59 protein-coding genes and 1 pseudogene (1 of these 60 only partly in view) are annotated in these 54279 nt (G+C 69.0%); 40 read left to right on the forward strand and 20 right to left on the reverse strand.

The window, feature by feature from the left end:
- Positions 1-294: pseudogene (locus C492_RS12195) on the reverse strand (HAD family hydrolase); the annotation flags it as partial.
- 162 nt (positions 295-456) lie between these two features.
- Between C492_RS12195 and C492_RS12200 the strand changes: the two are divergent.
- Together C492_RS12200 and C492_RS12205 are read left to right on the forward strand one after the other, a co-directional pair.
- A complete protein-coding gene (locus tag C492_RS12200) occupies positions 457-1233 on the forward strand; it encodes an SDR family NAD(P)-dependent oxidoreductase (protein WP_008423980.1) in 777 nt (258 codons plus the stop codon).
- Positions 1230-2237 (forward strand): TIGR04024 family LLM class F420-dependent oxidoreductase, encoded by a 1008-nt coding sequence (locus C492_RS12205; RefSeq protein WP_008423982.1) that lies wholly within the window; start codon positions 1230-1232, stop codon positions 2235-2237. Before C492_RS12200 ends, C492_RS12205 begins: the two co-directional genes overlap by 4 nt.
- Before the next feature lie 57 nt (positions 2238-2294).
- On the opposite strand, the gene C492_RS12210 is transcribed toward C492_RS12205, so the two are convergent.
- Entirely contained in the window at positions 2295-3269 is a 975-nt protein-coding gene (locus C492_RS12210; protein WP_049893045.1) for an arsenic resistance protein, read from the reverse strand.
- A 294-nt stretch (positions 3270-3563) separates the two neighbouring features.
- Between C492_RS12210 and C492_RS12215 the strand changes: the two genes are divergently transcribed.
- Complete coding sequence (locus C492_RS12215; RefSeq protein WP_008423985.1) at positions 3564-4562, forward strand: AIR synthase family protein; 999 nt, start codon at positions 3564-3566, stop codon at positions 4560-4562.
- Between the two features lie 34 nt (positions 4563-4596).
- Here the strand turns inward: C492_RS12215 and C492_RS12220 are convergent, their stop codons facing one another.
- Both C492_RS12220 and C492_RS12225 read right to left on the reverse strand, forming a co-directional pair.
- Positions 4597-4815: a hypothetical protein gene (locus C492_RS12220; RefSeq protein ID WP_008423986.1), complete on the reverse strand. Its 219-nt coding sequence runs from the start codon at positions 4813-4815 to the stop codon at positions 4597-4599.
- Positions 4816-4855: 40 nt separating this feature from the next.
- On the reverse strand, positions 4856-7618 hold the full coding sequence (locus tag C492_RS12225) for an AAA domain-containing protein (RefSeq protein ID WP_008423987.1): 2763 nt from the start codon (positions 7616-7618) through the stop codon (positions 4856-4858).
- Positions 7619-7829: 211 nt separating this feature from the next.
- Between C492_RS12225 and C492_RS12230 the strand changes: the two genes are divergently transcribed.
- The 5 genes from C492_RS12230 (at position 7830) to C492_RS12250 (ending at position 11817) form a co-directional block, all read left to right on the forward strand.
- Entirely contained in the window at positions 7830-8354 is a 525-nt protein-coding gene (locus C492_RS12230) for an SPW repeat domain-containing protein (protein ID WP_008423988.1), read from the forward strand.
- A gap of 346 nt (positions 8355-8700) precedes the next feature.
- Positions 8701-10227 carry an aldehyde dehydrogenase family protein gene (locus C492_RS12235; protein ID WP_008423989.1) on the forward strand — a complete coding sequence of 509 codons (1527 nt, stop codon included), beginning with the start codon at positions 8701-8703 and terminating at the stop codon, positions 10225-10227.
- A gap of 3 nt (positions 10228-10230) precedes the next feature.
- Positions 10231-10656: a hypothetical protein gene (locus C492_RS12240; RefSeq protein WP_008423990.1), complete on the forward strand. Its 426-nt coding sequence runs from the start codon at positions 10231-10233 to the stop codon at positions 10654-10656.
- A 6-nt stretch (positions 10657-10662) separates the two neighbouring features.
- On the forward strand, positions 10663-10905 hold the full coding sequence (locus C492_RS12245; RefSeq protein WP_008423992.1) for a hypothetical protein: 243 nt from the start codon (positions 10663-10665) through the stop codon (positions 10903-10905).
- A gap of 195 nt (positions 10906-11100) precedes the next feature.
- Positions 11101-11817 carry a TOBE domain-containing protein gene (locus C492_RS12250; protein WP_008423994.1) on the forward strand — a complete coding sequence of 239 codons (717 nt, stop codon included), beginning with the start codon at positions 11101-11103 and terminating at the stop codon, positions 11815-11817.
- Positions 11818-11829: 12 nt separating this feature from the next.
- On the opposite strand, the gene C492_RS12255 is transcribed toward C492_RS12250, so the two are convergent.
- Positions 11830-12075 (reverse strand): hypothetical protein, encoded by a 246-nt coding sequence (locus C492_RS12255; protein ID WP_008423996.1) that lies wholly within the window; start codon positions 12073-12075, stop codon positions 11830-11832.
- 121 nt (positions 12076-12196) lie between these two features.
- On the opposite strand from C492_RS12255, the gene C492_RS12260 reads away from it, so the two are divergent.
- The 3 genes from C492_RS12260 (at position 12197) to C492_RS12270 (ending at position 13481) form a co-directional block, all read left to right on the forward strand.
- Positions 12197-12748 carry a hypothetical protein gene (locus C492_RS12260; RefSeq protein ID WP_008423998.1) on the forward strand — a complete coding sequence of 184 codons (552 nt, stop codon included), beginning with the start codon at positions 12197-12199 and terminating at the stop codon, positions 12746-12748.
- A 71-nt stretch (positions 12749-12819) separates the two neighbouring features.
- Positions 12820-13263 (forward strand): nuclear transport factor 2 family protein, encoded by a 444-nt coding sequence (locus tag C492_RS12265; RefSeq protein ID WP_008424000.1) that lies wholly within the window; start codon positions 12820-12822, stop codon positions 13261-13263.
- On the forward strand, positions 13260-13481 hold the full coding sequence (locus tag C492_RS12270) for a hypothetical protein (RefSeq protein WP_008424002.1): 222 nt from the start codon (positions 13260-13262) through the stop codon (positions 13479-13481). The genes C492_RS12265 and C492_RS12270 overlap by 4 nt, the downstream gene beginning before the upstream one ends.
- Before the next feature lie 101 nt (positions 13482-13582).
- Here C492_RS12270 and C492_RS12275 read toward each other — a convergent pair whose 3' ends face one another.
- Both C492_RS12275 and C492_RS12280 read right to left on the reverse strand, forming a co-directional pair.
- Positions 13583-14539 (reverse strand): zinc-dependent metalloprotease, encoded by a 957-nt coding sequence (locus C492_RS12275; RefSeq protein ID WP_008424003.1) that lies wholly within the window; start codon positions 14537-14539, stop codon positions 13583-13585.
- A gap of 43 nt (positions 14540-14582) precedes the next feature.
- A complete protein-coding gene (locus C492_RS12280; RefSeq protein ID WP_008424005.1) occupies positions 14583-14879 on the reverse strand; it encodes a hypothetical protein in 297 nt (98 codons plus the stop codon).
- Between the two features lie 114 nt (positions 14880-14993).
- Between C492_RS12280 and C492_RS12285 the strand changes: the two genes are divergently transcribed.
- The 4 genes from C492_RS12285 (at position 14994) to C492_RS12300 (ending at position 17562) form a co-directional block, all read left to right on the forward strand.
- Positions 14994-15221: an LSM domain-containing protein gene (locus C492_RS12285; protein ID WP_008424007.1), complete on the forward strand. Its 228-nt coding sequence runs from the start codon at positions 14994-14996 to the stop codon at positions 15219-15221.
- The gene (locus C492_RS12290; protein ID WP_006108486.1) at positions 15218-15394 is read left to right on the forward strand and encodes a 50S ribosomal protein L37e; all 177 of its coding nucleotides are present in this window, start codon (positions 15218-15220) and stop codon (positions 15392-15394) included. Before C492_RS12285 ends, C492_RS12290 begins: the two co-directional genes overlap by 4 nt.
- 207 nt (positions 15395-15601) lie before the next feature.
- Entirely contained in the window at positions 15602-16300 is a 699-nt protein-coding gene (locus C492_RS12295) for a DUF4013 domain-containing protein (protein WP_008424015.1), read from the forward strand.
- Between the two features lie 68 nt (positions 16301-16368).
- Positions 16369-17562, forward strand: a complete 1194-nt coding sequence (locus tag C492_RS12300) for a threonine synthase (protein WP_008424018.1) — start codon at positions 16369-16371, stop codon at positions 17560-17562.
- 27 nt (positions 17563-17589) lie between these two features.
- Here C492_RS12300 and C492_RS12305 read toward each other — a convergent pair whose 3' ends face one another.
- The gene (locus C492_RS12305) at positions 17590-20223 is read right to left on the reverse strand and encodes a PAS domain-containing sensor histidine kinase (RefSeq protein WP_008424020.1); all 2634 of its coding nucleotides are present in this window, start codon (positions 20221-20223) and stop codon (positions 17590-17592) included.
- Positions 20224-20380: 157 nt separating this feature from the next.
- On the opposite strand from C492_RS12305, the gene C492_RS12310 reads away from it, so the two are divergent.
- Complete coding sequence (locus tag C492_RS12310; RefSeq protein ID WP_008424022.1) at positions 20381-21079, forward strand: phosphoglycerol geranylgeranyltransferase; 699 nt, start codon at positions 20381-20383, stop codon at positions 21077-21079.
- Between the two features lie 35 nt (positions 21080-21114).
- Here C492_RS12310 and C492_RS12315 read toward each other — a convergent pair whose 3' ends face one another.
- Both C492_RS12315 and C492_RS12320 read right to left on the reverse strand, forming a co-directional pair.
- The gene (locus C492_RS12315; RefSeq protein ID WP_008424024.1) at positions 21115-21909 is read right to left on the reverse strand and encodes an SIR2 family NAD-dependent protein deacylase; all 795 of its coding nucleotides are present in this window, start codon (positions 21907-21909) and stop codon (positions 21115-21117) included.
- Between the two features lie 61 nt (positions 21910-21970).
- Positions 21971-22642, reverse strand: coding sequence for a helix-turn-helix domain-containing protein (locus C492_RS12320; RefSeq protein WP_008424025.1), 672 nt, complete (start codon positions 22640-22642; stop codon positions 21971-21973).
- A gap of 201 nt (positions 22643-22843) precedes the next feature.
- Here C492_RS12320 and C492_RS12325 point away from each other — a divergent pair, with 201 nt between their 5' ends.
- Entirely contained in the window at positions 22844-24193 is a 1350-nt protein-coding gene (locus C492_RS12325; RefSeq protein ID WP_008424027.1) for a cytochrome P450, read from the forward strand.
- A gap of 9 nt (positions 24194-24202) precedes the next feature.
- Here the strand turns inward: C492_RS12325 and C492_RS12330 are convergent, their stop codons facing one another.
- Complete coding sequence (locus C492_RS12330; RefSeq protein ID WP_008424029.1) at positions 24203-24682, reverse strand: cupin domain-containing protein; 480 nt, start codon at positions 24680-24682, stop codon at positions 24203-24205.
- 157 nt (positions 24683-24839) lie between these two features.
- On the opposite strand from C492_RS12330, the gene aspS reads away from it, so the two are divergent.
- Entirely contained in the window at positions 24840-26144 is a 1305-nt protein-coding gene (gene aspS, locus C492_RS12335) for an aspartate--tRNA(Asn) ligase (protein WP_008424030.1), read from the forward strand.
- Positions 26145-26372: 228 nt separating this feature from the next.
- Here aspS and C492_RS12340 read toward each other — a convergent pair whose 3' ends face one another.
- Complete coding sequence (locus C492_RS12340) at positions 26373-26984, reverse strand: hypothetical protein (RefSeq protein ID WP_008424032.1); 612 nt, start codon at positions 26982-26984, stop codon at positions 26373-26375.
- A gap of 95 nt (positions 26985-27079) precedes the next feature.
- On the opposite strand from C492_RS12340, the gene C492_RS12345 reads away from it, so the two are divergent.
- The 4 genes from C492_RS12345 to C492_RS12365 all read left to right on the forward strand — a co-directional run bounded on the left by C492_RS12345 (position 27080) and on the right by C492_RS12365 (position 31952).
- The gene (locus tag C492_RS12345; protein ID WP_008424034.1) at positions 27080-28342 is read left to right on the forward strand and encodes a cation:proton antiporter; all 1263 of its coding nucleotides are present in this window, start codon (positions 27080-27082) and stop codon (positions 28340-28342) included.
- 170 nt (positions 28343-28512) lie between these two features.
- Positions 28513-29847 carry a Trk system potassium transporter TrkA gene (trkA, locus tag C492_RS12350; protein ID WP_008424036.1) on the forward strand — a complete coding sequence of 445 codons (1335 nt, stop codon included), beginning with the start codon at positions 28513-28515 and terminating at the stop codon, positions 29845-29847.
- A gap of 65 nt (positions 29848-29912) precedes the next feature.
- On the forward strand, positions 29913-30182 hold the full coding sequence (locus tag C492_RS12355) for a hypothetical protein (protein WP_008424037.1): 270 nt from the start codon (positions 29913-29915) through the stop codon (positions 30180-30182).
- A gap of 234 nt (positions 30183-30416) precedes the next feature.
- The gene (locus tag C492_RS12365; protein WP_008424039.1) at positions 30417-31952 is read left to right on the forward strand and encodes a TrkH family potassium uptake protein; all 1536 of its coding nucleotides are present in this window, start codon (positions 30417-30419) and stop codon (positions 31950-31952) included.
- A 62-nt stretch (positions 31953-32014) separates the two neighbouring features.
- Here the strand turns inward: C492_RS12365 and C492_RS12370 are convergent, their stop codons facing one another.
- The gene (locus C492_RS12370; RefSeq protein WP_008424040.1) at positions 32015-33475 is read right to left on the reverse strand and encodes a beta propeller repeat protein; all 1461 of its coding nucleotides are present in this window, start codon (positions 33473-33475) and stop codon (positions 32015-32017) included.
- Positions 33476-33705: 230 nt separating this feature from the next.
- Between C492_RS12370 and C492_RS12375 the strand changes: the two genes are divergently transcribed.
- Together C492_RS12375 and C492_RS12380 are read left to right on the forward strand one after the other, a co-directional pair.
- Complete coding sequence (locus C492_RS12375) at positions 33706-34533, forward strand: pantoate kinase (RefSeq protein ID WP_008424041.1); 828 nt, start codon at positions 33706-33708, stop codon at positions 34531-34533.
- Positions 34534-34577: 44 nt separating this feature from the next.
- The gene (locus C492_RS12380; protein ID WP_008424042.1) at positions 34578-35357 is read left to right on the forward strand and encodes a 4-phosphopantoate--beta-alanine ligase; all 780 of its coding nucleotides are present in this window, start codon (positions 34578-34580) and stop codon (positions 35355-35357) included.
- Here C492_RS12380 and C492_RS12385 read toward each other — a convergent pair.
- Positions 35354-36016 carry a hypothetical protein gene (locus C492_RS12385; RefSeq protein ID WP_008424043.1) on the reverse strand — a complete coding sequence of 221 codons (663 nt, stop codon included), beginning with the start codon at positions 36014-36016 and terminating at the stop codon, positions 35354-35356. The two genes, C492_RS12380 and C492_RS12385, sit on opposite strands and share 4 nt — an antisense overlap.
- 150 nt (positions 36017-36166) lie before the next feature.
- Between C492_RS12385 and C492_RS12390 the strand changes: the two genes are divergently transcribed.
- The 3 genes from C492_RS12390 (at position 36167) to C492_RS12400 (ending at position 38470) form a co-directional block, all read left to right on the forward strand.
- Positions 36167-36445 carry a HalOD1 output domain-containing protein gene (locus tag C492_RS12390; protein ID WP_008424044.1) on the forward strand — a complete coding sequence of 93 codons (279 nt, stop codon included), beginning with the start codon at positions 36167-36169 and terminating at the stop codon, positions 36443-36445.
- A gap of 66 nt (positions 36446-36511) precedes the next feature.
- Positions 36512-37492 carry a tyrosine--tRNA ligase gene (locus C492_RS12395; RefSeq protein WP_008424045.1) on the forward strand — a complete coding sequence of 327 codons (981 nt, stop codon included), beginning with the start codon at positions 36512-36514 and terminating at the stop codon, positions 37490-37492.
- 39 nt (positions 37493-37531) lie between these two features.
- On the forward strand, positions 37532-38470 hold the full coding sequence (locus tag C492_RS12400; RefSeq protein WP_008424046.1) for a biotin--[acetyl-CoA-carboxylase] ligase: 939 nt from the start codon (positions 37532-37534) through the stop codon (positions 38468-38470).
- Here C492_RS12400 and C492_RS12405 read toward each other — a convergent pair.
- Positions 38467-38970, reverse strand: a complete 504-nt coding sequence (locus C492_RS12405; RefSeq protein ID WP_008424047.1) for a universal stress protein — start codon at positions 38968-38970, stop codon at positions 38467-38469. The genes C492_RS12400 and C492_RS12405 overlap by 4 nt on opposite strands.
- Positions 38971-39173: 203 nt before the next feature.
- Complete coding sequence (locus C492_RS12410; protein WP_008424048.1) at positions 39174-40877, reverse strand: tRNA uridine(34) 5-carboxymethylaminomethyl modification radical SAM/GNAT enzyme Elp3; 1704 nt, start codon at positions 40875-40877, stop codon at positions 39174-39176.
- A 133-nt stretch (positions 40878-41010) separates the two neighbouring features.
- Here C492_RS12410 and mbhE point away from each other — a divergent pair, with 133 nt between their 5' ends.
- The 7 genes from mbhE to mnhG are packed head-to-tail and all read left to right on the forward strand — an operon-like array spanning position 41011 to position 47090.
- A complete protein-coding gene (mbhE, locus tag C492_RS12415; protein ID WP_008424049.1) occupies positions 41011-43413 on the forward strand; it encodes a hydrogen gas-evolving membrane-bound hydrogenase subunit E in 2403 nt (800 codons plus the stop codon).
- Complete coding sequence (locus C492_RS12420) at positions 43410-43874, forward strand: MnhB domain-containing protein (protein WP_008424051.1); 465 nt, start codon at positions 43410-43412, stop codon at positions 43872-43874. Before mbhE ends, C492_RS12420 begins: the two co-directional genes overlap by 4 nt.
- Entirely contained in the window at positions 43871-44224 is a 354-nt protein-coding gene (locus tag C492_RS12425; RefSeq protein ID WP_008424053.1) for a sodium:proton antiporter, read from the forward strand. The genes C492_RS12420 and C492_RS12425 overlap by 4 nt, the downstream gene beginning before the upstream one ends.
- Positions 44221-45837, forward strand: coding sequence for a Na+/H+ antiporter subunit D (locus C492_RS12430; RefSeq protein WP_008424055.1), 1617 nt, complete (start codon positions 44221-44223; stop codon positions 45835-45837). The genes C492_RS12425 and C492_RS12430 overlap by 4 nt, the downstream gene beginning before the upstream one ends.
- Positions 45834-46457, forward strand: coding sequence for a Na+/H+ antiporter subunit E (locus C492_RS12435; protein WP_008424057.1), 624 nt, complete (start codon positions 45834-45836; stop codon positions 46455-46457). The genes C492_RS12430 and C492_RS12435 overlap by 4 nt, the downstream gene beginning before the upstream one ends.
- A complete protein-coding gene (locus C492_RS12440) occupies positions 46450-46737 on the forward strand; it encodes a monovalent cation/H+ antiporter complex subunit F (RefSeq protein WP_008424058.1) in 288 nt (95 codons plus the stop codon). The genes C492_RS12435 and C492_RS12440 overlap by 8 nt, the downstream gene beginning before the upstream one ends.
- On the forward strand, positions 46734-47090 hold the full coding sequence (gene mnhG, locus C492_RS12445; RefSeq protein WP_008424060.1) for a monovalent cation/H(+) antiporter subunit G: 357 nt from the start codon (positions 46734-46736) through the stop codon (positions 47088-47090). The genes C492_RS12440 and mnhG overlap by 4 nt, the downstream gene beginning before the upstream one ends.
- A gap of 39 nt (positions 47091-47129) precedes the next feature.
- On the opposite strand, the gene C492_RS12450 is transcribed toward mnhG, so the two are convergent.
- The 3 genes from C492_RS12450 to C492_RS12460 form a co-directional block, all read right to left on the reverse strand.
- Positions 47130-47591, reverse strand: a complete 462-nt coding sequence (locus C492_RS12450) for an SHOCT domain-containing protein (protein WP_008424062.1) — start codon at positions 47589-47591, stop codon at positions 47130-47132.
- Between the two features lie 108 nt (positions 47592-47699).
- On the reverse strand, positions 47700-49823 hold the full coding sequence (locus tag C492_RS12455; RefSeq protein ID WP_008424063.1) for a DHH family phosphoesterase: 2124 nt from the start codon (positions 49821-49823) through the stop codon (positions 47700-47702).
- Between the two features lie 101 nt (positions 49824-49924).
- Positions 49925-50188, reverse strand: a complete 264-nt coding sequence (locus tag C492_RS12460) for a hypothetical protein (protein ID WP_008424064.1) — start codon at positions 50186-50188, stop codon at positions 49925-49927.
- Positions 50189-50339: 151 nt separating this feature from the next.
- Between C492_RS12460 and C492_RS12465 the strand changes: the two genes are divergently transcribed.
- From C492_RS12465 to C492_RS12480, 4 genes are all read left to right on the forward strand, one after another.
- Complete coding sequence (locus C492_RS12465; protein WP_008424066.1) at positions 50340-51068, forward strand: metal-dependent hydrolase; 729 nt, start codon at positions 50340-50342, stop codon at positions 51066-51068.
- Positions 51069-51185: 117 nt separating this feature from the next.
- On the forward strand, positions 51186-51581 hold the full coding sequence (locus tag C492_RS12470) for an OsmC family protein (protein WP_008424068.1): 396 nt from the start codon (positions 51186-51188) through the stop codon (positions 51579-51581).
- Between the two features lie 466 nt (positions 51582-52047).
- Complete coding sequence (locus tag C492_RS12475) at positions 52048-52548, forward strand: gamma carbonic anhydrase family protein (RefSeq protein WP_008424069.1); 501 nt, start codon at positions 52048-52050, stop codon at positions 52546-52548.
- Between the two features lie 76 nt (positions 52549-52624).
- Positions 52625-53086 carry a DUF5799 family protein gene (locus tag C492_RS12480; protein ID WP_008424071.1) on the forward strand — a complete coding sequence of 154 codons (462 nt, stop codon included), beginning with the start codon at positions 52625-52627 and terminating at the stop codon, positions 53084-53086.
- Positions 53087-53089: 3 nt separating this feature from the next.
- Here C492_RS12480 and C492_RS24645 read toward each other — a convergent pair whose 3' ends face one another.
- On the reverse strand, positions 53090-53230 hold the full coding sequence (locus tag C492_RS24645) for a DUF7557 family protein (RefSeq protein WP_008424073.1): 141 nt from the start codon (positions 53228-53230) through the stop codon (positions 53090-53092).
- 107 nt (positions 53231-53337) lie between these two features.
- Here C492_RS24645 and C492_RS12485 point away from each other — a divergent pair, with 107 nt between their 5' ends.
- Together C492_RS12485 and C492_RS12490 are read left to right on the forward strand one after the other, a co-directional pair.
- Entirely contained in the window at positions 53338-53628 is a 291-nt protein-coding gene (locus C492_RS12485; RefSeq protein ID WP_008424075.1) for a DUF7545 family protein, read from the forward strand.
- Positions 53629-53715: 87 nt separating this feature from the next.
- A protein-coding gene (locus C492_RS12490; RefSeq protein ID WP_008424077.1) for a biotin transporter BioY crosses the window boundary here: on the forward strand, positions 53716-54279 show its 5' portion. It continues 24 nt past the right edge of the window; only the first 564 of its 588 coding nucleotides appear in the window; its start codon is at positions 53716-53718; its stop codon lies beyond the right edge, outside the window.

Raw genomic sequence — 54279 nt, forward strand, 5'->3', positions numbered from 1 at the left:
CCGCCACTCCTCGCGCGGAACGGGTTCGCCGACGATCGCCGCGACGCCCCGGTGGTACCCCTCCCGGGCGGCCCGGAACTCGGTGCCCTCTCGCTCGCGGAAGTAGTCGCCGACGGTCGCCCGCCAGGTCTCGAGGGCGTCCTCGGGGGTCGCGTCGACGTCGCGGCGCTCGAGCAGGTCCGCGACGAAGGCGGCGTGGGCGGCCCGGACCGACTCGAGATCGAGGACGACCCCGCCGATGTCCCAGAAGACTGCTTCCCACTCGCGATCGGCCGCAGCGTCGTTTCCCGTCATCGGTCGCCGCGAGAACGGGGCGGCCGTCCTCGCAGTTCGGACTCGTCGATCCGGGCGGTCGTCCCTCCCGCGACGCGATCCGCACCCACATTTATTAACAGTGTCTCCATATCAGGTACTGTTGCTAACAATGGTAATAGATTCTCCGGCGGGTGGTTGCCGATGAGCACGGACCAGTTCGGCGTCGACGGGGACGTCGCGATCGTTACGGGCGCCTCGAGCGGGATCGGCGCGGCGATCGCGAAGGGCTTTGCCGACGACGGGGTCGACGTGGTGATCTGCTCGCGCGAGCAGGACAACGTCGATCCCGTGGCCGAGGAGATCGAGGAGAGCGACCGCCCGGGGGAGGCCCTGCCCGTCGAGTGCGACGTCACCGACCGCGAGGCCGTCGACGCGATGGTCGAAGCGACCGTCGAGGAGTTCGGCGGGCTCGACGTGCTCGTCAACAACGCGGGCGCCTCGTTCATGGCGAACTTCGACGACATCTCGGAGAACGGCTGGAAGACGATCGTCGACATCAACGCTCACGGCACCTACCACTGCACGCAGGCCGCAGCGAAACACCTCAAAGCGGGCGGCGGGATCGTGATCAACCTCGCCAGCGTCGCGGGCCAGACCGGCTCGCCGTACATGAGTCACTACGGCGCCGCGAAGGCCGCGGTGGTCAACCTGACGACGACGCTGTCCTACGAGTGGGCCTCGGAGGGTGTGCGGGTCAACTGCATCGCGCCCGGGTTCGTCGCGACGGAGGGCGTCGAGAGCCAGATGGGGATCTCGGCCGACGAGGTCGACCGCACCGAGGTCGAACGCCGGATGGGGACCGTCGACGAGATCGCCGACCTCGCGCAGTTCCTCGCGAGCCCCGCCTCCTCGTACGTCGTCGGCGAGACGATCACCGCGCAGGGAGTGCCCCGCATCGAGGAGTCGCCCGACGTATGACCGACCGGGACGTTCACTTGCCCGTCGCGGCCCAGCCGAGCGTCGACTCGCTGGCCGACTACGCCGGACGGGCCGAGGACGGCGGGTACGACTGCGTCTGGCTGCCCGAAACGTGGGGTCGGGACGCGGTGACGGTCCTGACGGCGATCGCCGAACGAACGGACGCGGTCGATCTCGGCACCAGCATCGTCAACGCCTACTCCCGCTCGCCCGCCCTGCTGGGCCAGACCGCCGCGACCCTCCAGGAGGCCAGCGAGGGTCGGTTCCGGCTCGGGATCGGTCCCAGCGGCCCCGTCGTGATCGAGAACTGGCACGGCCTCGAGTACGGCAACCCGCTCCGGCGGACCCGCGAGACCGTCGAGATCGTCCGGCAGGTGCTGTCGGGCGAGCCCGTCGACTACGACGGCGACGAGTTCTCGCTGTCCGGTTTCCGGCTCCGCTGCGAGGCGCCCGATCCCGCTCCACCCGTCGAGGTAACCGGGATGGGACCGAAGGCCGTCGAACTCGCGGGGCGGTTCGCCGACGGCTGGCACGCGATCATGCTCGCCCCCGACGGCGTCCGCGATCGGCTCGCGGACCTCGAGCGCGGGGCCGAACTGGGCGAGCGCGACCCCGAGGACGTCGCGGTCACCGTCGGCGTCACCTGCTGCGCTCTCGAGGACGCAGATCGCGCCCGCGAACTCGCCCGCCAGCACGTCGCCTTCTACGTCGGCGGGATGGGCACGTTCTACCGGGACGCTCTCGAGCGCCAGGGCTACGACGAGGCCGAAACGATCCACGACGCCTGGCAGGCGGGCGATCGGGAACGCGCGCTCGGGGCGGTCTCCGAGGAGTTGCTCGACGACCTCTGTGCCGTCGGCGATCCCGAAACCGCCCGCGAGCGACTCGAGCGCTTCGAGGCCGTCGACGGGATCGACGCCGTCGCGGTCAGCTTCCCGCGCGGTGCCGACGAAAGCGAGATCGAGGCGACGATGGACGCGCTTGCGCCCGACTCGAGGGAGTGAGGTCTCGAGCACGGTCGGGACTCGAAGGTCGCTCGAATCGGACGTTACGGGCGCGCGCTACGATCTCGTCGGCCACCAGTCCCGATCGGCGATCCCCGTGTGGATCTGTGCGATCAGTCCCAGCAGCGGTAACTCGAGCAGCGGCCCGATGACAAGCGCCAGCGGGATCAGCGGCTCGTGGGGGAAGGCGACGACGGCGATCGCCAGCGCCGTCGGCGAGTTCCGCGAGAGGATCGTGTTGTTGAAACAGACCATCTCGCCGTAGGAAAACGAGAGGATGCGGCCGATCCCGAACCCGATCGCGAGGTTGAGCGCGTAGAAGGCGATCACGGGAACGGCCAGCAGCGCGAGCAGTCCCGGGTTCTCGAGGACCGCCTGGCCCTGCGAGGCGAACATCGCGCCGATGGCGAGGCTCAGGAAGACGATCTGGGTCGGGCCGAGTTTCGGCAGGAACGTCCGGTTGAACCACCGGTCGCCCCGCCAGCGGACCAGTCCCTTCCGGGCGATGCCGGCGAGGACGAGCGGGACGACCGACACGAGGGCGACGCTCTCGAGCAGCAACGCGAGCGGCAGCTCGACGAGTTCGCCCGCGAAGACGTAGAGGTAGACGGGCAGGAGGACGAGCTGTAACACGAGGTTGTACGGCAGGATCGACGTCGCCAGCGGGACGTCGCCGTCGGCGATGTCGGTGAAGATCAGGTACCAGTCGGTACACGGCGTCACCATAAGCATGAGCAGTCCGACCCACAGCGCGGGGTGGTCCCGGAGGAAGACGGCGCCGAGCCCGACGGCCAGCAGCGGGTTCCAGACGAAGTTCACGAGGAGACTCGAGCCGGCGACCCGACGGTTACCGAACGCAGACCGGAGCTTCGAGAGGGGCGTCCCGGCGAACGCGCCGAACAGCATCACCATCAGGAAGGGGAGGATGAGCGCGTCGGCGACGGCGGGAGCGCCCTCGAGCTGGCCCAGCGCGAGCCCGACGACGATCGCCGCGAGGACGAAGACCGACTGGTACCTCTCGAAGGCGTCCACGGTGTGCCGTCTAGCGGGAACGGCGGAATAGGGGTTGGGATCGTGGATCGGGTTCGCCGGGAACGCGGCCGACGCCGACACCGTCGTGACGATGGCCGTTCGGCTCCGGCGTTCGTCGTCGGGACGGTGAAGTCCGGATCTGGTCGCTCGAGTCGAACGACGCGCGAGCAGCGCGACGAGATCGAGCGCCGCGTGACGGCGCTGTTCGACGCCCTCGAGAGCGACGGTGAACACTAACCGCGCCCGCGGTCCGCTGTCGACAGCTACAAACCGCCGATCCGCACAGTTCGTGGTATGCCCGGAAAGGTACCGCCGGAGGAGCTGCTCGAGCACGTGTTCGGTCGCGCCGGAACCGCCGGCGACGACCCGTCGGTGATCCAGGGACCCGCCGACGGCGAGGACGCCGCGGCGATCGCCTGGCCCGAGGGCGAGGGCACCCTCGTCGTCAGCTCCGATCCGATCTCGCTGGCGGCCTCGCAGGTCGGCCGTCTCGGGGTCCACGTCGCCTGCAACGACGTCGCGGCCTCCGGGGCCGACCCGCGCTGGCTCACGACCGTCATCCTGCTCCCGAGCGAGGAGTCGCCGCTGGAGGAGATCACCGAGGACGTCGACGCCGCAGCCCGCGAGGTCGGGGCCTCGATCGTCGGCGGCCACTCGGAGTACGTCGACCAGCTCGAGCGCCCGCTGGTTTCGCTGACCGCGATGGGGGCGACCGACGCCTTCGTCCCGACGGGCGGCGCCGAGCCCGGCGACCGCGTCGTTCTCACCAAGGCCGCGGGGATCGAGGGGACGGCCATCCTCGCGGCCGACTTCGGCGACGAGCTAGGGGTCGACGCCGCCGTCCGCGAGCGCGCCGCGGAGTTCCTCGAAGAGATCAGCGTCGTCCCCGACGGGCGCGTGCTCCGGGAGTACGCGACCGCGATGCACGACCCCACCGAGGGCGGCGTCGCCGCGGGACTGCTTGAGCTCGCCCGCGCCTCCGGCGTTCGGATCGCGGTCGATCGCGACGCGGTGCCGATCCGTCCGGAGACGGAGACGCTCTGCGGGGCCGCGGACGTCGACCCGCTGCGAATCTTCGGCTCCGGCGCCCTGCTCGCGACCGTCCCCGACGACGCCGTCGACGACTGCCTGGCGGGCCTCGAGTCGGCCGGGATCGAGGCCGCGGCGATCGGAACCGTCGACGAGCCCGCCGACTCGAGCGGGTTCGCCCTCGAGCTCGACGGCGAGACGATCGCGGATCCGATCCGGGACGACCTCTACCCGCTGTGGGAAGCCGCCGACGCGGCCGACTGAGGGCTTTGCTGACCGGGTAAATCCGTCCGGATCCCTACTCGCCGTCCGTTCGATCGTCGAGAAAGAGGCGCGCACCCATCACCGGAATGAACAGGAAAAACAGCAACAGGACGGTCCCCGAGAGGATCGAGACGGCGAACCGCGGGGTGAGCCGGGGCGACAGCGTCCAGCTCGCGATCAGGGTGCCGCCGATCACCGAGACGACGGTGAGCGCGAGCAGATCCGTGATCTTCACCGGGAGCTCCTCGGACATACCCGGCCGTACGGATCGAGGCACATAATCCTGCTCGGTTTCAGGTTCGCGCCCACTCGAGCATCCGCCCGTACACCGGATCGGCCGACAGCGCTCGGCTGTCGCCGACGAGCACCAGCGCGCGCTTCGGACGGGTGAGCGCGACGTTGATCCGGCGGTAGTCCTCGAAGATCGGCCCCTCGAGCGTTCCCGTCGCGGTAAAGGAGACGACGATGACCTCCTCGCTCGAGCCCTGGAAGCGATCGACCGTGTCGACGGCGACCTCGGGGGGGACGCGGCTCGAGAGTTCCGAGACCTGCGCGCGGAACGGGGCGATGACGCCGATGTCGGCTCGATCGACCCCGGCCGCCTCGTAGGCGTCGATCAGCTCGGCGACGCGGGCCGCCTCCTCGCTGTCGGTGTATCGGGACCCGTCCCCCTCGACGTCGACGAATGCGACGGGATCGCGCAGGTCGGCCGGAAGGGCCTCGCGGGAGACGCCCTCGAGGTCGTCCAGGGTTCGTCCGGCGACCTCGGGCTCGGCGGGACGCAGGGTCCCGTCGTAGAACTCCCGCGAGGGGAACGCCTGGATGCGCTGGTTCATCCGGTACTGGCGGTCGAGCATCACGCCCGCGTCGGGGTGGAGGTCGACCAGGCGCTCGAACAGCGACTCGGTGAGCTCGTTCTCCGCGCGCACGACGGGCGGGAGTTGCTCGTGGTCGCCCACCAGGACGAACCGCTCGGCGAGGTTCGTCGCCGCGAACGTCCCCGGCTCCGTCAGTTGCGCGGCCTCGTCGACCAGGGCGGCGTCGAACGACTGCTCTTTCATGACGCGGGAGCCACAGGTCGCCGTCGTCGCGGCGACGACCCGCGCGTCCTCGAGTTCGGCCAGTCGCTCGTCGGGATCGCCCGCCCGCTCGAGGCGGTAGGGCTCCATGTCCTCGCGGACGCCGCTTTCCGAGCCGACGCGGACGACCCGGTGCTCGTCGATCGCGTCCCCCAACTGCTCGAGGACGGCCTCGAGGGCGTTGTCGACCGCCCGGTTGGTAAAGGCCGACAGCAGGACCCGCTCGCCGCGCTCGACCATCGCGCGGACGGCGCGGGCGATGGTGTGGGTCTTCCCGGTTCCGGGGGGGCCGTGGATCAGGGCGCAGTCCCGCGCGCCGACGGCCTTTCGAACCGCCTCGTCCTGGGCGTCGTTGTTGTCGACGAAGGTCTCGTCGGGAGCGTCGAACTCGGGGTTCGCCCGGTCGAACAGCACGTCCTTGCGTCGCTCGTCGCCCTTCAGGAGCATGTCGTGTAACGCGACGAGCAGCCGATCGGTCGTCAGCTCCGAGGGGTAGACGTCCAGCCGGGTAACCGCGACGGGTTCGTCGGCGGTGAGGACGACCCCGTCCTCGTCTAACCGTTCGATCCGCGCGAGCTCCGACTGGCCGCGAACCGGGTGGCCGTCGCTCGCGAGGACGAGATCCCCCTCCCGGAGCTTCGAGCTCGCCCCGCCCGTTCGGCGGGCCCGAAGCTCCCACCGGCCCGCCTCGAGCTCGCGTCGCTCGACGAACTCGAGGTCGATCAGCGCGCGGTCGTCGTCGGCCCGTTCCTGCGCGTCCTGCTCCCAGAGCTTGGCGTACTCGCGGTGGACCTCCCGGCGCTCGGCCTCGATCGCTCCGGAGAACCGCTCGAAGTACTCGCGCTCCTCCGCGGGGAGGGGCTGGCCGATCTGGCCGGCCTTCGACTCCTGGTCGAGCCGCCCCGAGACGACCATGCAGGTGTCCTGCTCGAAGCAGTACTCGCACGTGGCGTTGCCCTCGTAGCCCGTCGGCACGTCGCCCGCGACCTCCGCCGCAGCGATCTCGTTGCGCAATCGAACGACGTACTTCAGCAGGCCGTCGCCCATCGAGAACTCCTTGGCGGGGGTGAGGTCGCCGGTCTCCTCGTTGCGATCCAGCGCCGAGTTCTTGGTGTACAGCAGCGTCCCGGTGTCGACGCTCCCGCCGTGTTCCTCGAGCAACAGGGCGTAGCAGGCGGCCTGGACCTTGTCCTTGAATCGGGGCTCCTTCTTCAGGTTCTTCCCCGTCTTGAGCTCGACGGGCGCGCCCCGCCGGATCGCGTCGGCTCGCCCGCGGATGCCGAAGGTCTCGCTGATCAACAGCTGTTCGGATCGCCAGCTGCTCTCCGCGGGCGAGAACGCCCGCTCCGAGTTGCCGGCGGCAGGAGCCGCCCTATCCTCTTCCGTGAGCCGACCCTGCTCGAGCCAGCCCTCGATCGCTTTCGCGTTCTGCCTGACGTCCTCGGCGACCGACTCCGGGTCCTCTCCGAGCAGGCCGAGCTGGAGCCCCCGTTCCTCGACCCGGGCGTCGATCGACTCCTCGAGCTCCCGGCCCCGGAGGAGGTCGCCGAACACCTCGTGGACCAGCGTCCCCTTCACGACGGGGTAGTTCAGCGGCACCCCCGAGAGCTTGTTGAGGTAGTACAGCCGCGGACACTCCGTCCAGTTTCGGATCGCGGTTACGTTCACGAGGAAGCTCGGCTCGACGACGACGTAGGACTCTCCCGTCGTCTTGTAGCGCGTTTCGCCCCGGTAGTCGTCGGTTTCCGCGTCGGTAACGAGCAGTTCCATCCCAGGCTCGAGCAGCTCGGCCGACTCGGTCCACTTGTTCCACAGCGTCACCGTGGTCGGCTCGGGATCCTCGAGCGAGCGCTCGTCGTGACCCGCGGCGCCGGTTTCGGTCCGAACCAGTTGCACCTCGGCGAGGTCGGTTTCGCCGTAGCTGGTCGATACCGAGCGCACCTCGACCTCGTCGGCGACCGTTCCGCGTACGTCCACGCCTGTCGTCACGGTCGAGGCGTCAAAAACGGTATCGATCGCGCCGCGAGGGGGGGCCCGCGTCCGCCGGCTCCCTGACGTCCTCCCACGACTGCAGTCGTGGGAGGTGGCACTGTTTCTTCGTGTAACGCCGGCTTACTCCCGCGACGTCCGATTCGTCCGCCGTAACGGTCGCGTCCCTTTTAGACGTTCGGACCGAACCCCGGCCGCCGTGAACGACTCCAACGGTGACGACCGTCGACCCGACGCGTCGCCGGAGGACCGTCGCCCCGCTGAGGCCGAGTCGGGAGCCGGGACCGGAGACCGCGACGGCCGCGGGCGAGATCCCGGGGACGGTTCCGCCCCGATCGCGAGCGAGGAGCGACGGCGTCACACCCCCCTCATCAGCGCCGCCGTCGCCGCGATCGGCGCCTGGGTCGCCGTCTCGGCGCTGGTCTACGACTTCGGGGCGGCCGCGCTGTGGAACAACGCCCTCGTCGGGTCCGTCGTCCTGGTCGCGGGGGCGTACAACTGCTACCGACTGATTAACGGGGTTCCGCTCTCGGTCGGCGTCGCCTCGCTGGTGGCGATCCTCGGGATCTGGCTGATCGTCGCGCCCGCGCTGTTCGGGATGACCGACGGGTTCTGGAGCACCCTGGTCTCCGGTCTGCTCGTCGCGGGGCTTGCGGGGTACGACGCCTACGAGGCTCGAGCGGCCCGTTCGGTCGCGATCGATCGCGGTACCGAAGCGCCGTGAGCGGCGTTCGCAGTAATCCTCACGCCCGCCTCGAGCGCCTCGGTCCTCGGGAACGCTCACACCGCCGACGTCGATCGGATGCCGGTTCTGGACCGACCCTCGCCGCGGTCCAACGGGCTGTTTTGGGTCCGCAGGTGCGAACCGAACGCCGGCTCGTTTGCTACTCGGTTACGTCGTGCTACCGGGCGGGATGTGGAACGCGCGTTCAGTTTCGCGCTGTTAACTATATCTGGTTCATTTCTAGAACCTAGTTAAACTGGCACCAGGTATGTGAAACCAATATTGGTTATCGAGTAACTATCTAGTCATAGATCTTTATGTACTGGATGGTGATCGTTCGCACGGAATGTCGACCGAATCTCAGTCGGGAAGCGATCGAAAGAGCGACATCGAACAGCGCCATCAGGAGACCGCAGCGGACGTCGTTCCTCCGAACCTGGAGCTGTACATCGGCGGCGAGTGGACGACGAGCTCCTCGGGGGAAACGTTCGAAACGCGGGACCCAACGACTGGCGACTCGCTCGCGACGGTTCAGGCGGGCAACGGCGAGGACGTCGACCGCGCGGTCGAGGCGGCGTGGACCGCCTACGACGAGACGTGGTCGGACTACTCGGCCGCGGACCGCCAGCGCGTCCTCGAGGAAATCGCGGACAGGGTCGAACAGAACAAAGAGGAGTTCGCGCTCCTCGAGACGCTCGACAACGGAAAACCGATCAGCGAATCCAGAGTCGACATGGAACTGGTCGCCGACCACTTCCGTTACTTCGCCGGCGCGACCCGCGTCAACGGCGGCGAGACGATCCCGAGCGGCGGCGAGGGCCAGCACGTCCAGACGATCGCCGAACCGTACGGCGTCGTCGGTCAGATCACGCCGTGGAACTTCCCGCTGTTGATGGCCGCCTGGAAGCTCGGGCCGGCGCTGGCCGCGGGCAACTGTTCGGTACTCAAACCGGCCGAGGAGACGCCGTTGACGATCCTCAAGCTCATGGGCGAGGTAGACGACGTCCTCCCCGACGGCGTCGTCAACGTCGTCACCGGATTCGGGCCCGAAGCCGGCGAGCCGCTGGCGAAGCATCCCGACATCCGGAAGCTCGCGTTCACCGGATCGACCGAGGTCGGCAAGCAGGTGATGGGACAGGCCGCCGAGAACGTCCACGACGTCACGCTCGAGCTCGGCGGCAAGAGTCCGCTGATCATCTATCCCGACGCGGATCTCGACAGGGCGGTCGAGACGACGATAATGGCGATCTTCTACAACACCGGGGAGTGCTGTTCCGCGGGGTCGCGACTGTTCATCCACAGCGACATCAAAGCGGAGTTCCTCGACGCCCTGGCGTCCGCCGCGGAGGATCTCGTCGTCGACGATCCGCTCCTCGAGGAGACGACGCTGGGCCCGAAGGTGACCGAGGAACAGGCCCGAAACACCCTCGAGTACATCCAGGAGGCTCGCGACGCCGGCGCCGATTTCATCACCGGTGGCGACGTGCCCGACGACGAGGCCCTCGAGGAGGGGAGTTTCGTCTCGCCGACGCTGATCGACAATATCGATCACGACAACCGCGCCGTTCAGGAGGAGATCTTCGGCCCGGTCCAGGAGGTCTTCGAGTGGACCGACTACGAGAAGATGATCGAACTGGCCAACGACGTCGACTACGGACTCGCGGCCGGGATCCTCACCAACGACCTGACGAAAGCCTACGAGACGGCAAGCGACATCGAAGCCGGGACGATCTGGGTGAACCAGTACAACTCCTTCCCGGCCGGGCAACCGTTCGGGGGGTACAAGGAGTCGGGCATCGGTCGCGAGATCGGATACGAGGCGCTCGCCGATCACTACACGCAGACGAAAACCATCAACATCGCGCTGGAGTAGGCGATGAACGGGCCGGCATCGGTCCCGTTTTCGGCGTGGGACGGCGAGCGCGTCTGCCACCTCACCGTCGCGCCCGACGGGAGCACCTACGTCGTTCCGTCGGGCGCTCACGAGCGCCTGCACCGGATCGTGATCGGCGACTCGAGCGTCGGAGCGCGGTTCGACGGACCGAGCGGCCCGAAGGTCGACCTCGCGCTCGCGGGCTGGGTGCAGCTCCAGAGCGATCGGCTCGTCGATCGGGTAAACGTCGATGCACCGGACGGCTACGACGGAACGGACCTCGTCAGGGAGTTCGCTCGCATGCACGGTGCCGGTTCGCTCGCCGTTGCGCTTTACCCGTCCGGAACGGTGCTCACGGGCGCCGTCTCGGAGATCACGCTCCCCGGGAACGGGCCCCGAGTACCGGCCCCGGTGAGCGACGAGGAGTAGGAGCACATGTCCGATACAGATCGAGACGAGCCGAGAGACGCCCGCGACGAGTCGGTCGAGGCGGGGCGAATGCTCGCGCGGACGTGGACGGTCGCGGCGAACTTCCGAAGCCCCTGCGACTACGGAATCCCGACGGCGCCCACCTTCGCCGCGGAACGTCGCGCGGACGGAACGCTCGCGCTGTTCGCCTGTCCGACCGCGACGGAACCGGTTCTCACCGCCTCGCGGACGGTGACGGTCCGACGGTGAACGCGGCGCCGATCGAGGGGGCCCCGAGATCCGGGGTCGAAGTATCGGCGCGGCGGTCGCCACCCACGGCGTGTCCCAGGTCGAGTGCGCCCTCGAGAATTCGACCGACGGGCACACCCCGACGTTTATCGACGGCGAGCTACTACACTGACTCGAGACGGCGATTTCCCCGCCGTTCACCGTTCGAGGTGAAGGATGACGATCGAGAAAGAATACAGCACGAAACTCGCCGTCGGCGACGTGACGATCGACCGACGCGACATCGAGATGCTGGACGCCATCGAGCGGTGCGGCTCGCTACACGGGGCGGCCGGCGAGCTCGGCCGCTCGTACGCGTGGCTCCAGCGTCGGGTCGTCGAGATCGAGGACGCCGTCGGGGAGCTCACGGAGCGTCGACGCGGGGGCAGCGGCGGCGGCGGGACCGAGCTGACGCGGACGGCACACGAGTTGCGCCAGCGGTTCGATCGCCACGAGAGCGAACTCGACGGCGTCGCGCGAGCGACGGAGTCGGTGTTCTCGGGGACGGTTCGGGACCGAACCGGGGAGCTGGCCACCGTCGAGACGGCGATCGGTCCGATCGCGGCGCTCGTCCCGGCGGAGGCGACCGACGTGCAGATCACCGTTCGCTCCGACGCGGTCGTGCTCGGCGAGCCGGACGACTCGCCGCGGGCGGACGAGACGAGCCTTCGAAACCGGTTCACGGGGGTCGTCGCGGAGCTCGAGGACGGCGACGCGATCACCCGCGTAACGGTTCGGCTCGACGACGAGGCGGATCTGCAGGCGCTGATTACGAACGCCAGCGCGGACCGGTTGGCGATCGAGCCCGGACGGCCGATCCGCGCCTCGTTCAAGGCGACCGCGGCCAGGGGGATCCGGATCGATCGACGGGAGCGCGACGAGACGGCCACCTGAACCGCGCCTCGCTCAGCCCTCGAGGTCGGCCTCGAGCCGCAGTCGGCGGTACCGCGCCGCGCGGTGGGCGGTCGCGACGGCCGCGAACGCGACCATGACGAACGCGAACGGAAGCGTCACGATCGGCGAGAGGTCGTTGACGTAGCCGTTGGCGAGCTGGCCGACGGCCAGTGCGAGCGGACCGACCGCCAGCAGCGCGGTCAGGAGGGGTTCGGTTCGAAACAGTTCGCCGACCGACGGACGTCGACCTGCGGTCATGGGAGTCTACGGTTGGATGCGCTGTCGGGAGCGCGACCGTATCCCTTTCGGTTCCGCGGCGCTCTCCTCGCGCGTCGACGCAACCGATACGTTCTTTCTGTCCCCGCGACAACCGTTCGGTATGCGGATTCGCGAGTGGCAGGACGTGCTCGAGGACGTCACCGAGCGCAGCGTCGACCCCGAGGACTGGCGGGCGGTCGCCGGCGACCGGGCCGGCGGCGTCGGCGAGGACATGTACCTCGCGCATCCCCGGGCGGGGGTCTTCTTCCTCAAGACGTACGCGAAAAACCCCTTCGAGGTTCGCGGCGTCGGGACGAAGGTGGCCCGCAGCCTCGACGACGAGATCGGTTCGTTTCTGCCCGAACGGGACTCCGGCGGGCGCTTCGCGGTCCAGTCCCCGCCCGAGGACGAGGACCACGCCGAGACGGTCTCGAAACGGCTCGAAACCGTCCTCGAGACGCACTCGGACGCGCCGACTCGACCCCAGGACCTGTTCGACGACGTGATGGACGCGATCGAGAGCCCCGCCTTCGGCCCGATGGAGTACGACCAGTACGATCGGCCCGACGAGCTCGAGGATCTTTCGAACCGGTTCGAGGAGGCCGACGAACTGCTGAGCGCCGAACTCGACGACCTCATCGAGACCGACGAGGTCGATCGGGGCTTCATGTAGGCCACCCTCGAGAGGGGCGTCTGCGATCGGGTCCGGTGAGTCTTTGACGACCGACTCCGACAGCGTATCGTATGAGCGACACAGCCGCGGCCGTCGTCCGGGCGTACTACGACGCGCTTCGCCAGGGTGAGCCCCTCCCGCCGTACTTCCTGGCGGACGAGTCGACGGCGAAGTTCGGGATCGGCGAGGCCGCGTTCGGCTACGAGGCCGTCGCCGACGCCCTCGAGAGCCAGACCGAGACGACGACCGACTGGACGATCGAGAGTCGCCGGCTCTCGGTGGCCGAGGACGGCGAGTACGCCACGTTCGCCGACGAGGTGACGATGGCATGGACCGACCTCGAGGCGGGGGTGGACCGTCGGTTCGACACCCGCTGGAGCGGGACGCTGGTTCGTCGCGAGGCGGTCGGCTCCGACGACGGGGTCGACTCGAGCGACGCCGGCGGCGCGAACGGGGACGACGCGCCCGCATGGCTGTTCCGGACGATGCACGTCAGCACGGCCGACGAGCTATGAGCCGGGGCCGGGGTCCCGACCGCCGCTCGCCGAGGACGAGCGTCCTGACGGCGCCCTCGACCCGCCTCGGGATCGCGTTCGTCCTGCTGGTCGCGGGTTCCTGCGGGCTGATCGCGTTCCAGGGGGGCGCCGCGCTGCCGCAGGTCGGGCTGGCGGTGGGCGTCGGGCTGGCGGCGGGAGGCGGGTTACTCTGGTATCTCCGCTGGATTCTGGAGTAGCGAGGGCCGACACCGTCGGTCGCGAGAAGTCCTGATACGGCTACTGTGTGCCCGTTCCGAAGCGACCGCAAACCGGCCGCAAGTCGCCACAGTAGACCGCCTCAGCGTCCCATCCGGCGGATCCACAGCCCCGGCGAGTCGAGTTCGTCCTGCGTGGGGAGGTTCTCGGGCCGGTCCCAGACCCGGCTCGCGGTCTCTACGTCCCGCACCGCGACGACGTGCTCGAAGAAGTTCTTTCCGCGCTCGTACTGGCGTTCCTTGAGCCCGAGCCCGAGCAGGCGCCGGAACAGCTTCTGGAGGGGGCTCCGTCCCTGACGGCGGGCGTCGAGCTTGCGACGGAGGTCCTCGTACTCGTCGTCGAAGGCGTGGTCCATCAGCAACTCGGCGTACCCCTCGACGACGGTCATCGCCGCGTCGAGGTCCGTAAACGCCGCCTTGTTGAACGACCCAGTCGAGAGGTCGGCGATCCCGTCCCGCATCCGTTCCTCGAGGTGCTCCGAGAGCCACGGCGCCGCGCCGAACTCGGCGGCGTGGGTCACCTCGTGGAACGCGATCCAGCGGCGGAACCGGTCGGAATCGACCTCGAGGGCGTCCGCGGCCTTGTGGATGTTGGGGCGGACGAAATAGAGCGCGTGGTCCTCGGCGGGGGTGTCCGCGAGCAACAGCGGGTCGTACTGGCCGAGCACGTTTCGACCCAGAAACGCCAACAGGACGGTCATCGTCCCGGTGTTGATCGTGCGCGCGACCCCCGGGAAGGCCCCGGCGGGGGTCTCGAGGGCGCCCATGACCCGCTCGAACGTCTCGACGTTGGCGTCGATCCAGTGGTGGCGGTTCTGGATCTCGACGGTGTCGGGAACGTCGAACTCGGCGCCCGAAACCGACCGCACCGCGGTGCGGGCCTCGCGCACGTCGCGAGCGTAGGCCTCTCGCTCGCCGGGCTCGAGTTCGAGCGAGCCGGGGTCGGTCGCCGCCTTCGCCCCCTCGGCGGCCGACTGCCAGTCGATCACGCTGTCGCCGGAGGCGCCGGCGACCGCGCGGGCACTACGGTAGAGGTTCACGGCCGAGCGTACGGGCAGCGAACGCAAAAGGGTTCGGCTCGCGTTACGTGACGACGACGTCCGGCTGCTCGCCCTCGGGGAGTTCGTCCTCGTCTTCCTCGGTGTACTTCTTGGCCGCGACGCCGAGGGCGACGAGGACGGCCAGTGCGATCAGCGCGCCGATCGCGCCGCCTTTCCCGCCGGAGTCGTCGGTCTCCGCGCTCTCGTCGTCGAGTTCCTCCTCGAGGTCCTCGGCGTCGCCGCTCCGGCCGAAGGGCAACGCGTCGTCCATCGCTCGGGGCCCGAACTGGTGGTCGCCCTGGAGGTTCAGCTCGATGAGGGTAAACTTCTTCTCTCCCATGTCGGGGGAGTCGGCGAGCGATCACTTAGCCGTTTGGCTTGTTCGAGCGCGTCGACCCGAGGGGTCGGCGTCTCGACCGGTACGATTAAGTGTCCATCACTTGCGGTGTGTCGTATGAGTGGACGACCGCTTGACGTTCTCGAGGCGTCGCTCGGCGAGCGCGTTACCGTGCGACTCAAAAGCGGCGACGAGTACGTCGGCGACCTCGCCGGTTACGATCAACACATGAACCTGGTGCTCGAGGACGTCTCGAGGGCCGCCGACCGCGAGGTCGAGGACAGCGACCCGGTCGAAGACACAACGATTATACGCGGCGATAACGTCGTTTCGATCACTCCATGACTGGCGCAGGAACCCCGAGCCAAGGAAAGAAGAACAAGACGACTCACACGAAGTGTCGTCGCTGCGGAGAGAAGTCCTACCACACGAAAAAGAAGGTCTGCTCGTCGTGCGGCTTCGGCAAGTCCGCCAAGCGCCGCGACTACGAGTGGCAGTCCAAGACCGGCGACAACTGAACTTCTGTCTCTTCGGACTCGCTCTCCTCGAGCAGCGTAACCCGCAACCGGTAGTCGCTCGAACCGCGCCCTCGACGACTCGATAGCCGTGGCTCCACTGCGGTACTCGAGTCGATCTCCGGCGCTCGAGGCGACGAGCACCTGATATAGCTGTCGCGCGTATAGCTCTCGATCGACCGCGAGCGACTGCAGTCGGTCGAGAGAATCATGCTATCCGAATCACTCACCTACCTGAAAGACAGCGACGACGCGCTGAAGACGAGCATCATCGGCGGGCTCTGCCTGCTGTTTGGCTTCCTGCTGATCCCGCTCTTTCTCGTCTGGGGGTACGTCGTCCGCGTGCTGGATCGGACCAGCCGCGACGACGACGAGGCCCCCCGCTTCGAGGACTGGGGCGATCTGACGATCGAGGGAGCGAAGGCGTTTGCGATCCTGCTCGCGTACTCGCTCGTTCCCGCGGTCGTCGGCGCCGTCCTGTTCGGCGGCGTCTGGCTCGCTACTGGCGGGACGCCGGGAACGATCGGCGCGATCGGGTTCCTCCTCGCCGGGGTCGTCACCCTCGCAGCGTTCCTCGCGGCCGCGTACGTCTCACCCGCGGCGATCGCGAACTTCGCGAGCGAGCGACGCCTCGGCGCGGGGTTCGACGTCGACGAACTCCGGTCGGTCCTCGCGACGGGAACGTACGCGACGGGGTGGCTGCTGGCGTTCGGGATCGTCGTCGTCGGCTCGTTCGTCTCGGGGCTGCTCAACGCCGTCCCGCTCGTCGGAACCGTGCTGGGTGCGATCGTCGCGTTCTACGCGCTGGTCGCGGCCTACTACGTCATCGGGCACGCCTGGGGCGACCTCCACCCGGTCTCGCTCGAAGGAGGCGACGGCGAGCCCTCGAGCGAGCGTCCCGCCGTCTGATCGCAAAGCCGGGACCCCCGCTCGAATCCGATGAACAGCCATTAGTCCCGCGCCGCGAACACTCCCCTATGGAGACGACAGCCGCCTTCGAGGGCCTCGAGTGCGTCGACTGCGAGTCGACGGTCGACGCCGACGCGGAGACCCACCGGTGTCCGGACTGCGGTGGAATCCTCGATCCGAGCTACGACTACGACGCCGTCGACCTGGACCGCGAGGCTCTCGCCGCGCGGCCGTTCGACTCGCTGTGGCGTTACGAGGAACTGCTTCCCTTCCCCCGGGAGTCGGCCGTGACGATGGACGAGGGGGCGACGCCGCTGGTCGAGTGTCCGACCCTGGCCGACGAGCTGGGCGTCGGTCGGCTGCTGATCAAAGACGAGGGGCGAAACCCGACGGGGACGTTCAAGGATCGGGGCCAGACCGTCGCCGTGACGGCGGCCGACCAACACGGCGCGAGCGAGGTGGCGCTGGCGTCGGCGGGTAACGCCGGCCAGGCGGCCGCAGCGTACGCTGGACGGGCAGGGATGGAGTCACACGTCTACGTTCCCTCCCGGTCGGGCTTTACGAACAAGGCGATGATCAACGTCCACGGCGGCGACATGAACGTCGTCGGCGGACGGATCGGCGAGGCCGTCGCGGCCTTCGAGGAGGGGCTCGCGGAACACGACGGCTGGTACTCCCTCCAGACGTTCGCCACGCCGTACCGCCACGAGGGCAAGAAGACGATGTTCTACGAGATCGCCGAACAGCTCGAGTGGGAGACCCCCGACGTGATCTCGTACCCGACCGGGGGCGGGGTCGGGCTCGTCGGAATGTACAAGGCGGCCCGGGAGTTCGATCGCCTCGGCCTGACCGACGCGGTGTCGTCGTTTTACGCCGCCCAGGCGTCGGGCTGTGCGCCGATCGTCGAGGCCGTCGAGGACGGCCGCGACGCCCACGAACCCGTCGAACACCCGGACACGATCTGCGGCGGGATCGAGATTCCCGACCCCGGCGCGAGCCCGTGGATCCTCGAGGCGATCCGCGACAGCGACGGCGGCGCCGTCGCGACCGACGACCCCGAGATCCTCGACGCCGCGATCGCGGTGGCGAAACGGGAGGGCCTCGAGATGGCGCCGACCTGCGCCGCGGCGATCAGCGGCCTCTACGAGCTCGCCGACCGGGGTGCGTTCGACGGCGACGAGACGGTCGTCGCGGTCAACACCGGGACCGGAAACAAGGAGGCGGACGTCCTCCGCAGCCACCTGATGAGCAAGGGAGTCTAAGCGACCGTCGGCCCCGTCCCGCGGCGTTCACCCCTCGTCGACTGCGGGCACCGTAAACGTGAACGTCGATCCCTCGCCGGGCTCGGAGTCGGCCCACATCTCGCCGTCGTGGCGCTCGACGATGCGTCGACACAGCGCGAGCCCGATCCCCGAGCCGGCGTACTCGTCGTGGGTGTGCAGGCGGTGGAACACCTCGAAGATGCGCTCGGTCTCCGCGGGATCGATCCCGATCCCCTCGTCGCGGACCGAGATCCGCCACTTCGATCCCCGACGTTCGCTCGAGACCGCGATCCTCGGCGTCCCCTCCCGCGAGTAGGTGAGCGCGTTCGAGAGCACGTTCCGGAACAGCTGGCGGAGCTGCCGGCGGTCGCCCTCGACCCGCGGCAGCGGCTCCGCGTCGATCTCGGCGCCCGACTCTTGGATTCGGCCGCGGAGCTCGCCACAGGCCTCACCGAACACGTCCTCGAGGTCGACCGGTTCGAGCGGTTCGCCCGCGGTCTCGATCCGCGAGTACGCGAGCAGCCCGTCGATCATGTCGCGCATGCGGTCGGCACCGTCGACGGCGTAGGCGAGGAACTCCTCGCCCTCGGCGTCCAGACGATCGCCGTAGCGCTGGTCGATCAGCCGGAGGTAACTCGAGACCATCCGCAGGGGCTCCTGGAGGTCGTGGGAGGCCGCGTAGGCGAACTGCTCGAGGCGTTCGTTGGAGGTCTCGAGCTTCCCGATCGTCTCCTCGAGGCGGCGCTGGTACTCCCGTCGCTCGGTGACGTCGGTCTGGGTGATCACGCCGCGGCTGATCCCGCCGCGCTCGTCCCTGACGGGCATCCCGTGGGTCATCACGATCCGGCGGTCGCCGTCGACCGTCTCGATCTCGTGGACGTCGGGGTCGGCGACCTCCTCGCCCTCGAGGACGCGGGCCATGGTCCACTCCTCGGGCTCGATCGGCTCGCCGGTGTCGGCCCACCAGCCGTCGTAGCGGTCGTACTCCGTAACCGACCCGGCGTCGAAGACGTCGCCGCCCCACAGCTCCCGGGCGGTCTCGTTGGCGTCGATGAGCCGGCCGTCGGCGTCGGCGACGACGACCGCGACCGGAAGCAGCTCGAACAGCGTCTCGAGCTGGCGCTTGTGGGTCTCGAGCTGACGTTCGGCGCGCTTGCGCTCGGTGATGTCGGCGACCGCCCCGGGGAACGTGATCGGCTCGCCGTCGGCGTCGCACTCGACGTGGCCGCGGGCGACGATCCAGCGCACCTCGCCGTCGGCGTTTCGAACGCGGTACTCCGCCTCGTACTCCCCGCAGCTCTCGAGGGCCGCCTGGATGCGTTCCTCGACGTGCTCGCGATCGGCCGGGTGGATCGACGAGACGAAGCGCTCGAGGGAGACCCCCTCGCGGGCGGCCTCGGGATCGACCCCGAAGGTCTTGGCGAAGGCGGCGCCGGCGACGAACCGATCCTCCTGAACGTGCCACTCCCAGGTACCGACCGCGCCGGCCTCGGTCGCGGCCTCGAGCTGGGCCTTCGCGTCCTGCAGGTGCCGCTCGCGTTCCTTCCGCTCGGTGACCTCCTGGGCCATCGTCAGCACGGCCCCGACCGCCCCCGCGTCGTCCGTCACCGGAACGGCCCAGAGCAGCCACGTCCGCCCCTTCCGCTCGAGTTCGACCCGTCGCTGCTCGCCCTCGAGGGCGCGCCGGTAGGCGGGTTCGATCGTCTCGGCGATCGGTGCTCCCCAGACGTCCCGGAAGTGCGCCCCCTCGAGATCCGCGGGGTCGACGTCGAGTCGGTCGAACCCCCGCCCCGCGGCCAGCGTGTACTCGCCGTCGCGGTCGAGCAGGGCGACGACCCCGTTCGGGAAGTGTTCGGCGAGGGTCCGGTACCGCCGTTCGGACACGGTGAGACGGCGCTCGCGCTCGATTCGGTCTGTCACGTCCCGGAAGTACACCGACAGTCCCGCCTCTGTCGGGTAGACGTCCATCTGGGCCCAGATCCCGAGCGCATCGGAGTAGCGCTCGAACGAGAGTGGCTTTTTCGTCGCCATCACCGTCCGGAACCGTTCCTCGAGGTGAGAGTCGACGAGCTCCGGAAACGCCTCCCAGATCGCCGTCCCGAGCAGGTCGGCGGCGGGTCGACCGAGCAACTCGGCCGCGCGATCGTTGACGTACGTGAACCGCCACGACTCGTCGAGGGCGTAGAAGGCGTCCGAAATTCGCTCGAACACGGTGTCGAGCTCGGCCGAGAGCTGTTCGACCCGTCGCTCGAGGCGTCGGACCCGCGTCCGTTCTCGGTCGTCGGGTTCGGTTCCGTCCCGTCCGCCCGAGGGTCGGACGATACAGACCGCTCCGCGGTCGGTTCCGTCCTCGTCGAGGGGCTCGAGGCGGACGCTGCAGTCGACGCTCCGGCCGTCGGCCGTCTCGATCGATCCGGCCACGCGCCGCCGTTTCGACCCGCCGTCGCTCCCGAGGACGGCGTCGTCGAACAGCGCGGCTGCGGGGGCGTCGAGGAGACGCTCCCGCGAGTAGCCGGCGATCTCGAGGACGCCGTCGGTGACCGCGACGATCCGCTCCGCGGCGTCGAGCTGGACGACGCCGCCGTCGAGGGCATCGGCGACCGCCCGGAGTCGCTGTCGTTCCAGGGTCGACCCGTCGGTCGATTCGACCCGATCACTCATACCGTGGCCACCGTTCCCCAGGGAGAAAACAACCGCGATGCCCGACGCGCTCCGTCGGTGCGGGGGCGACCGCGAACGGGTGCGTCGGGCGGCTCAGGGACCGCCGTCTCGCGGCCGTTTCGTAGCGTTTTTGCTGGCTGTCGGGAAACGGAGCGGTATGACTGCGCCCTGGTCCGATTGGAACCACGTCCTCAAGCTCGACCCGGACAAGGAGCTCCCCGAGGGGGTCACGTTCGGTGACCTCTGTGCGACCGGAACCGACGCGATCGAGATCGGCGGCACGATGGGGATGACCGAGGAGAACATGACCGCGGTCATCGAGGCCTGCGCCGAACACGACGTCCCGCTCTACCAGGAGCCCGCCAACCCGAGCGTCGTCGTCGAGAACGACGCCCTCGAGGGCTACCTCATCCCGACGGTGTTCAACGCCGGCTCGCCGTTCTGGATCACCGAGGCCCACAAGGAGTGGGTCCGGATCGGCGAGATCGACTGGGACCGGACGACGACCGAGGCCTACATCGTGATGAACCCCGAGGCCGACGTGGCGACGCTCACCGAGGCCGACTGCGACCTCGGCCCCGACGACGTCGAGGCCTACGCCACGGTCGCCGAGCGCATGTTCGGCCAGGAGATCGTCTACCTCGAGTACTCCGGCATGCTGGGCGACGAGGAGATCGTCGAGGCCGCCAGCCGTGGCGTCGACGAGTCGACGCTGTTCTACGGCGGCGGGATCCGCGACTACGACTCGGCGTACGCGATGGCCCAGTACGCCGACGTGATCGTCGTCGGGGACCTGGCCCACGACGAGGGCGTCGACGCGCTCCGGGCGACCGTCGAGGCGGCCAACGACGCCTGACTCGGCCGCGACCGCCCGTTCTCGCGACGGAACCCTCAGCCCTCGACGACCAGCTCCCGCAGCCGCGGCAGCGCCTCGGTGACGCCCTCGCGGCGGACGACGTCGGCCGCGTCGTCGCAGGGAGTTGACTCGAGGTTGACGATCCCGACCGTCGCGCCGCTCGAGGACGCCCGCCGGGGCAAGGAGGCCGCAGGCTCGACGGCCAGCGAGGAGCCGATCGCCAGGAAGGCGTCGCTCTCGCGGGCCAGGGAGCGGGCGCGCTGGATGACCGCGCCCGGAAGCTGCCCGCCGAAGAGCACGACGTCGGGCTTGTAGACGCCGCCGCAGTCGCAGGTCGGCGGGAGGTCGCCGTCGGCGGCCCGCTCGAGGATCGGGTCGGCCGGACGACGGCGCCCGCAGTCGGCACACCTGACCCGGCGGGCGTTGCCGTGGAGCTCGAGGACCGAGTCCGCGGTCTCGACGCGTGGCTCGTCGACGTCGTCGCCCCGGACGGCGGCCGCCGCGTCGGCGTGGAGCCCGTCCGTGTTCTGGGTGAGCACCGCCTCGAGGTGGCCGTCCCGCTCGAGCGCGGCCAGCGCCTCGTGGGCCGGGTTGGGCTCGTAGTCGCCGCCGAACATCGCCTCCTGAAGCTCGAGGCGGTCGACCCAGAACCCTGCCGGGTCGCTCCGGAAGCGGCCCTCGGTGAACTGTCCCTCGTCGAAGCGTTCCCAGACGCCGTCGTCGCCCCGGAAGGTTGGAATCCCGGAGGGCGCCGAGACGCCGGCGCCCGTAAGGACGGCCGCGGTGTCGGCGTTCCGGATCGCCTCGGCGAGCGTCTCGAGGTCGTCCATGTCCCGATACTCGTGGCGGGTCGGGAAAAGCGAGGCGGGACGCCGGCGACGGGATCGCGTCTCACCGCATCGAGGTCGCGTACGCGGTGGCCAGCTTCGCCTCGATGCGCTGGAGGTGTTCGCCGACGGTCGAGGGTGCGAGATCGAGGATCTCGGCGAGATCCCGATGTGTCGTCTCGCGGGGGACCTGGTAGTAGCCCTCCCGGACGGCGACGGCGAACAGCTCCCGCTGGCGCTCGGTCAGGGTCGCTCCGGGATCGACACCGGGCTCGTACTCGCCCAGTCGCTCGAGTTCGACCCGGATCCCCTCGGGGAGGTCCGCGGCCGCTCGCTGGATCGCTCGACTCGTACCGATCGCCGTGATCTCGAGCCCTCGATCGCCGTCGGTCCCGACGAAGCGCATCGGCCAGTCGACGACGATCTCGTGCTCGCGGAGGATCGACAGGAGGTCGTCGACGAGGTCGGCACGTCGCCACTGAACGTAGACGACGCCACGGTCGTCGCTGCCAGTGACGGCGAACTCGAGGGCGGTCGACGACTCCGCGAGCAGAGCGCGAACCTTCTCGAGGTCGCCGCGAACCTCGAGCAGTTCGACGTACCGGTCGTCGTCGTCGCTGACGGGATTGACGTAGCGGATCGACTCGACCGCGATCGCAGCGTCGTGGCCGAAGAGCTCGTCGGTCGGCGTGAGCCGCCGCCCACGCCACCTCAGCGTGACCGTGGCGTAGCGCATCGTCCTCCGTGGGGCGGCGTCCAGTCGTTCCCTGTGCGCGTCTGTCGCCCGGCGTTGTCGGACGGACCACTGCCGACGGTGAGTCGGCTCGCCTTCGGCTCGAGACGGGTGCACACGATCGGACGCTCTCGTGCCAAGTATAAATACACCGGGGATGGTCGGGTTCAGACATAGGGGACTGGCGCCCGTTGGCTACGGTACATGAGCAGCGAGACGCCTGCAGTTACTGACGATCACCCTCCCGGACCGAACGGCCTCCCCCTCGTCGGGAACCAGCTCGCGTTTCTCCGCGATCCCTACGGCTTCATGACCGAAACCGCCCGCGAGTACGGCGACATCGCCTACTGGGAGGATCCGACCGGCCCCGTCTACCAGCTCAACCACCCCGACTACATCGAGCAGGTGCTCGTCCAGAACAACCAGAACTACATCAAGGGAGCCCGCTTCCAGCACGTTCTCAAACCGGTTACGGGCGACGGCATTCTGAACAGCGAAGGCGCGGTCTGGCGCCGAAATCGCCATCTCATCCAGCCCGCGTTCGCACCCGACCGGATCGAAGAGTACGCCGAAATGATGACCGCGTTCACCGAGAACGCGCTCGAGGAGTGGGCGGACGGCCAGACCCGGCTGTTCCACGAGGATATGATGGAGGTGACCCTCCGGATCGTCGCCCGGGCGCTGTTCGGCGTCGACATCGACGACCACGTCGACACCGTCGGCGCTGCGCTCGAGGAGTTCATGCTGGCCACCGAGAGCCTCTCTCATCTCGTTCTTCCGCCGCAGGTGCCGACCCCCTCCAGACGACGGATTCAGCGCGCACGAGCGGAGCTCGACGGCGTTATCTACCCGCTGATCGAGGAACGACGAGCGAACCCGACCGAGCAGGACGTCATCTCGAAGCTCCTCGAGGTGACCGACGAGGAGGGGAATACGCTCTCCGACGAGGGGATCCGCGACGAGGTGGTGACGCTGCTGCTGGCCGGCCACGAGACGACTGCCCTCTCGCTGACGTTTACCGCCCATCTTCTCGCGCAGAACCCGGCCGTCGAACAACAGCTCGTCGACGAACTCGAGGCCGAACTCGGCGGCGAGACGCCGACGATGGCGGATCTCTCCGACCTGACGTACACCGAGCAGGTGGTCAAGGAGTCGATGCGGCTCTACCCGCCCGTGCCGGGGATCGTCCGCGAACCCGCCAAGCCCGACATCATCGGCGGCTACGAGGTCCAGCCGGGAGCGACGATCCGGATGCACCAGTGGGTCGTCCACCGCGACCCCCGCTGGTACGACGACCCCCTCGCGTTCCGGCCCGAACGGTGGACCGACGAGATGGAGTCCGACCTGCCGAAGCTGGCGTACTTCCCGTTCGCAGCCGGTCCGCGCCGGTGTATCGGCGACCGGTTCGCGATGCTCGAAGCGCAGCTCATCCTCGCGACGATCTACCGGGACTACCACCTCGAGCTCGTCCCCGGGACGGAGACTCTCGACCTGATGGCGACGATCACCGCCCGCCCGAAAGACGAGATCCCGATGACCGTCCACGAGCGGTAACCCGTGAGCTCAGTCCTCCCAGTAGTCGACGGCGTCCTCGAGCCGGTAGTAGCCGTGTAGCGAGCGCTCCTCCTCTCCGCCCGGCGGGGAGTCGACGAAGACGCCGAACTTGTCCATCTCGGGGTAGACGGTGACGTCGGGTTCGACCATCGTCGAGAGCATCAGGTACCGGAGGTCACGGTCGCCGTCGTTGACGACCTGGTGACCGCCGTCCTCGCTCGCGGGAAGCGCCACGAAGTCGCCAGGTTCGATCGACTCCTCCCCGCGTTCGCACCGTAGCATCCCCTCGCCGTTGAGAACGAACAACGCTTCCTCGTTAGCCGTGTGGTAGTGGTAGGGCCAGGACCGCTCGCCGGGTGGCAGCTCGTACAGGCTACAGCCGATATCGTCTGCGCCGGCAGCGCTCGAGAGCTGTTTCCGTCGGAACCGGGACGACCCCCGATCGTACTCGGTCCACTCGAGGTCGGCCTCGTTGATCGCGTTCGTCATGCAGTGGCGGTACTTCGGAGAGCACGAAGAGTCCTCGGGCGAGGACACCGCGGCGTTGCAGCGACGGACGGCGATCGGGTCGGGCAGCTACCGATCGCGCTCGCGGCCTCGATCCGGAACGATTGCGCTTAAGTTCCGGCGACCGGAATCGGGTGGTATGCAGGACAGAACCTACACTGCCGACGCCGAGCCGGGCGACGACGCGACCGTCGCCGGCTGGGTCCACGAGATCCGCGACCTCGGCGGGATCGCCTTTCTGATCCTTCGGGACACGACCGGGAAGATCCAGATCAAGTTCGAGAAAGACGAGATGGACGACGACCTCGTCGAGGCCGGGCTGGACGTCTCCCGCGAGAGCGTCGTGACGGTTTCCGGCGCCGTCGAGGAGGAACCCCGTGCGCCGACCGGCGTCGAGATCACGCCGGAGTCGTTCGAGGTCGTGGCCCCAGCCGACCCCGAACTGCCGCTGGATCCCTCGGGGAAGGTCGACGCCGACCTCTCGACGCGACTCGATAACCGAACCCTCGATCTCCGCAAGGACGAGGTCCAGGCGATCTTCGAGATCCGCTCGGAGATCCTGCGGGCGGCCCGTGAGGCGTTCCGCGAGTTCCACTGCACGGAGATCACGACGCCGAAGATCGTCGCCACCGGAACCGAGGGCGGGACCGAGCTGTTCCCGATCACGTACTTCGGCGAGGAAGCCTTTATGAACCAGTCCCCGCAGCTGTTCAAGCAGCTGATCGCGGGCTCGAACGTCGAGCGCGTCTTCGAGATCGGCCCGATCTTCCGCGCCGAAGAGCACAACACGCCCCGCCACCTCAACGAGGCGACCTCGATCGACTTCGAGGGTGCCTTCTGTGACGAAGGGGACGCGATGGACGTCGCCGAGGGCGTCGTCAGAGCGGCCTACGAGGCCGTCGCCGAGAACTGCGAGGACGAACTCGAGGCGCTCGGCCTCGAGGACTCGTTCGAAGTTCCCGAGGACGAGTTCCCCCGCATCAGCTACGAGGAGGCCATCGAGCGCATCAACGCGACGGGCGAACTCGACGAGCAACTCGTCTGGGGCGACGACCTGCCCACCGAGGGCGAGAAGGCCCTGGGCGACGACGTCGGCGGCCACTACTTCATCACCGACTGGCCCAGCGAGATCAAGCCCTTCTACATTCAGGACCACGGCGACGACGAGGAGCTCTCGACGGGCTTCGACCTGATGCACCCGCGCATGGAGCTGGTCTCGGGCGGCCAGCGCGAACACCGCTACGAGCAGCTCATCGAAGGGTTCGAACAGCAGGGTCTGGATCCCGAGCAGTTCGACTACTACACGAAGATGTTCAAGTACGGGATGCCCCCCCACGCCGGCTTCGGCCTCGGCGGCGAGCGCCTGATCATGACGATCCTGGGCCTCGAGAACATCCGGGAGGCTGTGCTGTTCCCGCGAGACCGGCAGCGTCTGTCGCCGTAGGCGACAGCGCAACTGTCGAGCGGGAGTTCGCGGGATCGAAGATCCCGCGTTATTCCCGCGAGATCGCCAGCGACTGAGTCCTTGACGAAGTCGCTGGGAGCAAGCGGAAACCGCGAGCGTAAGCGAAGCGCGTTTCCGCGTGATCGCCACCGTCTGAGCCCGTAAGGGCGAAGACTGGGTGAGCCAGGGAGGCGAGCGAAGCGACGGCGCCCGTCGTCGGACGAACCGTCACTCGCCGGGGGAGGCGTTGACCTCGGGCGGCTGGCGAGCCGTCTCGACCGTTCCCGTGACCAGTTCGCCGTACTCCGCGGCCGAGAGGTCCCCCTCGTTGTACCGCCGCGCCCAGCCGGCGTCGATCTCCGCCGCCCCGAACGCCGACGGCGCGTCGTCCAGGATCGTGATCCCGAGCGCGACGGCGTCGTATCCGGACTCGAGCAGCGCCGCGAACGCGCCCGCGATCGCGCCGACGTCGTGGAGGTCACCCTCCGCGTACGACTCCGTATTGACGTACTCGATCGTCAACACCTCTTGGGAGCGCTCGACGGACTCGACCGCGAGCGCGGAGTCGTCGAACGCGGCCGCGAATCCGTCCTCGTCCTCGATCGTCGCCCCGTCGAACGCCTCGATGCGCTCCTCGAGCAGGGTCGTTCGCTCCCGAACCGGGAGCTCCGGCGTCAGTTCGGACGTGGGCCGCTTTCGGTTGGGCGGAAGTTGTTCGCCGACGTCGGCGGTGCAGCCGCTCAGAAGCGCGATCCCGCCGGCGCCGCCGATCCGAAGCAGGCGGCGCCGCGTCCGCGTCGGCCGTCCCGTCTCCTCGCTCGCGGGCGGGTCCGTCCCCATGCGACGGCGTACGCTTTCGGCGGTCATAGGGATTGGTTCTGCAAACGCCTGCATGGAACTCAAGGACGCGATCGACGTCTGTTTCGAAGACACGGATGCTGGAGTTGTACGACGCCTTGCTGGTCCTCCTGGGGGCCGTCCTGTTCGGGGTCGCGGTACTGCCGCGGTTCGTCGCCGATCGAGCGATCTCTCTGCCCATGTTCTTCGTCGGGTTCGGGATCCTCGCCTTCGGCCTGCCGACGGGACTGCCGGCCCCGGATCCCCTCGAACAGGGCCTCCTGACCGAGCGGATCGCGGAGTTCGGCGTGATCGTCGCGCTGATGGCGGTCGGGTTGAAACTCGACCGCGTTCCGGGGCTGCGGGCCTGGGCCTCGACGTGGCGACTGCTCGGGATCACGATGCCGCTTTCGATCGCCGCCGCGGCGCTGCTCGGGTGGTGGTACGTCGGGCTGGTCGTCCCGGCGGCGGTCCTGCTGGGGGCCTGTATCGCACCGACCGACCCCGTCCTCGCCTCGGAGGTTCAGGTCGAGGAACCAGGCGAGGGGGACGAATCCCAGCCCATGACGGATCGCGAGGGCAAGGGCGACGAGGTTCGCTTCGCGCTCTCCTCGGAGGCGGGACTCAACGACGGGTTCGCGTTTCCGTTCACGAACGTCGCGATCGCGATGGCGCTGGTCGGAATCGCACCCGGCAACTGGGTCGGCGAGTGGCTCCTGATCGACGTCGGCTACAGGATCGTCGTCGGCGCCGTCCTCGGCGCCGTCCTCGGGCGGATCGCGGCGTGGATCATCTTCCTGACGGTCCCGAAAACCGAGATCGCCCGGTCGGTGCAGGGCCTCGAGGCGCTCGCCGGAACGCTGCTGATCTACGGGGCCACCGAGGTCGCGGGCGGGTACGGCTTCATCGCGGTCTTCGTCGCGGCGGTGGCGATCCGGAGCTACGAGCGGTCCCACGAGTACAACGACGCGCTCCACGAGCTCGGCGAGCTCGCCGAACAGGCCGCGATGGCGGTCATCATGGTGTTCTTCGGCGGGGCGATCGCCGGCGGGTTGCTCGCGCCGCTGACGGTCGAGGCGCTGGTCGCGGCGGTCGCGATCGTCCTGGTCGTTCGTCCGGCCGCCGGCGTCGTCGGCCTGCTCGGGTTCGACCGCGATTGGGCCGAGCGGGGGGCCATCGCCTTCTTCGGGATCAGGGGTATCGGCTCGTTCTACTACCTCGCGCACGGCCTGAACGAGGGGGCGTTCGCCGACGCCGACCTCCTCTGGGCGCTGGTCGGCGCCGTGGTCGTGATCTCGATCGTCCTCCACGGCGTCACGGCGACGCCCGTCATCAACCGGCTGCCCTCCTCCTCGGGGTAAGCTGGCACCGCGGGCTGACGGCCGGCGGACCGACCGGAAGCGCGTTCGCGCCGCCGAGGCCGGTTCGCGCTCGAGGTCGGCCGTTTATGTTCACTAGAGTCGTACTCGACGGTGCGAACTGATAGCCTTTGGCGCCGGCGTCTCGTCGCGCGCCGGGAGGTACACACCCAATGTACGTACTCATCGTCGGCGCGGGGCAGGTCGGACGGACGATCGCCGCCAACCTCGAGCGGTCCCACGAGGTCGCGGTGGTCGAACGCGACCCGCGGATCGCCGAGGACGTCACCTACGCGCACGACGTGCTGACGGTGACGGGGGACGGGACGGCGCTCGAGACCCTTCGGGAGGCCGGACTCGAGCGGGCCGACATGATCGTCGCGTGTACGGACGCCGGGAAGACCAACCTCGTCGTCTGCGGTACCGCCAAGACCGCGACCGACGCGTTCACGATCGCTCGCGTTCGTCGCCACACCATGCTCGAGACCTGGGAGGGGGCAGAGGGTGCGTTCGGCGTCGATTTCATGATCTGTACGGACCTGCTGGTCGCACGGAAGATCGTCCACCTCTCCGGGTTCCCGCGGGCCCAGGACGTCGAGACGTTCGCCGGCGGCCTCGTGCGGATGGCAGAGTTCGAAGTCGGTCCCGAGAGTCCGCTGGTCGGACGTCGGGTTCGCGACTCGGATCAGTACGGGTCGGTGACCTTCACCGGCGTCTTCCGCGACGAGGAACTACTGGTGGCCCGGGGCGAAACGAGGTTCGAGGACGGCGATCGGATCGTCGTCGTCGGGGACGCCGAGTCGGTCGGGGAGTTCGGGATAGCCAACGTGCCCGAGGGGGCGGCGAGCACCGACGACGTGGTGATCGTCGGCGGCAGCGAGATCGGCTACCAGACCGCCCGGGAGTTCGAGTTCCACGGCTTCGAACCCCGGCTGATCGAGCGGGACCGCGACCGCGCCCGCGAACTCGCCGAGGCGCTTCCCGGCGCGCTCGTCGTCGAGGGCGACGCGACGGACGCGGAGTTTCTCGCCCGGGAGCGCGTCGACGAAGCGGATCTCGTGGTCGCCGCGCTCGACAGCGACGGGATGAATCTGCTCGTCTCCCTGCTCGCTCGTCGGATCGGGGCCAATCGAACGGTCGCCATCATCGACAACACCGAGTACGTCGACCTCTTCGAGATCGTCGGGATCGACGTCGCGGTCAACCCTCGCGAGGAAACCGCCGAAGAGATCGTCCGCTTCACCCGAACCGATCGGACCGAGAAGATCGCGATGCTCGAGCACGACCGCGCCGAGGTCGTCGAGATCGAACTCGATCCCGAGAGCGCGCTGACGGGCCGCCGGATCGACGAGTCGGTCGCCGACCTTCCGGGGGGCGTCGTCGTCGCCGCGATCTCCCGGGGCGGACGGCTCGTCGTTCCCCGGGGGGAGACGGTCCCGCAGCCCGGCGATCACGCCGTGCTCTTCGTCGACGCCGCGGTGCTCGACGAGGTCTCCGCGGCGGTGTGACGCGCCGACGGCAACTCCGCGTTCGACGGCGCCGTCGAGCGGGTCGGCGACGCGCTCGAGCGAACGTGCGAACGACGGGTTCCCGGATCGAACGGGGGACCCGTTCTCCGCCGTCTACGGACGAGCGAGGCGAGCGCCTCGGTACGGGCGTTCGTCTCGAGGACGACACGCTCGTGGTTTCGAGCGGGCGAACCGACGAGACGCTGACGCCGACGGACGGAACCGAGGCCCGCTCCGGCGGCGTCCTGACGGTTCTCTGCCGCAGCGACTTCGATGCGGGACCGCTCCGGGCCGTCGAGTCGGATTATTGGAAGAGAAATATACTTACGAGATAGAACTGAATCGGAGGTAGGTATATAGATGTGCGGCTGGAATCGGAACGCCTCGAGCGACGGTCCGAGCGAACGGTTCGAACGCAGACCCGATAGCCCGACCCCGAGGACGGCCGAGTCGGATCGAGGCGGGGGTCTCGAGCCGGTAGAGCGCCCGGCGCCGAGAGCCACCCCGGGGGGCAAAACGTCGGTTGTCAGCGGCGCGGTTCGCGAGGGCGCGATCGGGGAGTGGTTCGAATGACGCGGCCGCTCCGGGTCGACTGGCGGGCCGGGCTGAGTCTGGCCGGCACGATCCTCGCGTTCTTTTCGCTGGCGTTCGTGATTCCGATCCTCGTCGCGCTCGCGTACGGCGGCGCGGACCTGTGGGTCTTCGTCGCCTCGATGGGGATCACCGCCGGTTCGGGATTCGCGCTACGTCGACTGGACCCCCAACCCGAACCCGGCGCGCGGGAGGCGTTTTTCGTCGTCGCGATGTCGTGGCTGCTCGCCGCCACGTTCGGCGCACTCCCGTACGTTCTGGCCGGAAACGGAACCATCGCTTACCCGGTGAACGCGCTGTTCGAGAGCATGAGCGGAATCACGACGACCGGAGCGACGGTGATGGGCGACATCTCCTTCGACACCCACTCCCGCGCGATCATGATGTGGCGCCAGCTCACCCAGTGGCTCGGCGGAATGGGGATCATCGTCCTCGCGGTCGCCATCCTCTCGCAGATGGCCGTCGGCGGGGCCCAGCTGATGCGAGCGGAGACGCCGGGGCCCGGGATCTCGAAGCTCACGCCACACATCGCCGAAACCGCCCGCGTCCTCTGGATCGCCTACATCGCGCTCACGGTCGCGTACATGGGGCTCCTGTACGGCGTGCACTTGCTGGGGTACGCGCCGAACATGGACCTGTACAACGCGATCGCCCACGGCTTCACGACGCTGCCGACGGGCGGGTTCTCCCCCGAGGCGCGCAGCATCGAGGCGTTCTCGCCGCTCGTCCAGTGGCTCGTGATTCCGTTCATGTTCTTCGCGGGCGTCAACTTCGTGCTCTGGTGGCACGTCATCGCGGGCGATCCGCGGACGCTGCTGCGGGACAACGAGTTCCGGACCTACCTCGGCGCGGTGTCGGTGCTGACGGTCGTCTGCGCGATCGTGCTCTTTCTTTCCGCGCTGGAGACGCCAGAAACCGGTCAGGTCGGCGGGAACGTGGAGCGGTCGCTGCGCTACGCGGCCTTCCAGATCGCCTCGCTGACGAACTCGACCGGGTACGCGAACATGGACTTCGACGCGTGGAGTGGCACCACGAAGGGACTCCTGTTGTTCGCGATGTTCATCGGCGGCTCCACCGGGTCGACCGGTGGCGGGATCAAGGTCCTCCGGTGGCTGGTCGTCATCAAGTCGCTTCGGCGGGAGGTCTTTACCACGATCCACCCGGAAGCGGTCCGGCCGGTTCGGATGAACGGTCGCGTCCTCGACGAGGATGCGATTCGGGGCATCTACTCGTTCACGCTGCTTTACCTCGTGCTCTTCCTCGTCGGCGTCGGGCTGCTCTCGGCCGACGCGGCCCGCGTCGGCTTCGACGTCAGCTTGCTCGACGTGTTGAGCACGTCTATCTCGATGCTCGGTAACATCGGGCCGGGGCTCGGGACGGTAACCGGCCCGATGGGCGGCTACCTCGAGTTCCCCACCACCTCGAAGCTGCTGATGATCCTCTACATGTGGATCGGGCGCCTCGAGATCTTTCCCGTCCTCGTGCTCCTGACGAGGGCCTACTGGCGGAGCTGACGCGAGAAGGTGTCTCGCGATCCGAGGACGCGTTCGCCACGGGCTCGCCAGAACGATCGGGCTCACCGCCGTTCGAGCACCGTTCCCTCGCCCCCGACGGCGACGCCCAGATCGTCGCCGAGCGCGACCTCCTCGAGTCCCGCCGGCGCGTCGGCGTCGGCTCGTTCCCAGTCGGCCGTCGGATCCTCGCGCTCGTGGATCGCCCCGTCGGCGGTACAGACTGCGAGTCGCGCCCCGACCCCGTCGATCCCCGCAAGCGCGTCCTCGCAGACCCGTTCGGGGGTCCACCGCGAGCCGTCGTAGCGGTGGACGACGCCGGCGTCGGTACAGAGGTGACAGCCCTCCTCGTCGCCCTCCGCAGCGATTCCGACGGGAGTGCCGTCGGCGTCCTCGATCCCGATTCGCTCGAAGCTCCGGCCGCCGTCGTCGGTCGCGAAGACGCCGTCGTTCGTATCACAGCAGTAGCCGACCGCGCCCGCGAGGACGACGTCGCTCAGGCTCGAGCCTCCGCCCGGCGTCACGGGCTCGTCCCATCGACAGTCGCCGTCGCGGTAGTGCCCGCGCAGCACCTCGCCCGAGCCGTTGATCAGGAGGACGGTCTCCTCGCCGTCGCCGCCCGCGACGGCGATCCCCGCCAGGTTGTCGGTCCGGTCGTCGGGCGCCGAGTAGTCCACGTGGCGACCCGACTCGACCTCGAGTCGGCCGACGGCGCCGCCATCGCCGGCGACCCAGACGATCGCGCCGTCGTCGGTCGCGTCGACGCCGGACAGGGCCTGGCCCTGGGCCGCGGGCCCGTCCTCGAGGAGGACCGACCACTCCTCGCCGTCCGTGCTCGCGACGACGCCGCCCTCGCCGACGGCGACCGCACCCGAGGTCGTGATCGCGGCGTCGCGGAGGGTCGCCTCGGTCGGGGCGTCAGCGGGTCGCCACTCGGGCTCGGCGTCGGGTTCGGACCCGGACGGCGCCGCGGTCGATTCGGACTTCGGCTCGGCGTCGTCCGGCACCGAGTCGGCTCCGGGTTCGGCGCCCCCGGAGTCGGGCGGTCCGGCATCGGCCTCCGCGTCGGTCGACCGTTCGGGTTCGGCCGTCGGCTCGCGCTCGGGACCGCTCGAGGGCGACGGGCGCGCGGACGTCGCCCTCGATTCGGACGCGTCGCGCTCCGCCCGGTCGGTCCGTTCGACCCCGGCGTCGGGCTCCGCCGGCGGCGGCCCGAGGGAGTCGGTACCCGACGCCGTCGCCGACCGCTCGGCAGTCGCGTCCCGTCCGTCGCTTCCCTCCCGATCGGAAAGCGCCGCCTCGGTCGGCGAGGGGGCGTCGTCCGCCGAGCCGTCGCCGCGCCGCGAGAGATAGAGGACGATCGGCGGGACGACGTAACACGCCAGCGCGAGGATCGCGAAGCCGCGGTGGATGAAAGTCAACATCCCGAACGCCGTGAGCCCGGTCGTCGCGATGGCGTGCATCCACGTCTTCGTGTACCGTCGGAAGAACGCGCCGAACGACTCGTCGGCGGTCGCGGTCGACATCGCTCAGCCCCACCCCGTCTCGAGGGCGGGACGTTCGCCGCGACGACCGGGAGCCGGCTCGAGAGCCGACGACGGAAACCGTTCGCTCATCGAGTGCGCCTTGGCGCTCCGCACGGAAAAGGCGGAACCCTGAACCGTCCCGATACCGTCGGACGGAGCGTCTGGTCGACAGTACGAGCCTCGGCCGCGAACCTGCAACGTTATACCGTACCGGCAGTAATCGGGAGGTGATGCGCGAGGAGGCGACGGCGTTCGTCCCGGGTCACGTGACCGGATTCTTCAGCGCCCATCCGGACGAGAACCCGACGAAGGCCGGCTCACGGGGGGCAGGGCTGACGCTGACCGACGGCGTCGAGGTAACGGTCGAACCGGCGTCCGAGCGAGCGGTCGTCCTCGACGGGGAACCGATCGAGATCGATCCGGTACTCGACGTCCTCGAGGCGCTCGAGGCCCCGGCCCGCGTCGAGGCCGTCTCGGAGCTCCCGCTGGGCGCCGGCTTCGGCGTCTCGGGGGCGATGGCGCTGGGCACGGCGTTCGCGGCGAACCGGGTCTTCGAGCGGCGGCGCTCGCGAAACGAGCTGGTCGCGATCGCCCACGCCGCGGAGGTGCGGGCCGGAACCGGGCTGGGCGACGTGGTCGCTCAGGCGCGGGGCGGGATCCCGATCCGGCTCGAGCCCGGCGGGCCCGCGGTCAACGAGCTCGACGCGGTGCCCGACCGGAGCCGCGTCGAGTACGTCCCGTTCGGCGAGCTGTCGACGGCCGACGTGCTGGCGGGCGAGACGGCAAAACTCTCGCGGGCCGGCGAGGCGGCGCTGTCGCGGATCGTCGAGGAGCCCACCCTCGAGTCGCTCATGGAGGCCTCCCGGCGGTTCGCCCGCGACGCCGAGTTGCTGACGCCGACGCTCGAGGCGGCCATCGAGGACGTGGCGGCCGTCGGCGGGCAAGCCTCGATGGCGATGCTCGGCGAGACGGTCTTCGCGCTGGGTACCGGACTCTCCGACGCCGGCTACGAGCCGGCGGTGTGTGCGACCCACCCCGCGGGCGCGGTGTTAAAATAGCGCGGATCGGTCGGCTTTTCATCGCCGCTCTCGAGGGATCGATCATGACCGATTACGAGACCGTCTCCGCCGACGTCGACGACGAGGAGGAGATCCCCGAGGACCACCCCAGATACCAGGACCTGCTCACGCGCCACCGGATCGAGCGGGGCGTCGAGAAGGGGATCACCCACCTCCAGGGAATGCACGCCGAGGGGCGGGGCAGCGCCTTCGACTACCTGCTCGGCGAGGAGACGATCCCGAGCGCCGACGAGGCCGAGCGCGTCGCCGCGGCCCACCTGTTGCTGGCGGAGCGCCCGGTGCTCTCGATCAACGGCAACGTCGCCGCACTCGTGCCCGGGGAGATGGTCGAACTCGCCGACGCCGTCGACGCCGACCTCGAGGTCAACCTCTTCAATCGCACGCCCGAGCGGATCGAAGCGATCGCCGACCACCTCCGCGAGTACGGCGCCGAGGAAGTGAAGGGACTCGAGGCCGACGCCCGGATCCCGAATCTCGACCACCAGCGTGCGAAGGTCGACGCCGACGGAATCTACGCCGCCGACGTCGTGGTCGTCCCCCTCGAGGACGGCGACCGCGCCGAAGCGCTCGAGGAGATGGGCAAGATCGAGATCGTGATCGACCTCAACCCGCTCTCGCGGTCGCCCCGGGTCGCGGAGGTCCCGATCGTGGACAACATCATTCGCGCGGTGCCGAACGTAACCGCCCACGCCCGCGAGCTGGCCGACGCCGACGAGGCCGAACTGCGCGCGATCGTCGACTCGTTCGACCGGGAGAACGCGCTCCGGACGGCCGAGGAACGGATCCGCAGCGGCGAGCTCTAGAAGCGGTCGGTGATCCGGGGGGAGACGGCCACGCGAGCGTCCTCGCGGTCGATGATGAAGTTACGATCGCCGCCGTCGACGAACGGCAGTCGCGATCTGACCGAGCCCGAGAGCTCCTTGAGCCGGTAGTACGACAGCGAAAAGAACTCGCTGGCTCGACGGCTGAACGAGTCGTCGACCTCGTAGCGGATGTCCCAGTCCTCGCCGCGAAGCGTCTCGCCGTCGTCGTCGACGAGCCAGCGCCGCGCCAGCGCGACGCCCCGCTCGGCGTCGTAATCCCGCGCGAGGTAGTGTTTGTAGGGGTGACGGATCCAGGACCGCTCCCAGTGGGCGTAGACGTCGACCCCCTCGACCTCCTCGAGGTCGTGGATGACGACGTGGAGCTGGAAGGACGCCAGCGGCGACGGGCGCCAGACCCAGGACCCCTCGGCGGTGTTCCCGTCCATCCGGACTTTCACCGCGGAGATCGGGTTCCGGGAGAAGCCACGCGCCGCGAGAAACGCCTCGATCTTCGCCTCCGAGCAGCGGGCGGTCAGCACGTACTCGTCTGCGGTGGTGTGGGTGACGGCGTAGCCGCCGAACGTTCCTCGGAACAGGTAGTGGAGCTGTGGATAGATCGTTCTGCGGGCGGCGTTGACGGCGTCCTCGCTGAAGCCCATACGACCGATGCATACGCCGACACCGCTATCAACCTTCGGCAGGCAGTGGCCGCGGCTCGCGTCGCGGCCCGAATCGACGGCGGGCGGAGACTGCGTGCATACGCCAGTGGAACGGTTACGGAGCTATCGATCGGAACTGCGTACACTCAGATGAACACGACGGACAACGAGGACGTCATAACGAGACGGACACTCGAGACGGACGAAGAGACGCCGGCGGCGCAGATTCCGGCGCTCGTCGCCGCGCTCGAGGATCGGGAGCCGACCGACCTGTCGCCGGTGTACTACAGCGTCAACGAACTGCTCTCGGCGCTGTTTTCCTCGCCGCCCCGCGCGACCGCCGACGCCACGGTCGAGTTCACCTACGAGGGGTACCGGTTCCGGGTGCGCCAGGACGGAACGGCGACGGTGGCCCGCGCCGAGCGCTGATCCGGCGCCGACCGCGAGCGCGGGTCGGTTACTATAAAACCGTCCGACGGGTGCGATGAGATAGAGATGGACGCCTACGAGTTGATCACGCGAAACGCCGACGAGGTCGTAACCGACGAGGAGGTGTGCGAACTCGCGGCCGATCCCGCGGGCAAGCGCGTCTACGTCGGCTACGAGCCCTCCGGCGTGCTCCACCTGGGACACCTGCTGACGGCCAACAAGCTGATCGACCTCCAGAACGCCGGCATGGAGGTCGTCGTGTTGCTCGCGGACGTCCACGCCTACCTCAACGGGAAGGGCAGCTTCGAGGAGATCCGCGAGACCGCCGAGCAGATGAAAGCGCAGTTTACCGCCTACGGCCTCGAGGAGTCGAACACGGAGTTCGTCTACGGCTCGGAGTTCCAGCTCGACGAGGAGTACACCCTCGACCTCCACGAGCTCGAGCTCTCGACGACGATGAACCGCGCCCAGCGCGCGATGGCCGAGCTCCAGTCGGGCGAGACCGCGAAGGTCAGCCACCTCGTCTACCCGCTGATGCAGACGCTCGACATCGAGTACCTCGACCTGGATCTGGCCGTCGGCGGGCTCGACCAGCGCAAGGTCCACATGCTCGCCCGCGAGGAACTGCCCGAGCTGGGCTACGAGGCCCGCCCGTGCCTGCACACGCCGATCGTCGCCGACCTCACCAGCGGCGAGGGGAAGATGTCCTCGAGCGAGGGGATCACGATCTCGATGGAGGACTCGACCGACGAGCTCGAGGAGAAGGTCAACTCGGCCTTCTGCCCGCCCACGCGCGACCCGGAGGGCGACCTCGAGAACCCCGTGCTCGAACTGTTCGAGTACCACGTCTTCCCGCGCTTCGAGGAGGTCGTCGTCGAACGCCCCGAGAAGTACGGCGGCGACCTGACCTACGAGGAGTACGAGGCCCTGGCCGCCGACCTCGAGTCCGGCGAGCTCCACCCCGCCGACGCGAAGGGCACCCTCGCGACCTACCTCGACGAGCTGATCGCGCCGGGTCGCGAGAAGCTGCGCGAACTGCGGGGCTGAGCCGGCCGATTCAAGTGCGATCGCTCCCCTCCCTTCGGTATGAACGACACGCGGCGAGCGATCCTCGAGGCGATCGGCGACGGACCCGTATCGGGTCCCGACCTCGCCGAGGACCTCGACATTTCGCGGGCGGCCGTCTGGAAACAAATCGACGCGCTGCGCGAGGACGGATTCGAGATCGAGGGCGGCTCGAACGGCTACACGCTAACTGACGTCACGACGTACAACGGCCCCGCCGTCGAGTACGGGCTCGAGGCGCCCTTTTCGATCGAGTACCACGACGCGATCACCAGTACCAACGACCGCGCCCGCGAGCTGGCGACCGACGGGGCCAGCGACGTCGGAGTCCTCGCGGACGAACAGACCGGGAGTCGGGGTCGGCTGAAACGCGAGTGGACCGCGCCGTCGGGCGGCGTCTGGTTGAGTACCGTCCTCCGGCCCGAGGTCGCGCCGGCTCGCGCGCCCCTGTACACGCTCGCGGCGGCGGTCGCGACCGCGCGGGCGGCTCGGGAGGCCGGCGTCGACGCCCGCATCAAGTGGCCCAACGACGTCGTCGTGCCCGTCGACGACGAGGGCGGGTACCGCAAGCTCGCGGGGATCCTCACGGAGATGGAGGGCGAGACCGACCGGATCGCGTGGCTCGTCGTCGGAATCGGCGTCAACGCGAACGTCGACGCCGACGCCCTGCCGCCGGAGGCGACCTCGATCCGCGCCGAGGCGGGCGACGTCGATCGGCGCGTCTTCGTCCAGCGACTGCTCGAGGAGTTCGACCGCCTCCGGACCGACCTCGAGGGCGTCGTCCCGGCCTGGCGCGAGCTGGCGCTGACGCTCGGCCAGCGGGTTCGGGTCGAGCGAGCGAGCGACGAACTCGTCGGCGAGGCCGTCGACGTCACCGATAGCGGGGCGCTGGTCGTCGAGACCGACGACGGCCGGGAGACGGTCTCGGCCGGCGACTGCGAGCACCTGCGGCCGCGCTAGACGTCCGACGGCTCCGGCGTCTCGCCCTCCGCGGCCTCGGGCTGGCGGTCGGACTCGGACGCCGACTCCTTTTCGTCCAACCGAACCGTCAGCACGGGTACTGGCGATTGCCTGACGACCCGCTCGGCGACGCTACCCAGCAGCAGTCGATCGATCCCGCCGCGACCGTGCGTGCCCATGACCACGAGGTCGCAGCTGTCGGGCGTCGCCTCCCGGACGATCACCTGGCTCGGCGACCCCTCGATGATCTCCGTCTCGACGGCGACGTCCGGGGGGGCGAGCTCCTCGACGCGCGCGAGCGCGCCCTGACCCTCCGAGCGCAGCGCCTCGCCGATCCCCTCCCAGGCGGTCTCCATCGGCAGGCCGCCGTAGCTGGCGACGTTGGCGACGTAGATCGCCTTGACCGTCGCGTCGTGAGCGCGCGCGAGGTCGAAGGCGTACTCGAGCGCGCGCTCGCCCTCCGGCGAACCGTCGGTCGGGACGAGAATGCAGTCGTACATCTGTTACCATATGGCATAACGCCCCGCAAGTAATAACGTTGTGGTAGTATCGAGCGATTCTCCCGCGAATACTGATAGGTGAGTCTCGAGAAGGGACGATCGGCTCGAGCGGGCGTCGAACCGGAGAGCGACGGCACGGCTCGGGGACGCGGTTCGCGGCCGAACCGACGAGCGACGAAAACGGATCGAACGGTCGGGGCGGCTCAGAGCCGTTTGCTCACGTAGGGACCGTCCTGGTGGTAGCCCAGCTTGTTCCGGTAGTACTCCCGCGCACCGATCCCGGAGATGACGCTTACCTTGTCGTAGCCGGCGTCGGCCGCGAGCTCCTCCGCGCGGGTCATCAGTCGGCGACCGTACCCCCTGTGCTGGTGCTGGCCGGCGTCGCCCTCGTCGCCCATCGCGACCTCGCTCCCGTAGACGTGCAGCTCGCGGACGAGGGCGGCGTTCTCGAGTTCGGGTCGGAGTCGATCGCCCTCCGGAACCGACGGGGCGCGGCCCGCGGGACCGTCCCCGTGGGGAAATCGGAGCCGACAGAACCCGACCAGGAGGTCCTTCTCGAAGTCCTCGACCGAGATGAAGTGTTCGGTGCCGCCGCAGGCGTCGTAGGTCGTCACGTCGAGCTCGACGGTTTCGGGCTCCTCGTCGTTCATCCCGGCCTCGCGACAGCGGATGCAGTCACAGGACCAGCCGTGCTCGTCCATGCGCTGTCGGGCGAGCTGTCGGAGGTTCGACTTCCAGACGCCGGCGTCGATGTAGTCGGCCGGAATGTCCCGCTGGACCCGCTGAAGCCGCGTGTATCGGGGGATCATGTCCTTGATCTCGGCGACCAGCTCGGCGGCCTCCTCGTTGGAGAGGGGGTCGAACTCCCCCTCGTGCCACCAGTCGTAGGTCGCGGTCCCGCGGACGATCAGCATCGGGTAGATCTTGAGGTAGTCGGGTTTCCACTGTTCCTGCTCGAACAGCCGGCGGAAGTCCTCGAGACACATCTCCTTGCTCATCCCCGGCTGGCCCGGCATCATGTGGAAGCCGACCTTGAAGCCCGCGTTTCGCAGCCGGCGGTTGGCGTCGATCGACGCCTGGGCGCCGTGGCCGCGGTGCATCTCGCGGTTGATTCGCTCGTAGGTCGTCTGGACGCCGACCTCGACTTTCGTCCCGCCCAGCTCGAGCATGCGGTCGATCTGCTCGGGATCGCACCAGTCGGGCTTGGTCTCGAAGGTCGTCCCGATGTTCCTGATGTCGTTGGTCTCGTTCTCGGCGATGACGTCCTCGAGGTACTTGAACTCGTACTCCTCGGGGTCCTCGGCGAAGCTGACGCCCTCTGCGGGTTCGGGCTCCTTGTCGACGTCGTAGTCGTTCATCGCTTCGAGGGCGCGCTTGACGAACCACTCCTGGTAGTCGTGGCTGCGGGCGGTCATCGTCCCACCCATCAGGATGAGTTCGACCTTGTCGACCGGGTGGCCGATCTCCCGGAGCTGTTCGAGCCGCAGGGTGACCTGGCCGTAGGGGTCGTAGTCGTTCTGAACCCCGCGGGCCGCCGCGGGCTCCTCGCCCGTGTAGCTCTGGGAGCTCGAGAACTCCGAGTCGGGGCCGCCGGGACAGTAGAGACACTTCCCGTGGGGACAGCGCTCGGGCGAGGTCATGATCGCGACCGGGGAGACGCCCGAGGCGGTCCGGACCGGTTTGCGCCGGAGCACCGTCTCGAGGTCCTCGCGGTGCTCCTGGGGCGCGTAGTCCAGCAGCTCCGAGTTCTTCGGCACCTTCGGCGCCGAGTGGTCCGAACACGCCTCGAGCTTGGCTTTCTCGACCTCGTCGCGGTCGATCTCGCCGGCGAGGATGCGCTCGACGAGCGTCTCGCAGACCCGCTCGAACGCCTCGGTTTCGGTCGGTTCGGGCGTCTCGGTACTCACTACAGGGGCTTCGTCGCGCGCCGCGAATAAGCGTGTCGGAGACGCCCGCCAGCGAACGGCGGCCGCGACGCCGATCGTCGCGCATTCCGGGCGAATCGTTAAGGCCCGGCTGCGGCTATGCTTACCAGAGTGAATGAGTCCGGAGCTGTCGATCGTGTTGCTAGCCGTCGTGCTGCCGTTCGCCGCCGCGGGGGCGACGCCGCTTCTGTTCCGCGCGCTCGGCGAGCGAACGGGATACGTCGGCGCCGCCGTCGCGGCGGCCTGCTTCGGACTGCTCGCCACCCAGTACGGATCCGAGGGTGCCGTCGAACTCTCCTGGATCCCCTCGCTCGAGGTCGCGCTCCGGTTCTACGTCGACGGGTGGGCGCTGCTGTTCGCCCTGCTCGCGAGCGGGATCGGAACGCTCATCTTCGCGTACTCCGCGGCGTACATGCACGGCGAGTCGTCGCTGTCCCGGTACTACGCCGCCCTGCTCGCCTTCATGGGGTCGATTCTCGGCGTCGCGCTCGCGGCCGACCTGATCGCGATCTTCCTGTTCTGGGAACTGACCAGCCTCTGCTCGTTCGTTCTGATCGGCTACCACACCGACGACGAGGAGTCGGCCTACGCCGCCCGGATGGCGATGTTCGTCACCGTCGGCGGCGGCCTGTTCCTGCTGGTCGGCTTCCTGTTGCTCTCGCTGGCCGCCGGCGACGCCGTCGGCCCCGCGGCGGCGTTCGACCTCGCGGCGATGCTCGAGGAGCCCGACGCCGTGGCGACGGCGCTTCGCGATCGGGGGCTGTTCGTCCCCGCGCTCGGGCTGATCGCGGTCGGCGCGGCGGCCAAGTCCGCGCAGGTGCCGTTGCACTTCTGGCTGCCCAACGCCATGGCGGCGCCGACGCCCGTTTCGGCGTTTCTCCACTCCGCGACGATGGTGAAAGTCGGCGTCTACCTCGTCGGCCGGGTACGGCCGCTGTTCGCGGGCCCCGAGTGGCTTGTCCTGTTCGCGACGCTCGGGCTCGCGACGATGACCGTCTGTGCGATCCTCGCGGTCGCCTCCACGGACATCAAGGAGCTGCTGGCGTACTCGACGGCGAGTCACCTCGGGTTGATGATCGCCGGCTTCGGCTTCACCTCGGTGCTTGGCGCCGAAACGGGGGTCTTCCACCTGCTCAACCACGCGCTGTTCAAGGCCGCCCTCTTCCTCGTCGCCGGTATCGTCGCCCACGAGACCGGGACCAGACGGCTCGCGGAGCTGAGCGGCCTCCGGCGGGATCTCCCGGTGACCGCGCTCGTCGCCGCCGTCGTCGGCCTCAGCATGGCCGGCATCCCGCCGTTCAGCGGCTTCTACTCGAAGGAACTGCTGTTCGAGGCGGCCGTCGAGGCGGGTCACACCTACGACATCGGCGCCCTCGAGTGGCTCTACCCGGCCGTCGCCGTCTTCGGGAGCGTCTTCACCGTGCTCTACTCGCTGCGCTTTCTCGCGCTGTTCGTCGGGGAGCGACCGACCGCGCTCGGCGACGTCCACCGGCCGGCCGTACTGTTGGTGCTCCCGCCGGCCGTCCTCGCCGCGCTCACCGCCGTCGTCAGCGTCGACCCCGAGCTGGCGGTCCGGGCGATCGTCCAGTCGGGAGTCGACGCGACGGCCGTCGAGACCCACGAGATGCACGTTTCGCTGCCGACGGAGCTCTCCCCGGCCGTCGCGATGAGCGCCGTGACGATCGGGCTCGGGCTCCTCGCGTATCCGTTCTACGACCGGCTCCACCGGGGGATCCGTGCGGTCCTGGCCGCGGTACCGCCGATCGGGGCGAACTGGTGGTACGACGCGACCGTCGCCGCGCTCGCCGGGGGCGGCGCCCGGCTCGGGGACCGGGTCCACAACGGACTCCTCCGGACGTACGCGACGTGGACGCTGGCCGCGACCAGCCTGCTCGCGCTGTCGGGGTTCGCGGCGACGGGAACCCCGCTTCCCCTCGAGGTCGGGCTCGAAGCTCCGATCGCGGTCGCGCTCGTGTTGGTGGTCGCGGTCGTGGCGGGACTGGCCGTGGTCACCGCGCCCTCCCACGTCGCGGGCGTGCTCACGCTCTCGATCCTGGGCTTTATGATCGCGATCTTCTACATCCTCGCCAGCGCGCCCGACCTCGCGTTGACCCAGCTCGTCGTCGAGACGCTCGTGCTGGTGATCTTCCTGCTCGTGATCGAGGAGATCCCCCGGTACTACGAGGTCGACCTCGGTCGGGTCGTTCGCGACGCCGCACTCTCGACGCTCGTCGGCGCCACCGCGTTCGTCACGGTACTCGTTACGACCGACGCCCGCCCCGACGGAACGACCGCGATCGCGCGCTACTACGCGGAGCAGGCCGTTCCGGAGGGCGGCGGAACGAACATCGTCAACGTGATCCTCGTCGACTTCCGCGGTTTCGATACGCTGGGCGAACTCGTCGTCGTCGCGACCGCCGCCGTCTCGATCATCACGCTGATCGTCATGCGCCCCGACCGCACGAACACGGCCGACGACGCGACCGACTCGGCCGAGACTCGAGGTGAAACGGAGTGACGACGATCATCATGCGGACGACCACCCGCGTCGTCGTCCCGATCATTCTAGTCGTCGCCGTCTCCCTGTTCGTGGAGGGGCACAACCTCCCGGGGGGCGGGTTCATCGCGGGCGTGCTCACGACGACCGCCTTCGTGGTCGTCTACGTCGCGTTCGGGCTCGATTTCCTCGAGCGGGGCGTGCTCGGCCGCGAGGTCGAGCCCGGCAAGACCCCGTCGCGAGATCGGGTCGTCGCCGCCTACCGTCGACTGTTCGCGGTCGGGCTCGCGCTCGCGGTCGGCAGCGGGCTAGTGCCGCTCGTGCTCGGCTACCCGTTCCTCTCGCAGTCGTACGTCGTCCTCGAGGGGATCCCGATCTACCACCACCTCGAGGTGGCGAGCGCGCTGGCGTTCGACTTCGGGGTCTACTGCGTCGTCGTCGGCGGCCTGCTGACGATCCTCTCGGTGGTGGGAGCCGAATGACGGCGTTCGTCCTCGCGCTCGTCGTCGGCGCGCTGTTCGCGCTGGGCACGTTCCTGTTGCTGCGGCGGGACCTGATCAGGGTCGTCTGGGGGCTGGCTATCGTCAGCCAGGCGGCGAACGTCTACCTGCTGGCGATGGGCGGCATCGTCGAGGGCGGCTTCGAGACGGTTCCGGTGCTGGCCGGCCACGGCGAGGGCGCCCCGCAGACGGCCGACCCGCTGGTTCAGGCGCTGGTCCTGACCGCCATCGTCATCGGGTTCGGGATGACCGCGTTCGCGCTCGTGCTCTCCTATCGGGTGTACGAGGAACACGACACGCTCGACGCCTCCGAGCTGGGTGATCGCGGATGATCGCCCAGACCTCGGCCGAGACAGTCGTGATCGCGCCGATGCTGGTCGCTCTCGTCTCGGCCGTCGCCGCGCTTCTGGCGGGCCGTCGGCGGCGGGTTCGGAGCGTCGTGGCTCTCGGCGGCGTCGTCGGCTACGCGGTCGCCGTCGGTGCGCTGGCCTGGACCGTCGTCCTCGCGCCGGACGCACCGGGGATCGCGACCTACCAGGTCGGCGGGCTGGCGGCCCCGTTCGGGATCACGCTGGTCGCCGACGCCCTCTCGGCGTTTATGCTGTCGATGGTCGCGACGATCGCGCTCGCCTCGATCGTCTTCTCGCGGCGCTATGCCGCCCACTCCGGGTCGCGGACCTTCTACTACCCGCTGTGTTACTTCCTGCTGCTGGGCGTGACGGGGTCGTTCCTGACGGGCGACCTGTTCAACCTGTTCGTCTGGTTCGAGGTGATGTTGATGGCCAGCTACGTCTTCGTCGCCTACTACGGCGGCCCCCAACACACTCGAGCGGCGTTCTGGTACGTCGCGCTCAACCTGCTGGCCTCGGCCGTCTTCCTGCTCGGAGTCGGCGGGATCTACGCGGTGACGGGCACCCTCAACATGGCCGACCTCGCCCGGCGACTGGCCGACCCCGCGGCCTACGGGATCGATCCCGTCCCGGTCGTCGGGCTGTTCGCGCTGTTGCTGTCGGTGTTCGCCATCAAGGCCGGGCTCGTCCCGTTCCAGTTCTGGATCCCCACCGCCTACCGGGCCGCGCCCCCGCCGATCACCGCCCTCTTGGTGGGGGCGACGAAAAAGGTCGGCATCTACGCCATCGTCCGGCTCTCGTTCACCGTGCTCGCCGGCGCCCAGATCGGGGTCTCCCTCGAGCTACCGATCCCGGGACTCGGCGTCGCCGGCGACTCCCCACTGGCGTTCGTCGGCGCCGCCCTGTTCGTCATGGCCGCCGCCAGCATCCTCGTCGGCGGGCTCGGCGCCGTCGGCCGGGACTCGATCGAGGGCGTCCTCGCGTACTCGAGCATCGGCCAGATCGGCTTCATCGCGATCCCCGTCGCGATCGCGGCGACGACGACCTCGAGCGGGCTCCGCCAGGTCGCGATCGTCGCCGCGCTCGTCTACGCGCTCAACCACACGCTGGCGAAGGGGCTGCTCTTCCTCGCGGTCGGCGCCGTCCGGAGCGCCACCGGAACGAGCCGCCTCGCCGAACTGGGCGGGCTCGCGGGGCGGTCGCCGCCGCTCGCGATCGCCTTCTTCGTCGGCTCGCTCGCGCTCGTGGGCATCCCCCCGCTGTCGGGCTTCTTCGGGAAGTTCCTCGTGTTCGACGCCGCGGCTCGAGCGGGATCGGCGCCGGTACTCGGACTGTTGCTGGGCGGCTCGCTGCTGACGATCGCGTACGCGACGCGGGTGTGGAACCGGAGCTTCTGGGGGGCCCGAACCCCGGCGGTCGACGAGGCGACCGTCGACCCGGTGCAGGTCGCCGTCGTCCTCGCGCTCGCGGGGGCGATCCTCGCCGTCGGCGTCGGCTTCGAACCCGTCTACCGGTTCGCCGAACTCGCCGCGGAGGCCGCGCTCGACGCGGAGGGGTACGTCGAGGCGGTCGACCCCGGAGGTGAGCTCGAGTGAGAGTTCGCGCCTGGCCCGTCGCGGGCGTGGCCTTCGGCGTGCTGTGGGTCTTCGTCCGGGGGAGCACCCTCGAGCCGACGACGCTGCTCGGGCAGTTCCTCGGGGGGCTGGCCGTCGGGCTCCCGATCGCCTACCTCTTCCGTCGGCTCTACGTCGACCGCGTCGATCTCGGCCGGCTGCTGGGGGTCTCGCCGGCTGTGGCGGGCTATCTCGGCGCGTTCGGATGGGAGCTCGTCCGCGCGAACGTCGACGTGGCCTACCGAGTGCTGTCGCCGGGGATGCCGATCGAGCCCGACGTGATCCTGGTGCCGCTGCGCGTCGAGTCCGCCGCCGCGGTCACGGTCATCGCCAACAGCATCACGATCACGCCGGGGACGGTCACCCTGGACCACGACGGCGACGCGAACGCGCTGTACGTCCACGTGATCGACGGCCGCGCCCCCGCCGACGTCGCCGCGCCGATCCGAAGCTGGGAGGACTACGCCCTCGAGATCTTCGACGAACGTCGGTCGCCGACCGACCCGGAACCGGACATCGTCACCGGGCGCGAGGCCGAGGACCGGGCGCGAGAGCGGGGCGTCGAGCCGGAGTCCGAACGGAGGTCGAGCGACGATGAGTGAGGATCCCGCCTTCCTCGAGTGGACGGTCCGCGCGGCGCTGATCCTCGTCGCCGGGCTCTGCGTGCTCTGTAGCTACCGAGTCATCCGGGGGCCGACGACGCCGGATCGGGTCGTCGCGCTCGACGCCATCGCCACGAACGTCGTCGCGATCGCCGTCCTGTTCGCGCTCCAGACGGGCCGGGGGCTGTTCGTCACGGTGAGCCTGGTGCTCGCGATCATCGGCTTCATCGCGACCGTCGTCGTCGCGAAGTTCGTTACCGAGGGGGAGATCATCGAATGATCCGGGCGATCGCCGTCGCCGCGCTCGTGGTCGTCGGGGTCTTCTTCCTGACGGTGGGCACGATCGGCCTGCTCCGGTTCCCGAACGTCTACAACCGAATGCACGCGACGAGCAAACCGACGACGCTCGGGACGGCCGCGATCTTCCTGGCCGGCTTCGTCCAGTTCGGTCCGGGCGCGGAGGGGCTCACCGCGCTCATCGGAATCGCCTTCCTGCTGTTGACCGTACCGACCGGCGCCCACATGATCGCCCGCGCCGCCCAGCGCAGCGGCGTCCCGTTCACGGGAAGCGTCGTCTGGCCCGAGCCGCCGTCGACGGACGAGTCGGCGGACGACGAGAACTCGGACGACTGACCGCGCACGAAACGGGCACTCGCCGCCCGAGCGCCTCGCTCACGGGTCCCGCTCGAGCTCTCGGTCGACGCCGCGATCTCGCCGCGCGCTCCCGCGACGCCAGCGCTCGGCGTCCTCGAGGGTCTCGGTTTCGAGCAGTCGGTCGAGTTTCCGCTCGAACTGGTCGTCGGTCAACTCGCCCGCCGCGTAGCGATCCCGGAGCGTCTCGAGGGCGTCCCGGCCGTCGGTCGGCGTCGAGGAGGCCGCGTCGGCGTCGGATTGTGCTTCCTCGGTCGAACTCGACGTGCTCCACCAGCCGTCCCACCACTCGCGTCGATCCGCCTCGTCGCCGAACAGCAGCGCCACCAGCGGAACGACGGCCACGTATCCGAACAGCAAGACCGGGAGCCAGAGGCCGTCGCCGCCCGGAAGGAACAGGAGCGCGAGCCAGAGTCCGGTGACTCCCATCGTCGCGACCTCCGTCGCGTTCTCGCGTAACCGGGTCCTCGGATCGTCGCTCACGTGGACTCCTGCGTGCGGAACGGGCAAAGTACTTCCTGCCCGCTCGCCGACGGGCCGTAAACGAGCGTCGCCACTGGCCGGTTGTGCCGACGACGGAGAAGGGCGCGATTACGCGAGCGTCTCGCCGAGGGCCTCGAGGGCGGCCTCCTGGACGGCGTCGCGCTCGCCGGGCAGGAACTCGACGTGGCCGTCCCGGCCGCCGACGACGTGAACGCCGCCGTTTGGCACGCGTTCGGCGATCGCACTCCCGAGGTCGCGGACGTCGACCCGTTCGGTCGTGCGAACGTGGAGTTCGTCGTCGCCGACGCCGAGCGTGGCGACCGACTCCTCGCGCTCGCGGCGGTGGAGCGCGTCGAGCAGCAGGATCGTCGTCGGGAAGTCGTAGCGGTGGGTGAACGCGTCGGTGTCGAGCACCGTCACGGTCAGCCCGTCGACCTCCCGAGTCGTGCGATTCTCGCGGGCGGTCTCGAGTTCTGTCTCGAGTTTGTCGCGGAACTGCTCGGAGACGTGGGCCGCGAGGTCGGCGTTGCCGTCGAACAGCAGGTCGGCGATGAGTTCGCGTTTGTCCTTGTAGCTCTGGTAGAACGCCTCGAGCGCGACGGCCTCGCGGCGCTCGGAGAGATCGGTCTCGTCGTAGCCGGCCTCGGCGGCGACCTCGAGGTACGTCTCGGGGGCGTCCTCCCAGTAGCTGACCGCCGGCAGGTGCTCGAGGTCGGCGCGGACGTCGTCGTTGACGTGGGCGGCGACGTTCGCCGCGAGGGCGGTCGAGGTCACGTCGGCGACGTCGGCGCCGGCCAGCGAGGGCGCGACGGCGGCGGTCACCGCGTCGACGACCTCCTCGTCGGCGCGGCTGTCGTCGACGACCAGCGCCTCGGCGCCGTACAGCGAGAGCAGTTCGTAGCCGTCGACGGACTCGACGGTCGAGCCGGCGCCGACGAGCACGACCAGCGGGAGCTGCTCGTCGTGGCGGTCGCGGGCCTCGAGCATGGAGGTGACGTCGTCGGTTGCGGCGTCCATGTCGTAGACCCGTCCCTCGAGCGGTCGGCGCTCGAAGTAGTGGTACTCGGCGTCCTCGCGGGTGTGTTTCTCGCGGATCAGCGGGAGCGCGGCGCGCTCGATAGCGGCGCCGGCGACGTAGCCGTCGGCGGTCGCGGCGTGGCGCACGACGACGGGACGGGCCTCCATGACCGCGCGGCGGATCGCCGTCGCGGCGTCGCCGATCTCGGCCTCGACGGCCGCGACCGCGTCGTGGTCGGCCAGCGGGGCGACGTCGGCCGGTCGGGCCTCGCGCTCGATCGCGGTCTCGAGGCGGTCGACGACGGTCTCGCGGGCCTCGTCCTCGAGGACCTCGAGGGTCTCGGTTTCGACCTGCAGGTCGCCGTGGTGGCGCTCGATCTCGCCCTCGAGGGCGACGACGTCCTCGACGTCGACGTCGGGGTAGGCCCGGACGCCGGCCTCCTCGAAGGCCGCGCACTCGACGGTGGCGGTCTCGTCGCGCAGTTCGAAGACCGTCGGACCGGAGGTCTGGCGGACGCCGGTGATCTCGCCCTCGAGACGCACGACGCTGCCGACCTGGTTGCCGATCGAGTCGATCGTCGTGCGCTTGAGCGCGGGCTCGGCCTCGGGTTCGGCGTCGGCGGCGTCGTCGGTCGCCGGGGTCGACACCGCGGTTTCCGCGGCGACGGAACCGCTCTCGGCCGCGACCGTATCGGCGCCGCCCGTCGACGGGCTCGACTCGTCGCTCGGGCCGGTATCGTCGGCGCTCGCGGCGGTCTCGGGCGCAGGTTCGGGCTCGGCGTCGGAGTCGTCGGCCGAATCGTCGTCGGAATCGTCGTCGCCGTCGTCCTCGAGCTCCTCGGGGAGGAACTCGTCGTCGGCCGTCTCGATCAGGTGGCCGCGGAACTCCCGTTCGCGCTGGCGGATCGACCAGCCCAGATCGACGTTGCCGTTGTCCCGAACGTCGAGCACCTGGACGAACACCTCGTCGCCGGGCTCCCAGTCGAGGCTCTCGAGTCGCTTGTCCAGTTCGCTTCTGTGCAACAGACCGGTTACGTGGTCGCCGATATCGACGAACACGCCGAAATCGGCGTAGCCGTCGACGGTGCCCCGGTAGTAGCGACCGGGGGTGAGCTGCGAGGGCGCGGTGCCGCGGAACTCGAAGACCGCGTCCTCCTCGTGACTCTGGCAGATCTCGCCGTCGACAGACGTGCCGCAGATGATACAGTTACCCATCTACACGAACCAAGCAGTTTCGCCCTAAAACGGTTGTCGGAATGCGATCGGGGCGGCACCGACCGATTCGTCGGCCGAACCCGCTCCGGATCGACCGTCGCTCACTCGAAGACCGGGGAATCGTCCTCGAGAGCCTCGACGTCCTCGACGATCTTCCGGACGTCCTCGGGAAACAGCGACACCTGCACCTCGTTGCCGTCCTCGTCCTCGAAGACCAGCTTGACCCGCTTGTCGCCGAACTCGCGGGCCTCGGCCTCCTCGACGTCGAACAGCTTGACCGTCGCGGACTTGTTCGTCGGACCGACGTTCTTGATCGATCCCTCGTTCAGTTCGACCATGAACTCCTCGAGCGAAAGCGAGAGCATACTCGCCGTAGGAACCCCGGACAAAAAACGCCACGGCATCGGACCGCGGGTTGCCGGTTCGCCGACGCGCCGTCGCCGCCCGCAGTCGCGGACTCCACGGCAGCTCCTGCGACCAGCTTTAAGACGATCTCCGCCCAACCGTTGGCCTGCTATGGAACTCACCTGGCACGGCCACTCGACGTGGCGCGTCACCGTCGGCGACACCGACCTGCTGATCGACCCGTTCTTCGACAACCCGAAGACGGACCTCGAGCCCGCCGAGGTCGACGACCCCGACTACGTACTGCTCACCCACGGCCACGCCGACCACATCGCCGACGCGGGCGAGTTCAGCGACGCGACGCTGGTTGCGACCCCCGAGCTCGTCTCCTACTGCGAGGAGGAGTTCGGTTTCGAGGACGCCGTCGGCGGGATGGGGATGAACCTCGGCGGCACCGTCGAGTGTGACGACGCGTTCGTCACGATGGTTCGAGCCGACCACACCAACGGGATCATGACCGAGTACGACGTCGACGCGGGGATGCCCGCCGGCTTCGTGATCTCCGATACGAAGCCGACGCAAGTGTCGGACGAGGAGTCGACGGCGTTCTACCACGCCGGCGACACCTCGTTGATGACCGAGATGCGCGAGGTGATCGGTCCGTACCTCGAGCCCGACGCCGCCGCGGTGCCGATGGGCGACCACTTCACGATGGGGCCCTGGCAGGCCGCCGTCGCCGTCGACTGGCTCGACGTCGATCACGCGTTCCCCCAGCACTACGACACGTTCCCGCCGATCGAGCAGGACCCCGAGGAGTTCGAGAGCGAGGTCGCCGCCGCGGGCAGCGACGCCGAGGTCCACGTCCCCGAGGCCGACGAGCCGTTCGAACTCGAGAGCTGAGCCGAGACGGCCGCCACACCTCGCTCGAGCGTGAACGACCGCGTTCGTTCCTCGAACCGGACGATGTTGACGGCGAGAACAACGTTTACGACTCCCGCTGTGGTTGTTTCCACTGCGATGTCGAAACAAGTCACCACCGTCTCCGAGGAGGGGTTCAGCGCGACGAACGAGATCGGCGAGTTCGAGACGACGATCGACGCCGAGGGCGAAGAGGCGCCGGACACCCTCGAGAGCCTGCTGGCGGCGTACGCGTCCTGCTACGTGCCCGCGCTTCGCGTCGGGGGTCAGCAGCGCGACGCCGGCGACCTCGGTCGGATCGAGATCGAGTCGACGGGCGAGCTCAACGACGACGACAAGCTCGAGTCGGTCCACTTCGACATCCGCGTCGAGGCCGACGTCGACGACGATACCGGCCAGGAGGTCATCGACCGGGCGTTCGAGCTCTGTAAGGTCCACGACGCCCTGAAGGACAGCCTTCACGCCGACACCGACTTCGAGGGCGGCGCCTTCTAGCGTCGAGACCGGTTTTTCGTCGACGTCACGGGCGGAATCGGTCGTCGATACCTCCGCGAGCGGGCCGTCCGACTGCGGTACGGCAGAACCGATCGCCGGTCGCGTCGCTGTTCGAAGCGAGCGGAAAGGGAAGGAAGCCGCAGAACGGAAGCGGGTCTGACCCCCCTGATCACGGTGACTGTCTTGGGGTGAACGGAAGCGGGGTCGAACCCTCCACGTCGAAGGTGATCTCCGGGGACGGAAGCGGGGTAGACTTCCTGATTCGAAGATGGGGCCTTCGATGCACGGCAGCGGGCTACGGATGTATTTCGGTACGTCCGACCGCTGCCTACTTCTCCGTAGTGGGGATACCGCATTAGAGGTACCGCCAACATACATTGGTATTTATACGATCGACGACGAGAAACGGGCCGCGGTCGGTCCAATCGACGGTAGATTCAAGCCCCGATCGCGAGAGGTAGTCGCCATGCTACGCTCGTTCGAAGGCACGGAACCGCGGGTCGCCGACTCGGCCCGCGTCGACGAGAGCGCGGTCGTCATCGGCGACGTCGTCGTCGAGGCCGACGCCAGCGTCTGGCCGAACGTCACCCTTCGGGGCGATCACGGTCGGATCGTCGTCGGCGAGGGCGCGAACGTCCAGGACAACGCCGTCCTCCACGAGGACGCCGAACTCGAAGCCTACGCCACCGTCGGTCACAGCGCGATCGTCCACGACGCGACCGTCGGCGAGCGCGCCCTAATCGGAATGAACGCCGTCGTCCTCGACGGCGCCCGGATCGGGGAGGGTGCCGTGGTCGCGGCCGGGAGCGTCGTCACGGAGGGCACCGTGGTCGAACCCTCGACGCTCGTCGCCGGGGCGCCCGCGGAACCGAAAACCGAGGTCGACGACCCCCACCTCGAGAAGACGGCCGACCGGTACGTCGAGCTCGCGACCCGCCACGCCGAGGGCTCGGAGCGGCTGGACTGACTCGGCGCCCGCAGCCCCTCGAGGAGCGACGCCCGACGGGGAAACGCTGATACGCGCACCCGCGCAATCGACGGCCATGAGCGACACCTCGTGGACGGACCGGATCGTCGGCGAACGGATGACCGTCGATCAGGAGTTCTCACAGCGCGTCCAGGACTCGCGGTTCTCGAGCCAGCAGTGGAGCCTGATCATGACGGCCACGGAGTTCGAGATCGAGGACGCCGACGACCCCGACCGGGCCCGGATCGTCGCCGACACCGAGAAGGTCGACCAGATCATCCCCGAACTCGAGAACGTCGACCGGCAGATGGGCGCGATGGGCGGCCAGGGCGGCGGTGGCGGCCCCACGAGCTCGTCGGGCGGCGTCCTCGATTCGATCCTCGGCGCGCTCGGACTCGGCGGGGACGGCGGCGACGACCGGGAGGAGAAGCTCCGGGCGGCCGAACAGCTCACCCAGGAGTACGCCCAGGAGCTTCAGACGCAACTCGAGTCGAAGGGGCGGTGGGACTCGGTCCGCCGGGCTGCGGCCGACGGCTGACCGTTAGCCCGCGTGAAAGAGCGTGAGCTCGCTCGTCTCGTAGATGTTGATCAGCTCGGTGACGAGCTCGTCGTAGGACTCGTCCTCGACGCGTAGCCCGTCCAGCCGTTCGATCGTCTCCGCCTCGAGTTCGACGGGAGGCATACCTCCCGGTTCGTCACCGAGGGCCAAAAGCATCGCGGGTGTCGGTACCACACCGCTCGGCCCGACGAGTCACAGCACCTTTAGGTACGCCCCCCGTCGGTCGGAGTATGACCGACGACGTCGACACGATCACGCTCACGATTTCGACCGACGACGGCGCGACCGACGAGGTGGCGCTCCCCGCCGGACTCGTCGACCTCCTCGCGGAAGGCGACCAGGACTCGGCCGAGACCGTCGGCGACATCGCCCTGCTGTCGTTCGCCAGCCGCGCCCACCACTTCGTCCACCACGGCGAGGGGACGGATCCGGAACTCGAGGCCCAGGAGGAACGGATCATGGAGCTGTTCGAGGAGCGGTTCGGACAGACCTTCGCCGAGGCAACCGGACACCAGCACTGACCGTCGGGACCGTTCCGTTCTCGCGTCGGCGATCGCCGACGTCCCGTAAACCGAAGTTTTAATCACAGTTTACGTGCGTCGTGACGTATGGCAACCGAACGAAGCGACGTCGACCTCGTCGACGCCGGCGTCGTCGGCGCGTTCGCCCGCGCGGCGCTGCTGGCGACGCTGCTGGGGGCGGCGGCGCCGATCGCGATCCCGATCCCGTTCTCGCCGGCGCCGATCACGCTGCAGGTCCTGTTCGTCTTTCTGGCGGGGCTGTTACTCGGTCCCGTCTGGGGGCCCGCCTCGATACTACTCTATCTCGCCGCCGGCGGGATCGGACTCCCGGTGTTCGCCGGGATGAGCGGCGGGCTCGGCGTCCTCGTCGCCGAGTCAGCCGGCTACCTCTGGTCGTACCCCATAGCTGCGGGCCTGATCGGGCTGCTCGTCCACCGCGGCACCGACCTGCGCGATCCCGCCGCGGTCTCGACGGCGGTTGTCGTCGCCGCGCTCGTCGCCGCGACGGCGCTGATCTACGCGATGGGCGTCGGCTACATGGCCTGGCTGCTCGAGCTCGAGCTCTGGGAGGCGGTTACCGTCGGCGCCTTGCCGTTCGTTCCCGGGGAGGTGCTGAAGATCGCCGCCGCGGTCGCGATCGTCGAGAGCGGT

It is taken from the genome of Natronococcus jeotgali DSM 18795 (assembly GCF_000337695.1).
Classification (GTDB): Archaea; Halobacteriota; Halobacteria; order Halobacteriales; family Natrialbaceae; genus Natronococcus; species Natronococcus jeotgali.

What these genes read in the sequence shown, in the direction of transcription:
- C492_RS12215 (WP_008423985.1), top strand. Translation starts at nt 3,564, where the DNA reads ATGCCCGGAAAGGTACCGCCGGAGGAGCTGCTCGAGCACGTGTTCGGT.
- C492_RS12440 (WP_008424058.1), top strand. Translation starts at nt 46,450, where the DNA reads ATGAGTGAGGATCCCGCCTTCCTCGAGTGGACGGTCCGCGCGGCGCTG.
- C492_RS12400 (WP_008424046.1), top strand. Translation starts at nt 37,532, where the DNA reads ATGAACGACACGCGGCGAGCGATCCTCGAGGCGATCGGCGACGGACCC.
- C492_RS12375 (WP_008424041.1), top strand. Translation starts at nt 33,706, where the DNA reads ATGCGCGAGGAGGCGACGGCGTTCGTCCCGGGTCACGTGACCGGATTC.
- C492_RS12250 (WP_008423994.1), top strand. Translation starts at nt 11,101, where the DNA reads ATGACGATCGAGAAAGAATACAGCACGAAACTCGCCGTCGGCGACGTG.
- trkA (WP_008424036.1), top strand. Translation starts at nt 28,513, where the DNA reads ATGTACGTACTCATCGTCGGCGCGGGGCAGGTCGGACGGACGATCGCC.
- C492_RS12475 (WP_008424069.1), top strand. Translation starts at nt 52,048, where the DNA reads ATGCTACGCTCGTTCGAAGGCACGGAACCGCGGGTCGCCGACTCGGCC.
- C492_RS12205 (WP_008423982.1), top strand. Translation starts at nt 1,230, where the DNA reads ATGACCGACCGGGACGTTCACTTGCCCGTCGCGGCCCAGCCGAGCGTC.
- C492_RS12430 (WP_008424055.1), top strand. Translation starts at nt 44,221, where the DNA reads ATGATCGCCCAGACCTCGGCCGAGACAGTCGTGATCGCGCCGATGCTG.
- C492_RS12345 (WP_008424034.1), top strand. Translation starts at nt 27,080, where the DNA reads ATGCTGGAGTTGTACGACGCCTTGCTGGTCCTCCTGGGGGCCGTCCTG.
- C492_RS12325 (WP_008424027.1), top strand. Translation starts at nt 22,844, where the DNA reads ATGAGCAGCGAGACGCCTGCAGTTACTGACGATCACCCTCCCGGACCG.
- C492_RS12220 (WP_008423986.1), bottom strand. Translation starts at nt 4,815, where the DNA reads ATGTCCGAGGAGCTCCCGGTGAAGATCACGGATCTGCTCGCGCTCACC.
- C492_RS12470 (WP_008424068.1), top strand. Translation starts at nt 51,186, where the DNA reads ATGTCGAAACAAGTCACCACCGTCTCCGAGGAGGGGTTCAGCGCGACG.
- C492_RS12255 (WP_008423996.1), bottom strand. Translation starts at nt 12,075, where the DNA reads ATGACCGCAGGTCGACGTCCGTCGGTCGGCGAACTGTTTCGAACCGAA.
- C492_RS12465 (WP_008424066.1), top strand. Translation starts at nt 50,340, where the DNA reads ATGGAACTCACCTGGCACGGCCACTCGACGTGGCGCGTCACCGTCGGC.
- C492_RS12240 (WP_008423990.1), top strand. Translation starts at nt 10,231, where the DNA reads ATGAACGGGCCGGCATCGGTCCCGTTTTCGGCGTGGGACGGCGAGCGC.
- aspS (WP_008424030.1), top strand. Translation starts at nt 24,840, where the DNA reads ATGCAGGACAGAACCTACACTGCCGACGCCGAGCCGGGCGACGACGCG.
- C492_RS12405 (WP_008424047.1), bottom strand. Translation starts at nt 38,970, where the DNA reads ATGTACGACTGCATTCTCGTCCCGACCGACGGTTCGCCGGAGGGCGAG.
- C492_RS12380 (WP_008424042.1), top strand. Translation starts at nt 34,578, where the DNA reads ATGACCGATTACGAGACCGTCTCCGCCGACGTCGACGACGAGGAGGAG.
- C492_RS12245 (WP_008423992.1), top strand. Translation starts at nt 10,663, where the DNA reads ATGTCCGATACAGATCGAGACGAGCCGAGAGACGCCCGCGACGAGTCG.
- C492_RS12480 (WP_008424071.1), top strand. Translation starts at nt 52,625, where the DNA reads ATGAGCGACACCTCGTGGACGGACCGGATCGTCGGCGAACGGATGACC.
- C492_RS12320 (WP_008424025.1), bottom strand. Translation starts at nt 22,642, where the DNA reads ATGCGCTACGCCACGGTCACGCTGAGGTGGCGTGGGCGGCGGCTCACG.
- C492_RS12460 (WP_008424064.1), bottom strand. Translation starts at nt 50,188, where the DNA reads ATGCTCTCGCTTTCGCTCGAGGAGTTCATGGTCGAACTGAACGAGGGA.
- C492_RS12235 (WP_008423989.1), top strand. Translation starts at nt 8,701, where the DNA reads ATGTCGACCGAATCTCAGTCGGGAAGCGATCGAAAGAGCGACATCGAA.
- mnhG (WP_008424060.1), top strand. Translation starts at nt 46,734, where the DNA reads ATGATCCGGGCGATCGCCGTCGCCGCGCTCGTGGTCGTCGGGGTCTTC.
- C492_RS12340 (WP_008424032.1), bottom strand. Translation starts at nt 26,984, where the DNA reads ATGGGGACGGACCCGCCCGCGAGCGAGGAGACGGGACGGCCGACGCGG.
- C492_RS24645 (WP_008424073.1), bottom strand. Translation starts at nt 53,230, where the DNA reads ATGCCTCCCGTCGAACTCGAGGCGGAGACGATCGAACGGCTGGACGGG.
- C492_RS12370 (WP_008424040.1), bottom strand. Translation starts at nt 33,475, where the DNA reads ATGTCGACCGCGACCGCCGACGAGTCGTTCGGCGCGTTCTTCCGACGG.
- C492_RS12385 (WP_008424043.1), bottom strand. Translation starts at nt 36,016, where the DNA reads ATGGGCTTCAGCGAGGACGCCGTCAACGCCGCCCGCAGAACGATCTAT.
- C492_RS12330 (WP_008424029.1), bottom strand. Translation starts at nt 24,682, where the DNA reads ATGACGAACGCGATCAACGAGGCCGACCTCGAGTGGACCGAGTACGAT.
- mbhE (WP_008424049.1), top strand. Translation starts at nt 41,011, where the DNA reads ATGAGTCCGGAGCTGTCGATCGTGTTGCTAGCCGTCGTGCTGCCGTTC.
- C492_RS12280 (WP_008424005.1), bottom strand. Translation starts at nt 14,879, where the DNA reads ATGGGAGAGAAGAAGTTTACCCTCATCGAGCTGAACCTCCAGGGCGAC.
- C492_RS12270 (WP_008424002.1), top strand. Translation starts at nt 13,260, where the DNA reads ATGAGCCGGGGCCGGGGTCCCGACCGCCGCTCGCCGAGGACGAGCGTC.
- C492_RS12455 (WP_008424063.1), bottom strand. Translation starts at nt 49,823, where the DNA reads ATGGGTAACTGTATCATCTGCGGCACGTCTGTCGACGGCGAGATCTGC.
- C492_RS12365 (WP_008424039.1), top strand. Translation starts at nt 30,417, where the DNA reads ATGACGCGGCCGCTCCGGGTCGACTGGCGGGCCGGGCTGAGTCTGGCC.
- C492_RS12300 (WP_008424018.1), top strand. Translation starts at nt 16,369, where the DNA reads ATGGAGACGACAGCCGCCTTCGAGGGCCTCGAGTGCGTCGACTGCGAG.
- C492_RS12290 (WP_006108486.1), top strand. Translation starts at nt 15,218, where the DNA reads ATGACTGGCGCAGGAACCCCGAGCCAAGGAAAGAAGAACAAGACGACT.
- C492_RS12285 (WP_008424007.1), top strand. Translation starts at nt 14,994, where the DNA reads ATGAGTGGACGACCGCTTGACGTTCTCGAGGCGTCGCTCGGCGAGCGC.
- C492_RS12200 (WP_008423980.1), top strand. Translation starts at nt 457, where the DNA reads ATGAGCACGGACCAGTTCGGCGTCGACGGGGACGTCGCGATCGTTACG.
- C492_RS12310 (WP_008424022.1), top strand. Translation starts at nt 20,381, where the DNA reads ATGACTGCGCCCTGGTCCGATTGGAACCACGTCCTCAAGCTCGACCCG.
- C492_RS12295 (WP_008424015.1), top strand. Translation starts at nt 15,602, where the DNA reads ATGCTATCCGAATCACTCACCTACCTGAAAGACAGCGACGACGCGCTG.
- C492_RS12390 (WP_008424044.1), top strand. Translation starts at nt 36,167, where the DNA reads ATGAACACGACGGACAACGAGGACGTCATAACGAGACGGACACTCGAG.
- C492_RS12425 (WP_008424053.1), top strand. Translation starts at nt 43,871, where the DNA reads ATGACGGCGTTCGTCCTCGCGCTCGTCGTCGGCGCGCTGTTCGCGCTG.
- C492_RS12260 (WP_008423998.1), top strand. Translation starts at nt 12,197, where the DNA reads ATGCGGATTCGCGAGTGGCAGGACGTGCTCGAGGACGTCACCGAGCGC.
- C492_RS12485 (WP_008424075.1), top strand. Translation starts at nt 53,338, where the DNA reads ATGACCGACGACGTCGACACGATCACGCTCACGATTTCGACCGACGAC.
- C492_RS12305 (WP_008424020.1), bottom strand. Translation starts at nt 20,223, where the DNA reads ATGAGTGATCGGGTCGAATCGACCGACGGGTCGACCCTGGAACGACAG.
- C492_RS12265 (WP_008424000.1), top strand. Translation starts at nt 12,820, where the DNA reads ATGAGCGACACAGCCGCGGCCGTCGTCCGGGCGTACTACGACGCGCTT.
- C492_RS12395 (WP_008424045.1), top strand. Translation starts at nt 36,512, where the DNA reads ATGGACGCCTACGAGTTGATCACGCGAAACGCCGACGAGGTCGTAACC.
- C492_RS12315 (WP_008424024.1), bottom strand. Translation starts at nt 21,909, where the DNA reads ATGGACGACCTCGAGACGCTCGCCGAGGCGATCCGGAACGCCGACACC.